The organism is Aquimarina sp. BL5, assembly GCF_003443675.1.
Lineage (GTDB): Bacteria > Bacteroidota > Bacteroidia > Flavobacteriales > Flavobacteriaceae > Aquimarina.
In genome coordinates this window covers 3,269,015-3,326,685 of the sequence record NZ_CP031963.1, presented here as the reverse complement: position 1 = coordinate 3,326,685, position 57,671 = coordinate 3,269,015, and the positions used below count along the sequence as shown (strand labels likewise).

At 33.5% G+C, this 57,671-nt stretch carries 54 protein-coding genes (1 of these 54 cut by a window edge); 32 read left to right on the top strand and 22 right to left on the bottom strand.

Going from position 1 to position 57,671, the window contains the following annotated elements; genetic code table 11:
• Positions 1-119: 119 nt before the first annotated feature.
• From atpB to D1818_RS14030, 17 genes are all read left to right on the top strand, one after another.
• Positions 120-1,181, top strand: coding sequence for a F0F1 ATP synthase subunit A (atpB, locus tag D1818_RS14110; protein ID WP_118459649.1), 1,062 nt, complete (start codon positions 120-122; stop codon positions 1,179-1,181).
• 45 nt (positions 1,182-1,226) lie between these two features.
• Positions 1,227-1,439, top strand: coding sequence for an ATP synthase F0 subunit C (gene atpE, locus D1818_RS14105; protein WP_118459648.1), 213 nt, complete (start codon positions 1,227-1,229; stop codon positions 1,437-1,439).
• Between the two features lie 87 nt (positions 1,440-1,526).
• Positions 1,527-2,021 (top strand): F0F1 ATP synthase subunit B, encoded by a 495-nt coding sequence (locus D1818_RS14100; protein WP_118459647.1) that lies wholly within the window; start codon positions 1,527-1,529, stop codon positions 2,019-2,021.
• Positions 2,022-2,028: 7 nt separating this feature from the next.
• Entirely contained in the window at positions 2,029-2,556 is a 528-nt protein-coding gene (gene atpH, locus D1818_RS14095) for an ATP synthase F1 subunit delta (RefSeq protein WP_118459646.1), read from the top strand.
• 74 nt (positions 2,557-2,630) lie between these two features.
• Positions 2,631-4,208 carry a F0F1 ATP synthase subunit alpha gene (gene atpA / locus D1818_RS14090; RefSeq protein ID WP_118459645.1) on the top strand — a complete coding sequence of 526 codons (1,578 nt, stop codon included), beginning with the start codon at positions 2,631-2,633 and terminating at the stop codon, positions 4,206-4,208.
• A 120-nt stretch (positions 4,209-4,328) separates the two neighbouring features.
• Entirely contained in the window at positions 4,329-5,189 is an 861-nt protein-coding gene (gene atpG / locus D1818_RS14085; protein WP_118459644.1) for an ATP synthase F1 subunit gamma, read from the top strand.
• A gap of 335 nt (positions 5,190-5,524) precedes the next feature.
• Positions 5,525-7,285 (top strand): right-handed parallel beta-helix repeat-containing protein, encoded by a 1,761-nt coding sequence (locus D1818_RS14080; RefSeq protein ID WP_158596978.1) that lies wholly within the window; start codon positions 5,525-5,527, stop codon positions 7,283-7,285.
• A 312-nt stretch (positions 7,286-7,597) separates the two neighbouring features.
• Positions 7,598-9,532, top strand: a complete 1,935-nt coding sequence (locus tag D1818_RS14075) for a hypothetical protein (protein ID WP_118459642.1) — start codon at positions 7,598-7,600, stop codon at positions 9,530-9,532.
• A 229-nt stretch (positions 9,533-9,761) separates the two neighbouring features.
• Positions 9,762-10,415: a hypothetical protein gene (locus tag D1818_RS14070; protein ID WP_118459641.1), complete on the top strand. Its 654-nt coding sequence runs from the start codon at positions 9,762-9,764 to the stop codon at positions 10,413-10,415.
• Positions 10,400-10,912 (top strand): hypothetical protein, encoded by a 513-nt coding sequence (locus D1818_RS14065; protein WP_118459640.1) that lies wholly within the window; start codon positions 10,400-10,402, stop codon positions 10,910-10,912. The genes D1818_RS14070 and D1818_RS14065 overlap by 16 nt, the downstream gene beginning before the upstream one ends.
• A 34-nt stretch (positions 10,913-10,946) precedes the next feature.
• Positions 10,947-12,398 (top strand): oligosaccharide flippase family protein, encoded by a 1,452-nt coding sequence (locus D1818_RS14060; protein ID WP_118459639.1) that lies wholly within the window; start codon positions 10,947-10,949, stop codon positions 12,396-12,398.
• A 55-nt stretch (positions 12,399-12,453) separates the two neighbouring features.
• Complete coding sequence (dut, locus tag D1818_RS14055; protein ID WP_118459638.1) at positions 12,454-12,888, top strand: dUTP diphosphatase; 435 nt, start codon at positions 12,454-12,456, stop codon at positions 12,886-12,888.
• A 28-nt stretch (positions 12,889-12,916) separates the two neighbouring features.
• Complete coding sequence (locus D1818_RS14050) at positions 12,917-13,933, top strand: sugar phosphate nucleotidyltransferase (protein WP_118459637.1); 1,017 nt, start codon at positions 12,917-12,919, stop codon at positions 13,931-13,933.
• Between the two features lie 32 nt (positions 13,934-13,965).
• The gene (locus tag D1818_RS14045) at positions 13,966-15,342 is read left to right on the top strand and encodes a lipopolysaccharide assembly protein LapB (protein ID WP_118459636.1); all 1,377 of its coding nucleotides are present in this window, start codon (positions 13,966-13,968) and stop codon (positions 15,340-15,342) included.
• Between the two features lie 6 nt (positions 15,343-15,348).
• Positions 15,349-16,122 (top strand): DUF4292 domain-containing protein, encoded by a 774-nt coding sequence (locus tag D1818_RS14040; RefSeq protein WP_118459635.1) that lies wholly within the window; start codon positions 15,349-15,351, stop codon positions 16,120-16,122.
• On the top strand, positions 16,119-17,348 hold the full coding sequence (locus D1818_RS14035) for a murein hydrolase activator EnvC (protein ID WP_118459634.1): 1,230 nt from the start codon (positions 16,119-16,121) through the stop codon (positions 17,346-17,348). Before D1818_RS14040 ends, D1818_RS14035 begins: the two co-directional genes overlap by 4 nt.
• Positions 17,349-17,355: 7 nt before the next feature.
• A complete protein-coding gene (locus D1818_RS14030; RefSeq protein WP_118459633.1) occupies positions 17,356-18,129 on the top strand; it encodes a sulfite exporter TauE/SafE family protein in 774 nt (257 codons plus the stop codon).
• A 2-nt stretch (positions 18,130-18,131) separates the two neighbouring features.
• Here the strand turns inward: D1818_RS14030 and D1818_RS14025 are convergent, their stop codons facing one another.
• Both D1818_RS14025 and D1818_RS14020 read right to left on the bottom strand, forming a co-directional pair.
• Entirely contained in the window at positions 18,132-18,641 is a 510-nt protein-coding gene (locus D1818_RS14025; RefSeq protein ID WP_118459632.1) for an acyl-CoA thioesterase, read from the bottom strand.
• Between the two features lie 213 nt (positions 18,642-18,854).
• Complete coding sequence (locus tag D1818_RS14020) at positions 18,855-19,886, bottom strand: SPOR domain-containing protein (protein ID WP_118459631.1); 1,032 nt, start codon at positions 19,884-19,886, stop codon at positions 18,855-18,857.
• Positions 19,887-20,094: 208 nt separating this feature from the next.
• Between D1818_RS14020 and dprA the strand changes: the two genes are divergently transcribed.
• Positions 20,095-21,198, top strand: coding sequence for a DNA-processing protein DprA (gene dprA, locus D1818_RS14015; RefSeq protein WP_118459630.1), 1,104 nt, complete (start codon positions 20,095-20,097; stop codon positions 21,196-21,198).
• On the opposite strand, the gene D1818_RS14010 is transcribed toward dprA, so the two are convergent.
• The 7 genes from D1818_RS14010 to D1818_RS13980 all read right to left on the bottom strand — a co-directional run bounded on the left by D1818_RS14010 (position 21,199) and on the right by D1818_RS13980 (position 28,469).
• Complete coding sequence (locus D1818_RS14010) at positions 21,199-21,912, bottom strand: SGNH/GDSL hydrolase family protein (protein WP_118459629.1); 714 nt, start codon at positions 21,910-21,912, stop codon at positions 21,199-21,201.
• A 2,086-nt stretch (positions 21,913-23,998) separates the two neighbouring features.
• Positions 23,999-25,096 carry a glycoside hydrolase family 3 N-terminal domain-containing protein gene (locus D1818_RS14005; RefSeq protein ID WP_118459628.1) on the bottom strand — a complete coding sequence of 366 codons (1,098 nt, stop codon included), beginning with the start codon at positions 25,094-25,096 and terminating at the stop codon, positions 23,999-24,001.
• Positions 25,097-25,125: 29 nt separating this feature from the next.
• Positions 25,126-25,968, bottom strand: coding sequence for a sulfurtransferase (locus D1818_RS14000; RefSeq protein WP_233558612.1), 843 nt, complete (start codon positions 25,966-25,968; stop codon positions 25,126-25,128).
• Positions 25,969-25,982: 14 nt separating this feature from the next.
• On the bottom strand, positions 25,983-26,441 hold the full coding sequence (locus D1818_RS13995; RefSeq protein WP_118459627.1) for a nuclear transport factor 2 family protein: 459 nt from the start codon (positions 26,439-26,441) through the stop codon (positions 25,983-25,985).
• A 169-nt stretch (positions 26,442-26,610) separates the two neighbouring features.
• Entirely contained in the window at positions 26,611-27,057 is a 447-nt protein-coding gene (locus tag D1818_RS13990; RefSeq protein ID WP_118459626.1) for a nuclear transport factor 2 family protein, read from the bottom strand.
• A 107-nt stretch (positions 27,058-27,164) separates the two neighbouring features.
• Entirely contained in the window at positions 27,165-27,410 is a 246-nt protein-coding gene (locus tag D1818_RS13985) for a VF530 family DNA-binding protein (protein WP_118459625.1), read from the bottom strand.
• 63 nt (positions 27,411-27,473) lie between these two features.
• A complete protein-coding gene (locus tag D1818_RS13980; protein ID WP_118459624.1) occupies positions 27,474-28,469 on the bottom strand; it encodes an NAD(P)H-dependent glycerol-3-phosphate dehydrogenase in 996 nt (331 codons plus the stop codon).
• 214 nt (positions 28,470-28,683) lie between these two features.
• Here D1818_RS13980 and D1818_RS13975 point away from each other — a divergent pair, with 214 nt between their 5' ends.
• The 7 genes from D1818_RS13975 (at position 28,684) to D1818_RS13945 (ending at position 37,495) form a co-directional block, all read left to right on the top strand.
• Positions 28,684-29,607 (top strand): nicotinic acid mononucleotide adenyltransferase, encoded by a 924-nt coding sequence (locus tag D1818_RS13975; protein ID WP_118459623.1) that lies wholly within the window; start codon positions 28,684-28,686, stop codon positions 29,605-29,607.
• A gap of 351 nt (positions 29,608-29,958) precedes the next feature.
• Positions 29,959-30,171 carry a hypothetical protein gene (locus D1818_RS13970; RefSeq protein ID WP_147406188.1) on the top strand — a complete coding sequence of 71 codons (213 nt, stop codon included), beginning with the start codon at positions 29,959-29,961 and terminating at the stop codon, positions 30,169-30,171.
• A gap of 114 nt (positions 30,172-30,285) precedes the next feature.
• Positions 30,286-30,822 (top strand): 3-hydroxyanthranilate 3,4-dioxygenase, encoded by a 537-nt coding sequence (locus D1818_RS13965; protein WP_118459621.1) that lies wholly within the window; start codon positions 30,286-30,288, stop codon positions 30,820-30,822.
• Between the two features lie 165 nt (positions 30,823-30,987).
• The gene (locus D1818_RS13960) at positions 30,988-32,541 is read left to right on the top strand and encodes an aldehyde dehydrogenase family protein (RefSeq protein WP_118459620.1); all 1,554 of its coding nucleotides are present in this window, start codon (positions 30,988-30,990) and stop codon (positions 32,539-32,541) included.
• Between the two features lie 213 nt (positions 32,542-32,754).
• Positions 32,755-33,129, top strand: coding sequence for a hypothetical protein (locus D1818_RS13955; protein WP_118459619.1), 375 nt, complete (start codon positions 32,755-32,757; stop codon positions 33,127-33,129).
• A gap of 89 nt (positions 33,130-33,218) precedes the next feature.
• Complete coding sequence (locus tag D1818_RS13950; RefSeq protein ID WP_118459618.1) at positions 33,219-36,938, top strand: T9SS type A sorting domain-containing protein; 3,720 nt, start codon at positions 33,219-33,221, stop codon at positions 36,936-36,938.
• A 65-nt stretch (positions 36,939-37,003) separates the two neighbouring features.
• Positions 37,004-37,495: a hypothetical protein gene (locus tag D1818_RS13945; RefSeq protein WP_118459617.1), complete on the top strand. Its 492-nt coding sequence runs from the start codon at positions 37,004-37,006 to the stop codon at positions 37,493-37,495.
• 5 nt (positions 37,496-37,500) lie between these two features.
• Here D1818_RS13945 and D1818_RS13940 read toward each other — a convergent pair whose 3' ends face one another.
• The 4 genes from D1818_RS13940 to D1818_RS13925 all read right to left on the bottom strand — a co-directional run bounded on the left by D1818_RS13940 (position 37,501) and on the right by D1818_RS13925 (position 42,264).
• Entirely contained in the window at positions 37,501-38,616 is a 1,116-nt protein-coding gene (locus D1818_RS13940; protein WP_118459616.1) for a DNA helicase PriA, read from the bottom strand.
• 101 nt (positions 38,617-38,717) lie between these two features.
• Positions 38,718-39,851 carry an SPFH domain-containing protein gene (locus D1818_RS13935; protein ID WP_118459615.1) on the bottom strand — a complete coding sequence of 378 codons (1,134 nt, stop codon included), beginning with the start codon at positions 39,849-39,851 and terminating at the stop codon, positions 38,718-38,720.
• A gap of 155 nt (positions 39,852-40,006) precedes the next feature.
• Positions 40,007-40,477: a hypothetical protein gene (locus D1818_RS13930; protein WP_118459614.1), complete on the bottom strand. Its 471-nt coding sequence runs from the start codon at positions 40,475-40,477 to the stop codon at positions 40,007-40,009.
• Positions 40,478-40,575: 98 nt separating this feature from the next.
• Positions 40,576-42,264, bottom strand: a complete 1,689-nt coding sequence (locus D1818_RS13925) for an ABC transporter ATP-binding protein (protein WP_118459613.1) — start codon at positions 42,262-42,264, stop codon at positions 40,576-40,578.
• 128 nt (positions 42,265-42,392) lie between these two features.
• Here D1818_RS13925 and D1818_RS13920 point away from each other — a divergent pair, with 128 nt between their 5' ends.
• The 5 genes from D1818_RS13920 (at position 42,393) to D1818_RS13900 (ending at position 46,658) form a co-directional block, all read left to right on the top strand.
• A complete protein-coding gene (locus tag D1818_RS13920; RefSeq protein WP_118459612.1) occupies positions 42,393-43,853 on the top strand; it encodes a PAS domain-containing sensor histidine kinase in 1,461 nt (486 codons plus the stop codon).
• A 12-nt stretch (positions 43,854-43,865) separates the two neighbouring features.
• Positions 43,866-44,072 carry a DUF4177 domain-containing protein gene (locus tag D1818_RS13915; protein ID WP_118459611.1) on the top strand — a complete coding sequence of 69 codons (207 nt, stop codon included), beginning with the start codon at positions 43,866-43,868 and terminating at the stop codon, positions 44,070-44,072.
• A 16-nt stretch (positions 44,073-44,088) separates the two neighbouring features.
• Complete coding sequence (locus D1818_RS13910) at positions 44,089-44,868, top strand: enoyl-CoA hydratase/isomerase family protein (protein WP_118459610.1); 780 nt, start codon at positions 44,089-44,091, stop codon at positions 44,866-44,868.
• A 61-nt stretch (positions 44,869-44,929) separates the two neighbouring features.
• Positions 44,930-45,871 carry a hypothetical protein gene (locus D1818_RS13905; protein ID WP_118459609.1) on the top strand — a complete coding sequence of 314 codons (942 nt, stop codon included), beginning with the start codon at positions 44,930-44,932 and terminating at the stop codon, positions 45,869-45,871.
• 190 nt (positions 45,872-46,061) lie between these two features.
• Positions 46,062-46,658, top strand: a complete 597-nt coding sequence (locus D1818_RS13900; protein WP_118459608.1) for an RDD family protein — start codon at positions 46,062-46,064, stop codon at positions 46,656-46,658.
• Between the two features lie 7 nt (positions 46,659-46,665).
• Here the strand turns inward: D1818_RS13900 and nadD are convergent, their stop codons facing one another.
• The 8 genes from nadD to hemH all read right to left on the bottom strand — a co-directional run bounded on the left by nadD (position 46,666) and on the right by hemH (position 55,723).
• Complete coding sequence (gene nadD, locus D1818_RS13895) at positions 46,666-47,247, bottom strand: nicotinate (nicotinamide) nucleotide adenylyltransferase (RefSeq protein ID WP_118459607.1); 582 nt, start codon at positions 47,245-47,247, stop codon at positions 46,666-46,668.
• A 13-nt stretch (positions 47,248-47,260) separates the two neighbouring features.
• The gene (gene gmk / locus D1818_RS13890; protein WP_118459606.1) at positions 47,261-47,833 is read right to left on the bottom strand and encodes a guanylate kinase; all 573 of its coding nucleotides are present in this window, start codon (positions 47,831-47,833) and stop codon (positions 47,261-47,263) included.
• Between the two features lie 78 nt (positions 47,834-47,911).
• Entirely contained in the window at positions 47,912-48,772 is an 861-nt protein-coding gene (locus tag D1818_RS13885; RefSeq protein ID WP_118459605.1) for a YicC/YloC family endoribonuclease, read from the bottom strand.
• 127 nt (positions 48,773-48,899) lie between these two features.
• On the bottom strand, positions 48,900-49,448 hold the full coding sequence (locus tag D1818_RS13880; protein ID WP_158596949.1) for a GNAT family N-acetyltransferase: 549 nt from the start codon (positions 49,446-49,448) through the stop codon (positions 48,900-48,902).
• A 21-nt stretch (positions 49,449-49,469) separates the two neighbouring features.
• Complete coding sequence (locus D1818_RS13875; protein ID WP_118459603.1) at positions 49,470-50,021, bottom strand: CopD family protein; 552 nt, start codon at positions 50,019-50,021, stop codon at positions 49,470-49,472.
• 3 nt (positions 50,022-50,024) lie between these two features.
• Positions 50,025-53,090, bottom strand: a complete 3,066-nt coding sequence (locus D1818_RS13870) for a glycosyl hydrolase (RefSeq protein WP_233558565.1) — start codon at positions 53,088-53,090, stop codon at positions 50,025-50,027.
• Positions 53,091-53,297: 207 nt separating this feature from the next.
• Positions 53,298-54,686 (bottom strand): MATE family efflux transporter, encoded by a 1,389-nt coding sequence (locus D1818_RS13865; protein WP_118459601.1) that lies wholly within the window; start codon positions 54,684-54,686, stop codon positions 53,298-53,300.
• Positions 54,686-55,723 (bottom strand): ferrochelatase, encoded by a 1,038-nt coding sequence (gene hemH, locus D1818_RS13860; protein WP_118459600.1) that lies wholly within the window; start codon positions 55,721-55,723, stop codon positions 54,686-54,688. The genes D1818_RS13865 and hemH overlap by 1 nt, the downstream gene beginning before the upstream one ends.
• Before the next feature lie 240 nt (positions 55,724-55,963).
• Between hemH and D1818_RS25365 the strand changes: the two genes are divergently transcribed.
• Complete coding sequence (locus D1818_RS25365; protein ID WP_158596950.1) at positions 55,964-56,137, top strand: hypothetical protein; 174 nt, start codon at positions 55,964-55,966, stop codon at positions 56,135-56,137.
• Here the strand turns inward: D1818_RS25365 and D1818_RS13855 are convergent, their stop codons facing one another.
• A complete protein-coding gene (locus tag D1818_RS13855) occupies positions 56,138-57,028 on the bottom strand; it encodes an AraC family transcriptional regulator (protein ID WP_118459599.1) in 891 nt (296 codons plus the stop codon).
• 199 nt (positions 57,029-57,227) lie between these two features.
• Here D1818_RS13855 and hemA point away from each other — a divergent pair, with 199 nt between their 5' ends.
• Positions 57,228-57,671: the 5' portion of a glutamyl-tRNA reductase gene (hemA, locus tag D1818_RS13850; protein ID WP_118459598.1), read on the top strand. It continues 807 nt past the right edge of the window; the window shows 444 of its 1,251 coding nt (coding positions 1-444); it begins with the start codon at positions 57,228-57,230; its stop codon lies beyond the right edge, outside the window.

Genomic DNA, 57,671 nt, shown 5'->3' with positions numbered 1-57,671 from the left:
AAAAAGTCTACATCCGTTCTATAATAAAAAAGCCATTTTAGAATTTGTATTATTAATTAAAAACGTACATTTGCACGAAATTTAAGAGCAGTATATTTTTTTAGATAATGATATAAATTATGATGATCGCTAAGTCTATCAAAAATTTAATTCTAGTATTATTTCTTTCCATGCCTGTAATAGCAATGGCTAGTGATAAAAAAGAAGAAAAAGAAGGATTCAATGTTGTTGAAATGATCATGCATCATATTGCGGATTCACATGAATGGCATATTTATGGCGAAGGAGAAGATGCTCTTTCCATTCCACTGCCAGTTATTCTTTATACAGATAATGGAATTGTTTCTTTTTTATCAAGTGAGTTTCACCACGATGATGCTGGGAAGCTTATAGTTTCTAAGAAAGGAATGAATTTCGTTAAGTTACATGGTAAGATATATCAATTGAATTCTGATGCATCATCTGTAACATTTGATGAGGAGCATCACCCTACCAATGCGATTAAACCTTTAGATTTTTCTATTACTAAGAATGTGACATCTATGTTTATTTCTGTTTTTTTATTAGTAATAATTTTTTCTACAGTGGCAAGAAGTTATAAAAAATCTTTGGTTCCTTCCGGATTTACAGGTCTTATGGAGCCTCTAATTGTCTTTGTTAGAGATGATATCGCAAAATCTTTGATAAATGAGAAAAAATATCAAAAATACGTTCCTTATTTATTGACATTGTTTTTCTTTATATGGGTTAACAATTTATTAGGATTAATGCCTACAGGAGCTAACCTTACTGGAAACATAGCTACTACAATGGTGCTTGCAGTCCTAACCTTGTTGATTGTTAATTTTAGTGGAAATAAAAATTATTGGAAACATATTTTTTGGATGCCGGGAGTTCCCGCTCCAATGAAGTTGATTTTGGCTCCGATAGAGTTCGTAGGGATATTCACGAAACCATTCGCATTAATGATTCGTTTGTTTGCAAACATTACAGCAGGACATATCATTATATTGAGTTTAGTATCCTTAATTTTTATTTTTAAATGGGCTGGAACTCCATCGATGTTACTTGCTGTGTTTATTATGATTTTGGAATTTGTTGTTGCATTCGTGCAAGCATATATTTTTACATTTTTAACAGCACTGTTTATAGGAATGGCTGTAGAAGAAGATCATCATTAGAAAAGAAAATATTGGTTAAAAGTTTAATTTTTAAATTTTATTATTATGATTGGTAGTATTGCCGCATTAGGAGCTGGACTTGCAGTATTAGGAGTAGGTCTAGGTATCGGAAAAGTTGGTGGACAAGCTATGGAAGCTATGGCTAGACAACCAGAAGCCGCTGGAAAAATACAAACTGCAATGATTATTGCTGCTGTATTTATTGAAGGAGCTGGGATGTTTGGAATTGTAGTTTCTTTATTAGGCCTTGGAAACTAATAAAATCTAAGCTAATAACTCTTGTGGTGCGGTTGGTGCCACAAGAGTTATAATAGTACAATTTAAGAAAAATAAGAATTAAGAAATATGGATTTAATTACACCAGCGATTGGATTACTTTTTTGGGTTACTATTGCTTTTTTAGCTTTAGTAATAATCCTTAGAAAGTTTGCTTGGAAACCTATATTGGGTGCTGTAAAAGAAAGAGAAGAAGGAATTAAAACTGCATTAGAATCTGCTGAAGCGGCTAGAAAGGAAATGCAAAACCTTCAGGCTGATAATGAGCGTATCCTTAATGAAGCTCTTGCAGAAAGAGATGGAATGCTTAAAGAAGCAAGACAGCTTAAAGAGAATATGATTGCAGATGCAAAAGCTGAAGCACAGACAGAAGCTGATAAGATTGTTGCGCAAGCACAAGCTACTATAGAAAGTGAAAAGAAAGCTGCGATTGCTGATCTGAAAAGTCAGGTAGCCGGACTTTCTGTGGAGATAGCAGAAAAAGTAGTGAGAAAAGAATTAGCTGACAAAGACAAGCAACTAGCGTTGGTAGAGTCTATGTTAGGAGATGTTACCTTAAACTAATCATAAGATGAGTAGAGCAGCAATACGTTATGCTAAGGCAGTTTTGAGTTTAGCTCAAGATAAAAATGCTACTGAAGATGTTCAGAAAGATATGCAAAGTATTATCGCTACTATAGATAGTAGTGCTGAGCTCAAAATGGTATTGAATAGCCCTTTGATCAAAAGCGAAGTAAAGCTAGCTTCTTTGCATGAGATTTTCAAAAACACAGGAGATCTTACTCAAAAAGTTTTTGATACGCTAATTACAAATAAAAGAGTGAATCTATTAGACGATGTTGCTAAGCAATACATTGTTTTATTTGATGAGTTAAACAATACTCAAGTTGCCACAGTTACAACCGCTGTTCCTTTAGATAAAGGATTAAGTATTAAAGTAATGGCTAAAGTAAAAGAACTAACGGGTAATGAAGCTACTATAGAAAATGTTATCGATGAAAGTATCATTGGTGGATTTATTCTTAGGGTAGGAGATTTACAGTATAATGCTAGTATAGCTAATAAGCTAACAAGTTTAAAAAGAGAATTGAGTAATTAATAAATTACTTTAACAATAAAAATTTAATAATAAGAGAATGAGCATTTCGGCTCGTTTTTACAAACTATTATAAAATGGCAGAAGTGAATCCTGCTGAAGTATCAGCAATATTAAAACAACAATTATCTGGATTTGAAGCTACGGCTTCACTAGAAGAAGTAGGTACAGTATTACAAGTTGGTGATGGTATCGCCAGAGTATACGGATTGTCTAACGCTCAATATGGAGAGTTAGTAGAATTCGAATCTGGACTAGAAGGAATCGTACTGAATCTTGAAGAAGATAATGTTGGGGTAGTACTTTTAGGTTCTTCAACAGAAGTAAAAGAAGGTGTAACAGTTAAACGTACACAAAGAATTGCTTCCATCAATGTTGGAGAAGGAATCGTAGGTCGTGTAGTGGATACCTTAGGTAATCCAATAGACGGTAAAGGTGCGATTGAAGGTGAAACTTTCGAAATGCCATTAGAGCGTAAAGCTCCTGGTGTAGTTTTTCGTCAGCCGGTAACTGAACCATTACAAACTGGAATTAAATCTATTGATGCGATGGTACCAGTGGGTAGAGGACAACGTGAGTTGGTAATCGGTGACCGTCAGACTGGTAAAACAACCGTATGTATTGATACGATCCTGAACCAAAAAGAATTTTATGATGCTGGTGAGCCAGTTTACTGTATTTATGTAGCAATCGGACAGAAAGCTTCTACAGTAGCAGGTATTGCAAAAGTATTAGAAGATAAAGGAGCAATGGCGTATACAACAATAGTTGCGGCTAATGCTTCTGATCCTGCTCCAATGCAGGTATATGCTCCATTTGCAGGTGCTGCAATTGGTGAGTATTTCCGTGATACAGGTCGTCCAGCTTTGATTATCTATGATGATTTGTCTAAGCAAGCGGTAGCATACCGTGAGGTATCATTATTGTTACGTCGTCCACCAGGACGTGAAGCATATCCTGGAGATGTATTCTATCTTCACTCTAGATTATTAGAGCGTGCTGCAAAAGTAATTGCAGATGATAGTATTGCAAAGGATATGAATGACCTTCCAGATTCTTTAAAAGGTAAAGTAAAAGGTGGTGGATCATTAACTGCATTGCCAATTATCGAAACGCAGGCAGGTGATGTATCGGCATATATACCAACTAACGTAATTTCGATTACTGATGGTCAGATATTTTTAACTTCAGATTTATTTAACTCTGGTGTTCGTCCAGCAATTAACGTGGGTATCTCTGTATCTCGTGTAGGTGGATCCGCACAGATTAAATCAATGAAGAAAGTAGCAGGTACGTTAAAACTAGATCAAGCACAGTTCCGTGAATTAGAAGCATTTGCTAAGTTTGGTTCTGACCTTGATGCGGCTACTTTAAATGTTATCGAAAAAGGTAAGCGTAACGTAGAGATCTTAAAGCAAGCTCAGAATGATCCTTATACAGTAGAAGATCAGATTGCAATCATCTATGCTGGATCTAAGAACTTATTAAGAGACGTTCCGGTAAATAAAATCAAAGAATTCGAAAGTGACTTTATTGAGTATCTTAATGCAAAACATAGAGATACATTAGACACTTTGAAAGCTGGAAAATTAACAGATGAAGTAACAGACGTATTACTTTCAGCTTGTAAAGAGATTTCAGCAAAATATAAGTAGTATTGAGTACAGAGTATTAAGATTTTTAGTACTCTGTATTTTGTAAAAGTTATAATATTAGAAAAGTATTGTTTTAGAAAGTGTTAACTACTAACTACTCAATACTCAATACTAAGAAAAATGGCAAATTTAAAAGAATTACGTAGTAGAATTACCTCTGTATCCTCAACGATGCAAATTACCAGTGCCATGAAAATGGTATCGGCTGCAAAGTTGAATAAGGCACAGATGGCAATTACTGCTATGCGTCCTTACTCAGATAAACTTACTGAATTATTACAGAGTTTAAGCGCTTCTTTGGAAGGAGATAGTGCAAGCTCATTCTCTGAACAACGTGAGGTAAACAAAGTTTTAGTGGTGGCAATTGCTTCTAATCGTGGTTTGGCAGGTGCTTTTAATACGAACATTATCAAAGGTTCAAGAGAGCTATACGAAAATGTATATGCAGGGAAACAAGTTGATTTTGTTACTATCGGTAAGAAAGTAAATGATATTGTTTCTAAAACCCATACGGTCATTGCCAATAAGAGTGAAGTCTTTGATGATCTTACATTTGCTAATGTTGCAGATATTGCAGAAGAGCTAATGGAGTTGTTTATGAACGGTTCTTATGATAAAGTAGTCGTTGTATATAACAAATTTAAGAATGCTGCAACTCAGATAGTAACTACAGAGCAGTTTCTACCGATTGTGCCAGTAGAGGGTGAGAAAAGCGCTAATTTAGACTATATTTTTGAGCCATCTAAAGAAGAGATTGTAGAGCAATTGATTCCTAAGTCACTTAAAACACAATTATATAAGGCAATTCGCGATTCTTTTGCTTCAGAGCACGGAGCTCGTATGACAGCAATGCATAAAGCAACTGATAATGCTACAGAATTAAGAGATGCACTTAAGTTACAATATAACAAAGCAAGACAGGCTTCTATTACTAATGAGATCCTGGAGATCGTTGGTGGTGCGGAAGCGTTGAATAATTAAGAATATTTCAAAAATTACATATAAACCTCATACACATTGATGTATGAGGTTTTTTTGTTAAAAATATTTATAAAATTCTATGGTAACATTTTTATTAAAAAAGGCACTAAATAATATAGTATTAAATTAATTTTCTATGAAAAAGGTCTTTAAGCTTACAGTAATTATAGTAATCTTTTGTCAGGTGATTTCCTGCGAAACAAATGGTTATTTAGAGAATGAAAAACTTTTAATTTCTGAAAAAAAACAATAAGAACTGTATTTCTGAATCAGAAAGTACAATAATTATTGAAAACGAAATTGATTTTATTAATCATCTGCAAAATCCGGAACAATTGATTCCTGAGAATTCAATTATACTTATTAAAAACGATATTTCTATAAATTCTGATAATTTACCAATAGAATTACCAAAAGGAGTTATTATTTCTGGAGATTCTTGTATTGGGGAAGATAATATTCCAAAACTTAAATTCTCAAATACTCAAAGCCCTGAAGAAATTATAGTTTTTAAAATTATAGATGATAATGTTACAATTCAAAATTTAAAAATTGAAGGACCTTATCCAGATCCTCCAATAAAATGTGCAACAGATGAACCTGTTTTAGATTATTTTAGAGTCGGTATTGAAGTGCTGAATTCTGATAACTTTACGTTAAACAACAGTGAAATAGTTGGGTGGAATAACGCAGGAATAAGACTTAACAAAGCGAAGAACTGTAGAATAACAAATAATTCGATCCATCATAACGAAGCAGAGAATCTGGGTTACGGGGTTGTTTTAACTAATGGTTCATCTACTATTATAGGGGGCAATAAGTTTGATAGGAATCGACACCATATAGCTGGAACAGGAAATAGTGATGGACAGGGAAATTACGATAGTTACGAGATTAGAAATAATGAATTTGTTATGGAAAATGCAATTGCTCATGGCATTGATATGCATGCAGGAGGGAATAATGACCCAGAAACTATTGCTGGGGGAGAAATTTATATACATCATAATAATTTTATAGGGAAAGGTGGAGAATTTCCATGTAGTACTCAACCAGGAATAAGAATTAGGGGAATTCCGAATGACTTTTGCAAAATAGAACATAATAATTTTCTGGATTATCCTTTAGAGGAAAAGGCTATAAGACAGGTTCATAATTTTGGGAATTTTGACGCATCAAATAATCATTACGAATCACAAAATAAAGGTTTTTATGTTTCTTGGAGAGGTATGGAACCTTGGTATAGAATAGGTACCGATGCTAATTTGGGATTTGACAATATGTTTTTAGGAAAATTTAGCGATAATGGAGAAAGTTCTATACTATATAACGATGATAGTAATTGGAAAATGTATGAATTTCGTAACTCTTCTGGAACATCAAGGAGAAAAAGTAACCCTGAAATTTTAAGTAGCTCGCAAATACCTTTTGAGGATTTGTCTATGGGGGATTTCAATGGAGACGGTATAACTGATATTTTTAGATCAAACGGAAGTAATTGGTTTATTGCATATAGCGCAAATGTTTCAAACCCTTTTGAATGGAATTCTTTAAATGTAAATTCTGTATATACTAAAAAGGATTTGAAATTTGGTGACTTTGATGGTAATGGTACTACGGATATATTGAGAGCTAATGGCACTAATTTTTTTGTAGCATATAGTGGAAATGTTTCAAATCCATTTGAATGGCAAATAATTGCCAATTCAAAAGCAAGATTAGATGATATTAAAATCGGTGATTTTAATGGAGATGGAATTTCAGATATATTAAGAACAACAGGTGAAATTCTGTATATAGCTTTTGGAAATAATTCAGTTGATTTATGGGAGTGGGAACCAATTGTTGATTCTGATATTGTATTGGATTCAATTCACGGATTAGGTGATTTCAACGGAGATAAAAAAACGGATTTATTGACCCTTAGAGATAATCAATTTTTTATAGCTTATAGTGATAATACTGCTGAACCTTGGATTTTTGTGCCAGGGATTAAAATGAATACCAATTTTTTGATTCAATTTGAAGTAAATGATTTTAATCAAGATAGTTTTGATGATATAATGATAATAGAGAATCAGACCGTTAAAAATTAAATTCTATAATTAACTTGATTTTATTTAAATTTACGATATAATAAAGCTAGATAGACTTCTATTCCTAACGAAATCTAAGAGATTGTTGATGATGCAGAGGCATTGATTTCATAAACGGACATTTTTATAATTTCAATAAATAGTCTTAAAAAAGAGAATATATCTTAAAAACTCGACATTAATTTTGTCGAGTTTTTTTTATTTCCATATTTCGTTGAAATATCAATAAAAAGTGATTTTTAAGGGTAACATTTCCCTCGATTTAGGCACTTACTATCAAGTACTAAACATTAATTTTTAAAACCACTTTTTATGAAAAAATTTATCAATCTATTTTGTGTATGTCTAAGCATTATAATATCATCATGTGGGAGTGATGATGATGCTATAGGAAACCTTCCTCCAATGGAAGTTTCGAATATTGAGGCAGAAGTAGTTGAAGGAACCCTTGTGAAAATAAGTTGGACAGAAGCAGAAGATGTTAATAATGATGAGTTATCTTATGATGTTGTAATTAACGATAGAGTAGTAGCCGATAAAACTTCAGAATTATCAACAGAATTTGACTTAGCAAATTTATTAACTAACAGATCAAGGGATTTCCAAAAAGGTCTAAGCCTGGAATTAATAATTAGCATTAAGGCGTACGATAGTAATGGTGGTGTTTCCGAAGAATCTATAGTAAAACGTAATGTTTTTGTCAATAGAAACCCAGGTACCTTTGAATTTGGAAATATTAATTTTGATTTTTCATATTATAACTGGTTAGAAGTTTCTTGGTATCAGGCGATAGACGAAGATGGAGACATTTTGTCTTATGATGTGTATCTAAATGATATGATAATAAAGGAAAATTATATTATTGGATCAGATGATTATGATGGTTTAGGTAATGTATCTTATAATGAGAATTATTCGCAATATGTTGATGATGAAATTATCATTAAGGTTGTAGCTAACGATAGAGATGGAGGAGTAACAGAAATTAGCAAAAGTTTTAACTTTAGAGCTACCGATGTTGATTTGGGGATATTAACACTTCCACATGATAGTTCTGTAGAATATGTGTTCAATGAAGAAGAGGTAGATCGTAGAATTGGATACTCTTTCCAGATAGAGGAAAATACAGGGTATGTTATTCAGTCTGATGAATATTTACAGCTAACATTGTTTAATGATCAAGGAAATTATATAACTGGGAATTCCCAAAGAATATCTGGAGAATCTTTAAATCCTGGGACTTATTATTTAGAAATAGGGGAGTACTATAATAATTCAAATTCGTCGGGTACACTAACGTTTGTTTTAAAAGATCCTAAAGAATCAGATGTTGATTTAGGAACATTAGGAGTTCCTTATGAAGAGGTTTTGAATTTCTCCATACCAAGCAATGAACCGGATAATAAAATTGGTTATACCTTTCAGGTTAATGAAGAGACTGGTGTTTCAGCCTTCTCCCAAAGTAATGTCAATTTCGAACTTCGAGATATAAACGGAAACTTCATAACATCTGGATATAGAAGAGCATCTATTGAAACGATCCAGTCAGGAACCTATTATCTAGAAGTTCTTCAATATTACAATAATGTTGATTCTGGTTCTTTTACACTCGTTCTTAAAGATTCAGACGCAACAAATGTAGATCTAGGTGTATTGTCAACTCCCTATTCTGACTCAATAGATTTTAGCGTGTCAACTTCAGAACCTGATGGTAAAGTAAGGTACTTATTTGAGCTTAATGAATCTACTGGTTATTCTTTTACAACTATAACGGGGACATATGTGAATCTATATGATAGTAATGATAACTATGTAAATGGAGGTTATCGAAATATTTATGGAGAAAATTTGAATGCAGCAAGTTATTATTTAGAAATTGTAAATCAAGACTATAATGATGTTTCTGGCATCTTAGATATTGTTCTTAGCACTCCAAATGAGTCTGATGTTGATCTAGGTGCTCTTTCAATACCTTATAATCAATCATTTAATTTTAATACCACAGGTGAGATTGATAGAAAAATAAGATATCAATTTAATATAGATTCTCAGGCTTCCTATGCTTTTGAAATTATAAATGAGAATTATGATGATTACATTTATTTATATGATAGTAATGGTAATTATTTAAATGGAAGTGATTATAATAATATCAACGGGGTTTTGTCTTCTGGAACCTATTATGTTGAAGTTGCTGGTTATAGTAATTATGCAGGTTCAGGAACCTTGGTTTTAGATCTTCAATAGAAGCTTATAGCATACAAGAGGACGTCTGGAAAGTAACTTTACTATGTCAAACTGAGCTTCCTCCAGAGGCGGACAAGTGTCGAAGTTTTTAATCTGTTGATTTTCAAAATGTATTCGACAGGCTCAGACTGACAATTTTAGGTTTTGTTCACTTTTCAGACAGCCTCTTTTTTGTTTTTTTTATGATAAACCACATTTTCGTTTTCTATCTTTAAGGGAAAAAAGAAAAATGAAAACAACTAGACTCTTTGCGCTATTTATTATCGCAACTTTCGTATCAAATCTAAATGCACAAGAATCAGAAACCCTTTATGAAGCAGGTGATATAAAAATGGGGATCGCGGGCGTTCCACTTATGGATTTTGGTAACGGTTATAGCGGAATCGCTGCTAAACAAAGTTTATCCTATTATGTGTCCGAGCGATTCGCAATTAATACATCCGCTTTCGTGTTATTTCCTCAAGATATTGAACAAGAAAACGGAAGAGATGCAGAAGTGCAGGCATACGGTTTTATTCCTTCTTTTAGGAAACATGCAATTAATAGCGGTAAATTTAGTTTCTATTTTGAATCCGGAGTCGGAATCGGTGCTATTCGATATAAGGCAAACGATCCTGTTGATATTGCTATTGAGGATAATAGTGGAGGTTTATTGCTGTTAACAGCCGGAGCTGGAATTAATTATAGATTTGCTAAATGTCTGGAATTAGAATTTGGTCTTCCGTATATGTATGGATTAAACATTACCAATGGTGATGACACCAAGTTGTTTTCTGGAGTAGCATTCAATTTTGGTATGAACCTTGTCTTTAATACTAGAGATATAAAGAAGATGAAGGAAAAATATCGTGAACATTTAAAGAAAAAATGGGACAAAGAATAAACCTTAAAACAATTATTACCAAAATTGGTTTACTAAGTATTTTGGTCACTTTTACGCAATGTGCCACAAGTCAAAAAATTGACGAAACAGCACCACTACAATTTAAAGACGCTTATTTCCAAAATTGGGTTTCTGGTGTCAGAGGAGGCGGAGCTGGTTTTATGGTGTATCTTCCAGTAGATGGAACTTCTGATATACAATTAGAAACGGTTTATTTCAAAGGGAAAGAGGTAAAGCTTAGCTTTGACAACAGTACATCTGTTTATAGCGGACGATATACGGATCCTAAAACAGTTAGAAAGGATATCGTTATGAGTAGTGATCCAAAGGAAGAATATAATAACAAAGTCTCTGAAATCGAAGAAAAAATACCATTCGAGCTTAAAGAAGGAGAATGTATAATTGCGTACGTTAAGAATGGTGCAAAAGGATATTTTAAACTGGATAAGTTACAAGAGAAGGAATTGAAAGCATATCCAATGCGTCCAAGGCAATAAAAATTGTATTTTTAGAGCCACAATTAAATAGCAGTTGGGAATTTTTCAAAAACTTTTTAAACAAACATTTATATACGGAATGGCAACAGTGCTACCGCGCATGTTGTCATTTCTTTTGGTACCATTATATACTAATCAGTTACCAACAGAGGAGTATGGTAAGGTTTCAATTATCTTTTCATATTTCGTACTCTTCAACGTGATATTAGCATACGGAATGGAAACAGCCTTTTTTAGGTTCTTTAATAAAGAATCGGACAAGGAAAAAGTAGTCAGCACTTCTGCAATATCCATAGCTACTTCATCTTTTGTATTCTTAGTGATCGCTTTTCTGTTGAAAGAGCAAATATCAGTTTGGATAGATATTAAGTTGGAGTATATAAATCTGGTAATTTGGATATTACTACTGGATGCTTTGGTTATTATTCCATTTTCTTGGCTTAGAGCAAAGGAACGCCCGATGCGATATGCAGTTATTAAAATAGCCAATGTTGCCATTAATTTTGGGCTTAACATTTTTTTCTTACTGTACTTAAAAGAACTTTCATTTCATTTTTCTTCGTTAGATACGATTTATAAAGAAAATTATGAGATAAGCTACATTTTTATTTCTAATCTGATTGCGAGCGGATTTACATTACTTATGCTGTTGCCTTTCTATACTAAGATTAAATATCGTTTTGATCGAATATTGTGGAAAAAAATGATGAAATACGCCATGCCAATTCTGATAGCGGGAATAGCATATTCTATCAATGAAACATTTGATAGAATTTTATTAGATCATTTATTACCAGAAAATGTGGCCGAACATATGGTTGGTGTATATTCAGCTTGTTACAAGTTAGCTTTGTTTATGACATTATTTGCTACAGCTTTTAGGTTAGGAATAGAGCCATTTTTCTTTAATTATGCCGAGAATAAAAGCGCACCAGAAACCTATGCTAGGATTACTAAGTATTTTGTGATTTTAGGATCTTTTATCTTCTTGTTCGTGATTGTGTTTGTCCATATTTTGAAAATTGCTTTTTTAAGAGATGCATCCTATTGGGAAGCGGTAAAAATTGTTCCCTTCATTCTATTAGCCAATTTCTGTCTAGGAGTTTACCATAATTTATCCGTATGGTATAAAGTGACGGATAGAACCAGATTTGGAGCATATATATCTGTTTTTGGAGCAATAGTTACATTGCTTCTTAACTTTCTACTAATTCCAGAATATACTTATGTAGGTTCGGCTATAGCTACTTTGGCAGCATATGGTTCTATGATGATACTATCGTGGTACTTAGGAAGGAAATATTATCCAATTCCATATGATCTGAAAAAAATAGGAATGTATTTAGCATTATCGATTGGTTTTTCAATCATTTCGTTTTATATATTTGATAGTAATTATATGATTTCTATCCCCTTATTACTAGTGTTTTTAGTAATTTTGTATGCTTCGGAAAAAAAGGAATTAAAACAACTATTAAAAAGATAATTTTTCTGTTTTCTCGAGCGGAGTCTAGAGATGACAGTGATTTATATAAAACATTATGCAGATAAATATTATCAACAAATCATCACACAAGTTACCACATTACGAAACGATCGCTTCTGCTGGAATGGATCTAAGAGCAAACATAAGTGAATCTATAACACTAAAACCTTTAGAGAGAACCATCGTTAAAACGGGACTGTTCATTGAATTACCTGTAGGTTATGAGGCGCAAGTACGTCCTAGAAGTGGACTAGCCGCAAAGAAGGGAGTTACTGTATTAAATGCTCCAGGAACAGTAGATGCTGATTACAGAGGAGAAATTGGAGTTATTTTAGTGAATCTGTCTAATGAGAATTTTGTTATAGAAAACGGAGAAAGAGTCGCGCAGTTAGTAATCGCGAAACACGAAAGAGCCGAGTGGAATGAAGTAGTAGAGTTGTCAGAAACCTCAAGAGGAGCAGGTGGCTTTGGAAGTACAGGAGTTAAATAATCAACCAATCAAAAAATCAATATAAAGAATGAAAATCATTGTACCAATGGCAGGAAGAGGCTCTCGATTAAGACCTCATACACTTACGGTTCCTAAACCTTTAATCCCTGTAGCAGGAAAACCGATTGTTCATCGGTTAGTTTCCGATATAGCAAAAGTTTTAGGAGAACCAGTAGATGAAATTGCTTTTATATTAGGAGATCCTGCATTTTTTGGAGATGATGTTGTAGAAAGTTTAACAGCACTTGCAGAAGAACTTGGTGCTAAAGCTTCTATTTATAGACAAGATCAGCCACTAGGAACAGGTCATGCTATCATGTGTGCTAAAGACTCATTATCTGGACCAGCGGTTGTAGCATATGCAGATACACTGATTAGAGCCGATTTTAATTTAGACAAAGATGCAGATGCCGTTATTTGGGTAAAACAAGTTGATCAGCCAGAAGCATATGGAGTGGTGAAACTTAATGATAAGAAGGAAATTGTAGAGTTGGTTGAAAAACCAAAGGAGTTTGTTTCTGATCTCGCCGTGATAGGAATCTATTATTTTAAAGATATTGCGGTGTTAAAAAGTGAGCTACAACATGTATTGGATAATAACATTATCAATGGTGGAGAATACCAAATTAATGATGGTATTAAGAGAATGATGGCAGATGGCAAAACATTTGTTACTGGTCAGGTAGAAGAGTGGATGGATTGTGGAAACAAGAATGTGACCGTAGAAACCAATACTAGAATGCTAGGTTTTTTAGAAAAAGATGGAGAAAAATTGGTCAGTGATGATGTTGTATTAGAAAATGCAACCATTATACCACCTTGTCATATAGGAAAGGGAGTGATTATTAAGAATGGATCAGTTGGGCCTAACGTATCTATTGGAGATGGTTGTACCATAGAAGATAGTGATATTAAAAATAGTTTAGTACAGAACCAAACTGTCATAAAAAATGCTAACTTAGACAATGCTATGATTGGAAATCATGTGTATTACGACGGAAAGTATACAACGATTAGTATTGGTGACTATTCTACTTTGGAATAATTTGTGATTTATATTGCTTTTGAAAAATTTGTATGACTAAATATTGGCGACATATTGTAATTTGTATAGTCTTTATGGGAGGAGCTATGAATATTGGCTTTTCTCAAGAACCAGAACCTCTTAAGAAAGTAGAGATCTTGGATGACCTTGGTGATGTGTCTGATGAATTTCGAGAAAGCTTCTTCGAAGCATTAAAGCAACGTGCGATTACTAACTATGATAAGGCAATTAACGCTCTGGAAAAATGTATCTCTACAAATCCAAAACCTATTGCATTATATTATGAGCTTGGGAAGAATTACTTGGATTTAAAAAAATATGATCAAGCTATTATCAATTTTAAAAAAGTCTTAGAGGAAAAACCAAACAATAAATATGTTTTAGAACTATTATTCGAAGTGTATTTTAAAGAGAGGAAGTATTCAGAGTCTGTAGAAGTAGTTGAAAAACTAGTAACATTTGATAGTAGATATAAAGAACAATTGGCCAATCTCTATTTTCTAGAAGAAAGATATGATGATGCGCTTAAAGTCGTAGATGAGTTAATAGAAGAACTAGGGATAGATTCGTATAGAGATAAATTAAGAAAAAAAATAGCGTTAAAAATTAGTAACCCTGATTCTCAGATCACCAAGTTGCAAAAGAAGATAGCGGAAAACCCTAAGGAGGAACAAAACTATTTAAATCTGATTTACTTATATAGTCAGGATAATCAGGTTGAAAAGGCTTTTGGAACTGCTCAAATGCTTCTTGAACAAAAACCAAAATCAAAATTGGCTCATTTAGCTTTGTATAAGTTCTACTTGGATGATAATATGCCGAAAGAAGCGATTAAATCGATGAAAATAGTGTTGTCAAGTGATGAGATTGATATGGAATCAAAATATAAAATCGTTAATGACTTCTTGATGTTTGTAGATAAAAATCCAAATTATGAATCGCAACTTATCGAAGTAACTAAAGTATTTTCTGAAGACTCAGAAAGTAGTAAAGTGTTTACAGAAATAGGAAATTATTTCTATGGAAAAGATAAAAAAGAGTTGGCACTTAATTATTATGAAAGGGGAATTAAGGATAATGCCAATAATTTTGGAATTCTAAGAAAGATGTTATTATTGCAACTTGATTTAAAGAGATATGAAAAAGCAAAAGTAGGAAGCGAACTTGCAATAGAAATGTATCCTTCTCAACCAATTTTGTATTTGGTAAATGGAGTTTCTTTAATTAATCTAAATGATTATGAAGAAGCAATAGACATTTTAGGTATTGGTATGGATTATATCATTGATGATCTTAAGATGGAGTCAGATTTTTACGATCAAATTGGTCAGGCGTATCTAAAAATGGGAAATGAAGTAAAAGCTTCAGAATATAAAGAGAGATCCTTTCAACTTAAAAAAAAATCATAAAAGGTAATGAATAGAATATTTTATTTGTTATGTTTTTCGCTAATTATACTGCAATCTTGTAAAGGTACTAAAGCAATTTCAGGAGCCACAATTAAAAAGCTAAGGACAGAAAAAATTGTAGCTAATCACTATAATAAAGCTTTTGACTTTACCACAATCAATGCTAAGATAAAAGTAAGATATGATGATGGTAAACAATCATTTAGTCCAAATGTGACTTTACGTATAGAAAAGGATAAGAAAATATGGGTAAGTGCAAAATTACTGGGAATTACCCTTGCTAAGGTGCTTATTACTCCAGAAAAAGTAAGTTATTACGAAAAAATTAATAACACCTATTTTGAAGGAGATTTTAAGATCATTAGTGAATGGCTTGGAACTGACTTAGACTTTGAAAAAGTTCAACAACTATTACTTGGTCAGGCCTTATTCAATCTTAAAGATGAGAAGTATGTATCATCCATAGAAAATCAAAAATATAGACTTAATCCCAAAAAAGAACTTGAACTATTCGAACGATTATTCGTATTGAATCCAGATAGTTTTAAAATATTCTCCCAACAGCTAAAGCAGCCTATAGAAAACAGAAACCTGCTCGTTAATTATAGTAGTTACCAAAAAGTTGGAAATCAAGATTTTCCAAAAGAAATAAGTGTTATAGCCTCAGAAGGAATAGCCAAAACTATCATAATGATAGATTATCGTAGTGTAGATTACAATGCTAAGGTAAGTTTTCCGTTTAAAATACCATCAGGATACGAGCAAGTGACTATAGAATGAAGCTGAAAAAAATTATATACATATTCGGAATGCTACTAGTTAGTATTCCATCATTTTCTCAAAGCGCGAAGCAACAACAGCTAGAAGAGCAACGTCGTCGTCTAAAAGAACAGATTGAGCAGATGAGATCGTTACTCGCTGATACCAAACTCAAAGAGCGTTCTGTGCTTGATGAAGTAGAAACGCTAAATTCTCAAATAAGCACTAGACAAAACCTTATAAAAATTACCAATCAACAAGCAAATCTATTGACAAGAGAGATTAACAACAATCTCAAAAAGATGGGGTCGTATCGTGATGAGTTAAAGGTCTTAAAAAAGGATTATGCCAGAATGATTGTAAAATCTTATAAAAGTAAATCCCAACAAAGCAAGATTATGTTTTTGTTGTCATCATCGGATTTTACTCAGGCTTATAAACGACTTCAGTATATGAAGCAATATAATGAGCATCGAAAAGAACAGGCGGATCAAATACAAACACGTGCAGAAGAGCTTCAGACGCTAAATAGAGGTTTGCTGGAGAGGAAAAAAAATAAACAATTGCTCGTAGAAGAGAATCGAGATGCTCAGGAGCAATTAAAAGAAGAGAAAAAACAACAGCAAGCCTTAATGGCATCTATTCGAAAAAAAGAAGGGACGTATAAAAAAGAAATAAAGAAAAAACAAGAACAAGCAAGTGCTCTTGATAAAGCTATTGATAAATTAATTCGAGAAGCCATTGCAAAAGCGAATAAAAAAGCAGGAAAGAAAGCATCCAAAAAAGGATCTGCAACAACTTTTGCATTAACTCCAGAGGATAAAAAGCTTGCAGATAATTTTACATCCAATAAAGGAAAGTTTCCCTGGCCAGTTGGTACAGGTAAGCTAACAAGAAAATATGGACGTCAGCCACACCCTACATTACCAAACATACAGATTAATAGCAGTGGAGTAGAACTGGAAACAAGGCCAGGAGAAAAAGCAAGAGCCATTTTTGAAGGAGAAGTAATGGCTATTCAGAAACTGAAAGGCGCGGGAAGACTGGTTCACGTAAGACATGGTAATTATATTACAGTGTATTACAATCTGGAAAATATTTCGGTAAAAGAAGGTCAGAAACTCTTAACCAAACAAAGTATTGGAGAAGTGCGTGTAAATCCTGCTACTGGACGCGCTATTATGAAATTCTTGATCTTTAAGGATACAAAGAAATTAAATCCGCAATCTTGGATTTATAAAATGTGATTGAACAATGGAAATCATCATCATTTCGCTCGTAGCGTTTTTAGTTTCCATACTTACTTTTTTTTCAGGATTTGGCTTAGGAACTATCCTAACGCCTGTGTTGATGATTTTCTTTCCTGTAGAAATTGCCATTGCATTAACTGGTGTCGTTCACTTTTTTAATAATGTTTTTAAGTTATTTCTTGTTGGAAAGAATGCTAACAAATCCATTTTATTACGTTTTGGGATTCCGGCGGTTATTGCAGCATTTGCTGGAGCTTGGGTACTAGTAAACATTCCAGATATAAAACCACTTTTTACATATAATTTATTTGATAAAACCTTTGAAGTATATCCTGTGAAGTTTATAATATCAATTTTATTGATAATTTTCGCGAGTATGGATTTGATTCCGTATTTCTCAAATCTAAAATTTGGCAAAGAAAAGCTTCCGCTAGGAGGTGCTTTAAGTGGTTTTTTTGGTGGACTTTCTGGAAATCAGGGAGCTTTGCGAACAGCTTTTCTTATCAAAGCAGGACTTTCTAAAGAAGCTTTTATCGGAACAGCAGTGGTGGTTTCTACCTTTGTAGATTTTACCAGACTCAGTGTCTATGCTACTAATGTTTCAGAATCTGGAATTGGTGATAATTTAGCGTTGGTAATTTGTGCTACATTATCTGCTATCGCAGGCGCTTTTATTGGTAATAAACTATTAAAGAAAGTTACCTTAAAATTTTTGCAAATTGTAGTAGCTATCATGTTAATCCTAATCTCTATTGCCTTAGGATTAGGATTTTTGTAAAATTAAGTAAATAGCGCTTTTAATTCTGTAGCATCATCCGGTTTCATCTTACCTGCAAGAACCAGACTCAATTGTTTACGACGTAATGCAGCGTCATAACGTTGCTGTTCTAATTCGGTTTCCGGTTTGATAGAAGGGATAGATACTGGAGCACCACTTTCGTTTACGGCAACAAAGGTATATATAGCTTCGTTTGCTTTAGTTTTATCACCGCTTTGACGGTCTTCTATCCAAACATCTATTACCACCTCCATAGATGATTTAAATGCACGAGAAACCTTTGCCTCTACAGTAACGACACTCCCTAATGGGATTGCTTTGCTAAATGCTACGTGATTTACCGAAGCTGTTACTACAATTCTTCTGGAATGTCTCCCTGCAGCAATACCTGCTGCACGGTCCATACGTGCTAATAATTCTCCTCCAAAAAGATTGTTAAGCGGATTTGTTTCTCCTGGTAAAACAAGGTCGGTTAATATAGTTCTAGATTCTGAAGGATATCTGGTTTCCATAGATTTTGGTAATTTTTGGCAAAGATAATCAGGTACAACAAACTATTGACTATACAAAGACAGAAAACTGATATCCAGTCATTTTGACGAATTAATGTGTTTTCAATGTTTTTGTAAAAAAATAAAAAAAATCTACCTCAGAACTAAAAATTAGTACTGAAACATAATATTTATGAAGGATTAAGTAAGAAAAATATTTTTAATAAATAAGAATTAACGTTCTTGAACTAGTAGCCAAGCACGGCGATCTTGTTGTTTTTTGATATTTTGTAATGCTTTTAAAGCTTCTAGTCTGTTTTCATAGCTGTTATAAACTACTTGATGTAAACCGTATTTGTTTACTCCAATCAGACGTGCTTCAAAACCTTTAGCTTTTAGTTTAAGTACTTTTTTGTTAGCATTAGTTTTAATTCTGTATGCGCCTGCAACCACGTGATATTTTCCAGCTGTATTAACAGCTATAGCTTTAGAGTTTTCAGAACTAGTTTCTTCGGCTTTAATAATAGTAAGGTTGATAGCAGGCAATGGACTTGCGATTTCAAAAGTAGCCTCCTGAATTCTATTTTCAATTTCCTTTTCTGCATTTGAAGAAATACGATCATTTTCTAAATCAACTTGCTTATTAAACTGATCCAATCCTATAAATCCAACAACTCCAATAAACACAGCAGCTACAGCTGCATATTTAAGATACGGACGCTCACGTCTTCTTTCTGGTGTAAATGCAATAGGTGTAGTTTCTTCAATAGCCTGCACTTCTTCTTTGTAAGCTTCGCGAGTTACTTGGGCGACCACTACTTTTGGCGTAGTCTTTTCTTCTTCTCTAACAATTGATGGAGATATAAAAGAATTCAGACCAAAAGCCTCTGTAAGGTAATTTGTATCCTGAGAAGGTTCAAACTGTAATGTATCTTCAACAGATGTAAAAAAAGAACCAATACCATCTAATTCCACTCGTTGACCAACGGCCATTTTATTATTTAATGATAGTACATAACGCTGAATTTTAGCAACTGCATCTGTATAAGATATGTTTTCGGCTGTAGCCATATAATTTGCTAACAATCCGTCATTATTTTGTAGTTGGCTATTAAAAGAAATTAATTTCTGAGGTGGAAAAAAAGCATGAGTTGATTCCTGAATCATTGCAGGTTGACGCTTTGTTAGAAAAGCACCAAAACCTGGTAAGATTACACATTCATATCTATATAATAACTCACTGATGTATTTTGCCGTATTATTCATCGTCCCCTTTCTTAAAATGCTATCTAATATTTTCAGCGTAAACTAATTTAGAAGATTTAGTAAATCTATTTAGTTTTAACTTGAAAAATTAGCTTGGTTAATGGTTACTCAAAGGTAAAAAAAATTGGTTCTAATAATAACTATACCCCCTGATTTTATTAACAGTTTTGATTTTTTTCGTTTCTTGTGCTGACTTATAACAGATTACATGACCACAGAAAAATTAATTGCACTACTTACCTTAAAAAAAGCACCGAATCTAGGCGATAGTTCTATCAAAAAACTGATAAGAGAAGTTGGTTCTGCCGAGGAGGTTCTGAAAGAAAAACCGTCTAATTTGTTAAAGATTGATGGAATTGGAACAGTAAAGATTAAGGAAATTCAGAATAAAGAGCATCAGAATGCGGCAGAAAATGAGTTACAGTTTGTATTGGATAACAATATCAATTATATGGCCTATGACGAGTCGGAGTATCCTGAAAAACTGAAGTATTGTATTGATAGTCCTGTAGTGTTGTTTAGCAGAGGAAACATCGATCTGAAAAAGAAAAGGATGTTAAGTATTGTAGGTACGAGAAAAGTAACTAGTTATGGAGTGAAATTCTGTGAGGAGCTGATTGAAACGCTCGTTCCTTTAAACCCGGTTATTGTATCAGGTTTTGCGTATGGCGTTGATATCACTGCCCAAAAAGCAGCAATAAAGCATAACCTGCAAACAGTAGGTTGCCTAGCTCACGGATTAAATCAAATATATCCTAAGACACACAAAAGGTATATGCCACAGATCGAAGAAAATGGAGGGTTTTTTACCGACTTCTGGAGTACAGATACTTTTGACAGGAATAATTTTTTAGGCCGTAATCGTATTATTGCAGGACTAAGCGAAGCTACCATTGTTATCGAAAGTGCTGATAAAGGAGGTTCTTTGGTCACTGCCGAAATAGCAAATTCTTATAATCGAGAAGTTTTTGCCGTTCCAGGGAGAGTAGGAGATACTCTTAGTTCAGGATGTAATGCACTGATCAAAACGCAAAGAGCACATATGCTAACTAGTGCAGCGGATCTTATTTATATGCTTAACTGGGAGTTGGAGGAAAAGGAACAACCAATTGTTCAAAAACAGCTTTTTGTGGAGTTAGAAGGAGATGAAAAGAAAATTTATAATTTCCTTAATAAGAACGGAAAAGAATTACTGGATATTATTGCATTACAATGCGAAATTCCTACATTTAAAGTGGCGTCTATGTTGTTAAATATGGAATTGAAAGGAGTAATTAGACCATTGCCGGGAAAATTGTTTGAAACGATTTAATCACTTTAAAATTTCTTTGACTATAGGTAAGATCTTTTCTACCCATAAACCGTATTGATATCCGCTAGGATGCAGATTATCTGTGGCTAAAGATCCTTCAGAATCGCCTAGATCTCTGGAAATAGAGGTCACATCGATAAATATTATTTCAGCCTCAGTGCACTTTTGTTTTATATAGGCATTATAAGTATCAATTTCCGAAGCAATTGTTTCGCTATTATTGGTTCCAAAAGGAGTAACTCCATAATCTGGTATGGAAACAACAATTACATTATCTATTTGGTTATTTGCTAGGGAAATAGCTTTATCTAAAAGCAAATCAAACTCGGTTCGAAAGACGGTAAAGTCTCCGCGTTGGAACTGATTATTCACTCCAATAAGTAAAGAAACGAGATCGTGATTTTGCGGTTCATTTTCTTCTATTGCGGTAATAAGGCTACTTGTGGTCCATCCTGTTCTTGCGATTACCGTTAGTTGTTCAATTTTTTTGGTTGGAGTAGCAAAAGCGTCTTTTAATTGAAAAGGCCAACTTTCATCTTCAGTAACTCCTTGACCAATGGTATATGAGTCACCCAATGCTAAAAAGGAAAAAGTTTTGGTTTCCTCAGTTTGTTCTTCCTCTTCTTGGGTTTCTAAAGGGAGGTTATCATCAGAAGCACATCCGAAAATGAGAATGAAGAGTATACATAAAATTGCATTTATTTTCTTAATCATTTTCAATAGCTTTTTAGCTAAAGTTAAGAATTATTACTGCACTAATGTTTTGATATACCAATTAAGTTTGTCTCAATCTATTTGCTTATCAATATTATTGTAAGTGGCAGAAGATAGAATAACAAATACGAAAAGAATATCGAGAAACAAGGAGCTACAATTGTTTCGAATAGATTACTTTTTGTTTTAAAAACTATGATTAATAACAATAAGAGATATATAAAAACCAGAGGGTTGTAAACGATAGGTATTCTGATTAATAAAAGAGTAATAATTCCGAATAAAGTAACGTGATTTACAACCCTTTTGAGAAGCTACCAATTTTTGCTTTCTTCACACCGTGTTCATATTCTAAATTTAGAATGTTTTTTGTTTGAAGGTTTAATCCTATCGTTAAAAGCTTCTTCAATAGATTCTTCAAGCGCTTTATTTATATATTGGGCTGAATAATCGGGTTTTTCACACATAGTTTGTTTTTAAATATAGATGTGAAAGTTATTTTAAAAATAAATTGACCTAATGAGGAAATCCGTAATAACTTGAATTTTTGGTTAAAAGGACAATAGATATTAGTGACTAGCCTAGGGCTCGAACCCTTTGAACACTCTCTTAGAGGGGTGAGGCAGAACTAAAAAATGGGGATTTATTAACTTTTAGATACAAAAAATTTGTACCTTTGTTGCATCATGATCCTTTTATTAGGAATGATATATAACAAAAAAACCACCCCGAAGGGTGGGAAATAATAAATTATTTATTCTTGTACGTTAGCCATTTAATGACTACTCCAACAAGCGCTAGCAAAAGGCCAGCTAATGAAATTAAGGTTTCAACGCTCATAATTTCGTTTTGGTGGTAGTATGGTTACGTTAACGTAAGAACTTACCAAAACTGATTTACTTGGCGGTCAATCAGTTTTTTTTTATGCCTACTACCTTCTGGGCAGATAAGCTCCTTCTACAATCCTCAATTTCTTTATAATATAAATGAGTACTTGGTTACAAAGGTTTTTTGATTATTAAAAGATTACTGATTAGTCAAACCTAATTTCAGTAACAAATTTACAAATCAATTCCTAATTTCCCCACTTGTAAAATTAAAATTATTTTCGCATACTTCCTTAAATAGTTGATGAACGTTGTTAACAAAGAAACCAACAAAATCTCCTACCTTAAAAATCGAGTGTTATTCTATGACAATAAAGAAATGATAAATATTTATGTTGTTTAGCTTCTGAAATCTCTCTAAAAGGGGTTAAATGAAATAAAGAATCGTTAAAAATTGTTTATTCTAAACAAAAAAGTGACAATTTTTATTTACTTTTGTAACCCACCACTTATATGTGTGGGTATAAAAAAACCACCTACTGGAATAGGCGGTTTTAAAAAAGACTGTGAGAATTCGTCGTACCTTGTACTTCATTCCATAAAAGAGAAATTAATCGCTTTTAAGCACTACTATAATAAGTAGTATCATAAATAATTGGATTGGGTCCATAATATTTTTTGATAAAAATTTAAAGGTGGTTAACAATTATCAAAGCCAGAATTGCACTTCTGGCTTTTTTTATGCTTTCCTAAGGCATAATACTTTTCAGCTATAATTGTCCTTCAGAAATATTCTTCAGACGGTATCAAATTTACAATTTATTGTTTTTTGTTAAACTAAAAGTTATTCAGAATTATCAACTATCACAATAGAGATGTAACTCAATTCAAATTTATTAAACAATGTGGAATAAAAAATTGTAGTCTTTAAATGTTAAAGATATGTTAATTTTTAAACATTATAAAAAGTATAAAAAAAAACATGAAAATTTCTCTTAATACAAAGTTAAGTAAAAAAGGGGTTGGGTCATTTTAGGTTTAAAAGATTGAAGCTAATAGCGAAATTTTGCAAACAGGATAAACTTTAACATTTACCTAAGAAAATTGATTCAATTTATACTTTAAAAAAAGCGTTTCTCCTTCTAATAGAGTTACTTAAACATAATTATCTGTTTGTCAAATAGATGAATTTATAATTTAAGCAGCTATTCAATTCGGTTTTCTTTAGGTTATTGTTTTGGAAATTAATTGTTATTACACTAAATAACTCCTCCACAAACCTTTAATCGCAATACCTTCTTAACAGATTGTATTACTTGTTTTTTATAGGCAGGATTTGTTTTCATTTCAGCAAGAATAGCATTAATTGTCGTATTTTCGTTCTGAGGCATCAAAATTAGGTCACAACCGGCTTTTGAAGCTAATAGGGGAGCATTATCCAGAATCGTAACTGCTTTCATAATGTTAAGTGCATCAGAAATGATGACTCCTTTAAATCCCATTTCTTCTTTTAGCAAACCAGTGATAATTTTTCTGGAGCAACTGGATGGTAAACCATCTGTTCCATATTTTTCATTATTCTGTATAGTAATATGGGCAATCATAATAGATAGCACTCCATCTTCAATAATCTGCTTGTAATTAGCTACTTCTTGTAGCGATCCATCAATATAAACGCTCTGTTTATGCGTATCTCCTTTTACCAATCCATGGCCAGGAAAATGTTTTGCGGTAGCAATTATTCCTCCTGCTTGTGTACATTTTATGAATTGATTAGCTAGACTAATCACTGAGTCTTTGTTGCTGCCGTAACTTCTCGATTTGATCGCTTCATTACTGGCACTTATGTCTAAAACCGGAGCATAGTTATGATGAACTCCTATTTCTCTAAGTTCAGTATTAATAGTATTTACTACGGCATCTGATTGTGCTTCCGTTTTTATATCAATTGTTTTACCTACATCTTTTGCTCCTTTAATACGACTAGCAAATAGACTTGGTTCCGCGTCCATACTAAAGAGTAGCGGAAGCGTTTTGTTTTTGGAAGAAATCTCATTTAAGATGTTAATACTTTCCGTATGTGTTTTTTTACTTCCTTTTAAGAAAACTACACCGCCAATGGCGTCATTTTCGGTCAACTTTTTTACCGTAGCCATGGGTTTACCTAATTCACCGGCTGATGAGATGATCATTTGGGCTACTTGCTGTTTTTCTGAAAGTGTATGATAGATGGAATCTACGGTGTATTCTAATTCAGAATTGTAAGTATAAAAATCTTGCAAACCGAATTTCTGAGACTGCCCATTAATTTGAAGATTACATAAAACAGAAAGGACTAATAAAGGAAAATATCGCATAAATAAGAATTAGGGTTGGTTTCTATAGATTAACACTCGATCGGAACACCTTCTAATTGGCCCCATTCGGTCCACGAACCATCGTAAACCCGTAGATTGGTATATCCAGAGAGTTTAGCGGCTAATAAAATGATACAAGCCGTAATACCTGAACCGCAGCTAAAGATCAGTTTTTTATTTTCAATATCAAAATCGGCAAATAGTTTAACAAGTTCTTTAGTTGGTAGTATTTTTCCATCTTGTAAAACTTTGGTGTATGGGAGACTCAGGGAATTTGGGATGTGCCCACTTTTTAAATCTGATCGTGGCTCTGGATCGGTTCCCATAAACCTGCCATATGAGCGAGCATCAATGATAAGAGAATCTGAACTGTTCATTTCAAATAAAACATCATCAGCATTAACAGCATATTTGAAACGATCGTTTATTTTAAAACTTCCAATTGGAAATATTGCTGTATTCCCTTTGTTTTCAGTCGATAAGTCTTGATTAATCCATTCTGGTAAACCACCATCAAGTACGGCTACCTCACTATGTCCCATTATGGTAAACATCCACCAAGCTCTCGGACTGGAATATATCCCGATAGTATCATAAATCACAATTTTGGAATCTGCATTGATTCCTAAATTTCTACAACCTTTTTCAAAACTATCAGAAGGCGGAAGCATATTAGGTAAATCGGATTCTTGATCAGAGAAGATTTTTTTAATATCAAAAAAACGTGCACCTGGTATTTTCAGATCTTGTTTTGACGATTCTTTAGAGGAAGTTACTTTCTTTATACTCGCATCCAGAATAACAAGATCGGGATGATCTAAGTGGGTTGAGAGCCACTCTGTTGAAACCAAAGGTGTATCTATGATCTTCATTATACTATGTTATTTTAGGAAGGTATATGATAGTTTTTAAGCATGGTTCTGGATTTGAATTGTAATTTTTTTTTAAAATAAATAGTTCCACCCATAATTTTTCCTTTCCAACCCATGCTTTGTGCTGCCCAGCGATGTAAACTGAAATCATCGGTATGCTTAATTATTTTACCATTTTCAAATTCAAAGTTGGCTTTTACTTTATTGATAACGGGCTTTTTTTCTAAACCGAAAGTGTATCGAGCCTCCCAGTATGCAGAACCTGTAGAGTCATTGCCTTTAACATTAGAATATTTGATCCTCATGTCTGGACCATTTTCCAGAAGCCAATACCACATTTTTTTAGCTGTTTGACCCTTCAACTCACCAAAAATTGGATCTTTAAAAACAATTTCATCATGGTAAAGGGAAACCATTTTTTCTGCGTCGTGATCACTTAATGCAGTATAAAAAGTATTAACTAACTCTGTCATTTTAATTCAAATTTCTAAAAAACAGTTCAATTCATAATAACTTTTAAGTTGTGGTTAAAAACTATCTCTATTAACAAATGCTTTCTAACTATTAAAAACAATTGAAAAATAAGCATTTAATACTTCCTATTTTTTATTTATTAGTTAAAATACCCTTAAGTTAATTTGCTTAAAACTTATCAAGTAATCTATTGGTTTGTTGCTGTAGTTTTTTCTTAAAGAAATTGGTCCCTCCTAATAATTTACCTTTCCATCCAATGGCTTGCGAAGCCCATTGGTGTAGATTAAAATGATCTATATGTTTTATAATTTTACCATCTTTAAATTCGAATTCTGCATCAATACTATTATGAACAGATCTTCCTGTTTGACTAAAAGTATACCAGGCTTCCCAGTGTGCAGACCCTTTTTGATCATTCGCTTCTATTTTAGAGAATTCTATTTTCATATCTTTCCCATTTTTACAAAGCATTTTCCACATTTTTTTGGCTCTATCACTATTTAGTTTTCCAAAAGCAGGATCTTCAAAAACTACATCTTCATGATAACAGGATATCATCTTTTCTGCATTTTGTTCATTTAAGCCGGTATAAAATGTTTCAATAAGCTCTTTCATGTTTATAAAGTTACAAAGAAATAACGCTTTTTAAGAAGTTCCTGTCTGTAGTTATAAAATTGATATGAAAGATTACAAAACTATTTTTTATCTAGTAAGCATATCTTCTATCTTGTTTTTCTGTCAAATTCCAGATAAAGATCTTCAACTTTATCTCTTGCCCATTGTGTTTTTCTTAAAAACTTGAGACTAGATTTAATTGATGGATCATTTTTGAAACAGTTAATGGGAATTTTATTAGCTAATTTTTCCCATCCATAATGTTCTACTAACAATTCTAATATAGTTAACAACTTCATTCCGTGTAAAGGGTTATTCGGTTGTTTTTTGTTAGTATTACTTTGACGGTCCATTAATGAGGTTATTGGTTAAATGTTGCCTATTCTTCAATAGGTGAGAACTTTTGGATGGACCTATTAATCCAGCTTATCTGTTAGTTTTTTAAATATCTTTTTAGGGTTTTTGTTTTCGTATAATATGTCATGAACAGCATCAATAATTGGGGTACGCGTACTACTGGTTGCATCTAGTTCATAAGCTGTTTTGGCCGCATAGTATCCCTCGGCAACCATATTCATTTCCATTTGAGCACTTTTTACAGTGTACCCTTTACCAATCATATTGCCAAACATACGATTACGAGAAAAAATAGAATAGCCAGTAACCAGCAGATCTCCTAAGTATGCTGAATCGTTGATATTACGTTTCATTTTATGAATCTTCTTAATAAAACGTTTCATTTCGCGAATAGCATTACTCATCAATACACTCTGAAAATTGTCTCCATATCCTAAACCGTGAGCAATTCCTGCGGCAACAGAATAAATATTTTTTAATACAGCGGCATATTCAGTTCCGATGATATCATCACTAACTTTGCATTTGATATATTCACTACTTAGGTTTTTTGCTATAATCTCTGCTTTTGCTTCATCATTAGAAGCAATTGTTAAGTAGGAAAGACGCTCTAATGCCACTTCCTCTGCATGACATGGACCGGTAATCACCCCAATATTATCAAAGGGAATATTATACACATCATGAAAATGTTCGCCAACAATTAATCCGGTTTCAGGGACAATTCCTTTAATAGCAGAAAAAATAACTTTATCCTTTAATGAGGCAGTAAGTTTTTCTAATTCGGTATGTAAGAATGCAGAAGGAATCGCAAAAATGAGATAATCTGCATATTCCACAGCTTCGTTAATATCATTGGTAAGTTTTAACTGCTCAAGGTTAAACTCTACAGAGCTTAGATAGTTAGGATTATGTTGTTGCCTTTTGAGGTGTTCTACAGCGTATGCACTTCTCATATACCAGCCAACCTCATTCAGGTTTTCTGTTAGCATTTTTACAATGGCAGTAGCCCAACTACCACCACCGATTACGGCAAATTTTAATTCTTTATCCATGTAAAATGATTGTGAGCTCAAAAATAAGCAAAATACGCCTCAAAATAAACAGTTGATAATCAATTGAATATATTTTTGGCACACGTTTTGGTTTCTCTTATTTGAAATGAGCCATTAGAATATGTTGATACAAAACTAAACGTTCTATGGCGAATTCTATCTGACAAGTAAAAAAACAATAAAAAGAGCAGATAAAATTAAAAACACATAGCTTATGAAGACTTTAAAATTACTTTCGGCTTTTCTCTTAGGTTCAATGCTTTTAACTTCCTGTGTAGCAGAAGTTATTGTAGAAGATGATATTTACATCGAAGAGCCTTCTATTTCTTTGAATGATTTATTAAACACATACGAAATATGGTATGTAGATATAGAACGTACCCAAGGTAATGGAGAGATTCCTTTCCTTCAGAAAGCATTTACAGTTTCGTTTAAAAATGGAACCTTTTATGCCAATAATAATCTGGTGGGGATTGGAAGCAACGGAAACGGTTTTGGTTTGGATGTTGGGTTTTACAACACTTTTGGTATGGAAGTAGATATTAGTCATGACATAGACGGGACATATAGTCTGGATGTAATCCAAAATGGAAATAATGAAATAAGATTATATGACGGAGTTACGAATACGAGTTATTATTTGATAGGATATCAAAGAAACACTTTTGATTATGATAGAGTATTCTATGACAATATACATTACTTCTTGCACGAGTATACAACTTGGGAAAAAGTATATACTAGTGAGTTTGGAGCTTTAAATGAGTTTGATAACGAAAACTATTTACAGTTTTTGTATTACGGATCAGGAGATAATTTTAGAAGTTCAGAAGATGTTAACGTGTCTAATATCAATGATATATACTACGATTATACAGGGTATTATGCTGTAGAAGATGTTGCTAATAATTTCTATATGAAAAATTTAACACTTGATTACGATTATTTGGGCAATGAATATTTCGAGTTGACCGTTATAAATGATAGTAAGATAGAATTATTACATCCTGTTTCGGGAACTATTTATGAATTTGTTGGTAGAGGATACCTACAGTTTAAAAATTCTAAAGATGGAAAACCATCGCAGAATGATAAGAAAAGATTAAAAAAAGCTGATTTTATGAAGCTTTCAAAATAAAACAAGTCGCGCTAGACGATATAAATTTTTTTGGTTGGTTATTTAGTTGGAAATCGCTCTACAAGAGAAATCTTGTCTGGGCGATTTCTTTTTAGTGACATATCGCTTTGTAATGGCAAAATTCCTACTGGAACTAATTCCGAACTTATATCGTAATGTCGCAAGTTTTTTATAAGATTATCAATGTTTTCATATTAAAAAAACCCTTTTTTATATGTTATTGAAGATGAGCATAAGTATTTGATAATAAGACCTCAAATTGATGAAATTGAGGATGTGTTTTGTGCTAAAGATAACAAAAGACCATATTCTTTTTTTATCTTTAATTACATAACAAATCAATTTTATATTATGCTTAAAAAAATTTTAAACATCGACAACAGTAAAAAGTTAAGTAAGATTGCACAGAAATCCATTCAAGGAGGAGGTTTCCCATTTTTTGATGAGTGCTGTGCTTGTGTATTCAGACCAGGAAATAGGCCTTTTCCAATTTTAATTACACAATCGTGTTCAGACCCTTGTCCAACGGATGGAAGTTTAGAATATGAAGATACAGGTTGCTAAACCTAAAAATAAGCGGACTTTGGTCCGCTTTTATTTTTTTAGATAAGATTACTTTAGTTTTTAGAAAGATTCACTACCATTTCCTTAATTTTATATTTCAAAATATAAATAAGTATGGCAATCCAAAGACCTTTTAATCTTAATAAGTGGATAGAAGAAAATAGAGATACATTAAAACCACCAGTTGGTAATAAAAATTTATACAAAGAAGCGGGAGATTATATTGTTATGATTGTCGCCGGGCCAAACGCCAGAAAGGACTATCACTATAATGAAACAGAAGAGCTATTCTATCAGTTAGAAGGAGAGATAGAAGTCCATATTCAGGAAGATGGTGAAAAAAAAACCATGAAGTTGGGACCAGGTGATATGTATCTACATCCTGCAAAAGTACCTCATTCTCCGGTTCGTTATGAAGGATCTATTGGACTTGTAATAGAAAGAAAGCGAGTTGATCTTGAGGCAGAAGATGGATTATTATGGTTTTGCGACAACTGCAATAACAAATTACACGAGGTATATTTTAAGTTGCATGATATTGAGAAGGATTTTCTAAAACATTTTAAAGATTTTTATGGAAATAAATCTTTAAGAACTTGCAATGATTGTGGTGTAGAAATGCCAGTAGACAAGAGATTTATTACAGAATAATAAAGAGTCAATTTAATCTAAAACTTTTAGTAATAATATAAGATTGATTTTTTTAAGGATGTTTTTTTAAAATATTATTCAAAATCATCAATATAACAGGTCAAAATTTAATATATCTTCAAAACACAGTATCTTTACCATCTTTAAAAATATAATTCAAAAAACATGGCAGCTATAGCAACAGATTTTGGAATAAAAGAAGCATTAAAGCAATTAGGTGTTTCTGATCTAAATAAAGGAACTTCTACAGGTTCTGATTGGTTTTCTAATGGAGAAGAAATATCATCTTTTTCTCCTGTAGATGGTAATTTAATCGGGAAAGTGACAACTACCACTACTGATGATTACGAAAAAGTGATAGAAAAAGCACAATCAGCGTTTAAATCATGGAAGATAAAGCCAGCACCTCTTAGAGGAGAAATCGTAAGACAGTTTGGAGAAGAGCTACGTGTTTTAAAAGAACCACTAGGTAAGCTTGTTTCTTACGAAATGGGTAAATCGTATCAAGAAGGACTAGGAGAAGTACAGGAAATGATTGATATCTGTGATTTTGCGGTTGGATTATCAAGACAATTACACGGATTGACTATGCATTCGGAGCGACCAGGACATAGGATGTATGAACAATATCATCCAATGGGAATTGTTGGGATTATCTCTGCATTTAACTTTCCAGTGGCAGTTTGGGCATGGAATACAGCTTTAGCATGGATTTGTGGTGATGTATGTGTATGGAAACCAAGTGAAAAAACACCATTGTGTGGAATTGCTTGTCAGAATATTATTGCTAAAGTTTTAAAAGACAATGATCTTCCTGAGGGAATTTCTTGTCTTATTAATGGTGACTATAAAGTAGGTGAGATGATGACCACTGATAAGCGTATGCCACTAATTTCTGCAACAGGATCTACCAGAATGGGTAAAATTGTTGGAGCAACTGTAGGACAGCGTTTAGGTAAATCACTATTAGAGTTAGGTGGTAATAATGCAATCATTGTAACACCGGATGCGGATATTAAAATGACAGTTATTGGTGCTGTGTTCGGTGCAGTAGGAACTGCTGGACAACGATGTACATCTACTAGAAGATTGATCATTCACGAATCCGTGTATGATACAGTAAAAAACGCAGTAGTTGATGCGTATAAGCAATTACGTATAGGAAATCCATTAGATGAAAATAATCACGTAGGTCCTCTTATTGACAAAGATGCGGTAAAAGGATATCAAAATGCTTTAGAAAAAGTAGTTGAAGAAGGCGGGAATATTGTTGTAGAAGGCGGTGTGCTGTCTGGAGAAGGATATGAAAGTGGATGTTATGTAAAACCAGCAATAGCAGAAGCTGATAATTCATTCGAAATTGTTCAGCACGAAACGTTTGCACCAGTTTTATATTTATTAAAATATAGTGGTGATGTAGAAAATGCGATTGATGTTCAGAATGGTGTAGCTCAAGGACTATCTTCCGCTATTATGACTAATAACCTTCGCGAGGCTGAAAGATTCTTATCTCATGCAGGATCTGATTGTGGAATTGCGAATGTAAATATAGGAACTTCTGGTGCCGAAATCGGAGGAGCTTTTGGAGGAGAAAAAGAAACCGGTGGAGGTAGAGAATCTGGTTCGGATGCTTGGAAAGTGTATATGCGTAGACAAACTAATACAATAAATTACACAACTGAATTGCCTTTAGCTCAAGGGATTAAATTTGATTTGTAAAAAAATAAGACTGTATATCTTAAAAGTATCCTTTTTTTTAAATAAGAAAGGATACTTTTTTATTACGGCTATTATCTTTAGTTTTAATGAAAGGAGCTCCTTATGAAACTAGTAAAAATAAAGTAATTTTATAATGAATATATATCTTCGTAAAAATAAAGACGCAACCACAACCTTATAATTGCATCTTTACTATAAATATGTAAAAGAGATATGAAGAAATTAATTTTAATTCTTTTAGTAATTTGTTCGGCTTGTAATATAGATGAACAAGATACATCAGACCCTGTTTTTTGTACAACAGAGGCCAGACCCGGACTAGAAATTACTTTAACAGATAGTACTAGCGATATGTTTTTAGTTACTGGAATTACTGTCGTAGCGAAAGATAATAACTATACAGAAACACTTCAGCTTCTACCTGATTCTAATACATTTGTGGGAGCTTATGAGCGAACAGGAACTTATATCATAACCGTTAGTGGTAATGGTTATGAAACATTTACCTCCACTATTCCGATTATCGTAGATAAAGACATCTGTCACGTGATTACCGAAAGCAGAGAAATTATGCTTCAACCTAATTAATAAAATAGTATTATATTTTGATAATATTTTAACAAGTATTTTATTGTCAATGAGTTAACTTTAGTGTTCACACAAAATCAACTCATAATATGAATACAATTCTGCAATGCCTCAAAAGAGGTCTGTGTGTTTGTACATTGGTTTTCACAACCTATTCTGTAACTTCTCAAACACAACAATTAAAAACGAGTGCTGATCCAAAACCGAATAAAGGTCATCAGTTGTATAAGCAAACAAAAATGTTTGATAGCAAAAAAGGATCTACAGATTCAAAAACACCCCTTGAGCGGAAAGGTGACAATGCTATTGAACGATCAGAATTTGAGTTTGCTCGTTTAAAAAACCCTTATACTGGAAAAATTCCTGATGGCATTAGAAAAGCTGAGCTTCAGTTTTCTGGTAAGATCAATACTAGTGATGATTCTGAAAAATCACTTGCAACAGCTCCGAAATCTTCGAAAGCAGGTAGATTTTCTTTCTGGAAAAACAGAGGGCCGTTTAATGTAGGCGGCAGAACTCGTGCTTTGGCTATTGATCGTACAAACGAAAATGTAATTCTTGCAGGAGGTGTTTCTGGAGGTCTTTGGAGATCTGAAAACGGAGGCCAGTCTTGGAGAAAAGTGACAAGGTCTTTCCAGAGCCCAAGTATTACAGCAATTGTACAAGACCCAAGACCAAGACATAGTTTTACTTGGTATTATGCATCAGGTGAGCGTTCGGGTAATTCTGCAGGAGCAGGTGGTGCTTTTTATCAAGGGTCGGGTATATACAAATCACGAAATGGTGGTCGTACTTGGGAACTCCTTAGAGCCACAATCAATGAAGATGTTGGTGTTTTTTCTGTTGATGCTCCTTTTGATTTGATTAATTCTATTGTCATAGATCCTACCAATGGAGACGTTTATGCAGGAACAATAACTGGTGTTCAGAGATCACAAGATGGAGGAAATACATTTACAGAGGTACTATCAGGTGGGTTTGATACTTTTGCCGAAGTGACAATTTCTTCAACGGGTCAGTTGTACGCAACTATGGATTCTGGTAGTGCACCAAATAATGGTTATTTTACCTCTGAAGATGGAGGAAATACTTGGACAGAAATTACTCCGGATTTTTTACCAGAAGCATATGGTAGGTCCGTTATGGGTATAGACCCGTCAAATGAAGATATTGTATATTTTTTTACTGCAAATCAAACTCAAGGTATAGCTTCGCCAGCATTTTTGCATAGATATAATGCATCTGCATCTGAAGAAGAACCTTGGACCGATCTTACAGGGAACCTTCCTGGAGATATTGGTTCAAGAGGCGGAACTTTTAATATTCAGGGTGGATATGATATGGTCGTTAAAGTAAGCCCTTCGGATTCTAATTTAGTATTTGTTGGAGGAACTAACTTATATAGATCTACAACAGGATTTACAACTCCAGCGGGAGCAGGAGATTGGATAGCGGGATATAGTTCTTCTACACCAGAGGCATTTAACCTATATACTAATAATCATCCAGATCAACACGCCTTATTATTTTATCCATCAAATCCGAATAGAGTATTAAATGGACATGACGGAGGGGTATCTGTAACCGAAGATATTACAGCTGTTAATCCAGGAGAACCAGTAACTTGGACTTCTTTAAGTAATGGATATTTAACTACACAACCTTATCACGTGGCATTCGATCCAGAACCAAATACAGATGATTTAGTGGCTGGATTCCAAGATAATGGAACGTGGTTTACGAATTCTACTGATTCTGATGCTATTTGGCAATCGGATTTTGGAGGGGATGGAGCTTATAGTGCAATTGCTGATAATGGGAGAACTCGTTATGTTTCTTCTCAAGGAGGTAACGTGTTTAGGTTTAATTTTGATGAAGAAGGAGTTTTTGAATCATTCTCCGCAGTAGAGCCTGCGGGAGCTGCGGGTTTTGCTTTTATCAATCCATTTATTCTTGATCCCAATAATGATAACATTATGTATATGCCAGCAGGAAATACTATCTGGAGGAATAATGATCTCGATGAATTGCCTTTATTTACGAATACAAATGCAACAGAAAACTGGGTGAATATTACAAGTTCATCAACGCCTGATGGATCGACAATAAGTGCGTTAGAAGTTTCTAAATTTCCAGTAGCTAATAGATTGTATTACGGTACAAATTCCGGGATCGTATTTAGAATGGACAATGCTAATATAGATAATCAGCAAGCTGTGGACATAACTTCAGGAAAAGGATTACCTGCAGGTTTTGTCAATGATATTAATATAGATCCATCTAATGCGGATAGAGTAATTGTTACGTATTCTAACTACGGAATTCCTAGTGTCTTTGTTACAGAAGACGGAGGAGATACCTGGACAAATATTAGTGGTAATTTAGAAGAAAATGCAGATGGTACGGGTAATGGTCCTTCTGTTAGAAGTACAGCATTTTTAGGTGGTAGTACGAGTAGAATAGGAGCTAGGTTACAGAGAATATTTGCGGCGACAAGTACAGGCTTATATTCTACTAGAGGATTGAATGGACAAAATACGGTATGGAGAAAAGAGAATTTTGCTATAGGTAATGCAGTAACCGATGAGGTAGTTACTAGAAAAGATGGATTTATAGCAGTTGCTTCTCATGGAAATGGACTGTTTAGTGCGCGTTTTCCAATAAACGCTAATCCATTACCAGAATCTAACTTGAGTGTTGCTTTTTTATTGGATGATTTTGGAGTAGATGAAAATAACGAGGAAACAGTAATAGACGTAACAGGTTTGTTTGTACAATCGCAGGGATTACCAATTGATATTGAATTAATAAATTCTGATCCAGAATTAGTAACGACTGTGTTATCTGGTAATACGCTAACATTATCTTATACTCCTGATTCTGTTGGGGCTGCTTCTATTGGATTGATTGCTACCTCTGGAGAAGAACAAGTTTCTGAAGGTTTTACAGTAACCGTATCAGAGCCGTCAATCTATGAGCAGACGAACACTCAAATAGGAACATTACCGTCTCAGAATTTCTTGGATTTTGGAGGATTAGCACAATCAGCTGATGATTTTACTGTACCCGAAGGAAACACTTGGAATATTGATAGGATACTGGCATTTGGAGGACTCCGAGGAACCCCTTCTTTCAATAGTGCTACCATAGTGATTTATGAGAATAATGCTGGATTACCGGGTGATGAGATCTATAACAGTGGAGGCATTGCTCCAATATCAGAACTTGATAATTCTAATCTAAATATTCTTCTTCCGGAAATAGTTACGCTGAAGAGTGGTGAATATTGGATCTCTATATATGTAAACCTGGCGTTTAATCCAGGAACAAATCAGTGGTTTTGGGCTTCGCAGGATAATGTTATAGGAGAAGAAACACAATTCAGAGATGCGGCTAATATTTTTGGATTAGGGGCAACAGATTGGTCAACAGCTTCTGTCGTTTTTGAAAGAACACCTTTAGATCAAATTTTTCAAATTTTTGGCGATATTATAGGCTCTGATATAGAACCTATTGTACCTGAAGCTGAAGCTCCATTAACGACATTAGATTTTACAAAAGATATTGCTGTATATCCTAATCCATCGAGTAATGAATTTTTCTTTAATCTTGGAGACACTATTTCGAAATCAAGTAAAAGTGTAAGCATCAATATTTTTAATAGTACAGGTAATTTAATACATACTATATCTGATGTTAATTCTAGCGCTAATATTACTTGGGACGCATCAAGTTTGGCATCTGGATTATATTATGCAAAAATCTCAGGAACAAAATCCAATACCGTTGTTAAATTACTAAAGAGATAGAATAACAATTAATTATAAAAAAAGGAGTTGATTTAATTGACTCCTTTTTTCATTTTAAAGACATCATGAATAAATTAATGTATATAGGCTTGATTATAATCTTATTTTCTTGTAAATCAAACAGTATTGCTCAAGAAAAAGAAAAGAGTAATACTCAGAAGCCAAAAGTAGAGAAGCCAAAGTTTGGGGATCAAAACGATAACCAAATAACTAAAACAAGTGTAATTTCCAATAATCAAATATCACCAAACACCATACGCCTTAAAGGAATTGTTCTCGAGATTTTTGAAAATAAGTCTATTTGCGGAACGTTATATGAGGTTACCGTAAGGATAAAAGTAAAAAAGATTATTGGTTCAGGCTCGGGTATTGTTAATGTGATCTCATCCAAACAAGAAGTTATTTTTGGACTTACTAAAAATCAATTAAGGAATTTGGAAACATTACAAAAGAAAACTGATGTAAATAAAGAGATTAATCTTGTGGTGTTAGAAGTTTTATGTCGAAATAGCAGTAAGACAGCTTATAAAATCATTAGTTTTACACCTAAAAAGTAGTTTTGTTATTGACCCCCATACGTATTTGCTAACCAAATTATAAGCAGAATTATGGCAATAATAAAAAGGCTAAAGAAAAATATTTTCCAAAAAGAATAAGGTCTTTTTCCGGAGATCTTTCCTGTTTGTCCATTGACAAAGAAATTGTATTTCTTTCCATTATATTTATAAGCACTGATATAAACAGGAAGTAAGATATGTTTAAAGGTTTCTTCTGATAAACTCATATTAATAGAATGTACCCGTTGTGTATCACCACCAATATCGTGACGTGCCCAAGAGCGTGCTATCCTTTCGGCTTCTTGCGTAGAAGACAAATGACCATCTTTTAAAGGTATCGTGTATTTTTCGGTAACAAAACCAGCCAAAAAACTAGTGTTAAATGGCTCTAAAGATTGAAGATTCCAATGAGCAATTTTAGACGGTATAGGATTTTTACGCTGATGAGAAGCTTTTATAAGAGTATCATCTACAAAACCGTTAACATTACCACTTGCTGGGCTCCACCTAGTTCTTCTTTCTTGTCTTGTTCGTTGTACTGATTTTCCATTAACCGTAGTAGTATAGGGAACACTTACATAATAATAATCCCCTCTTTGCCCTGTATAAGTTGCATATAATTGTGCGTCAAATGTCCAATAAGGTAAATACAAGCCTTTGGTATGTTCTGGATCTAAGGCGGCTTTCTGAAGATTATTAGGAGCAAACCATAATCCTTTTACCCATTTAGAAAATATTTGATGTGATTTTTTCTGATCGAACTGAAATGGTAATACTGCGCCAGGAAGAATCCAATCTTCCTTGTAGGCATCTTCTATGATCAAAGGCATTGTACAATATACGCAGTGAAGCGATTTATAATTTTCTTCAATATGCTGGTTTGCACCGCAATTTTTACAATGAAGCATCATAATCTCTTCAGAATGAGAAAGAGATCCCATTTCATCCAGATACGGTTTTAGTTCTAATTCTTTAAAACCATCTTCGTGCTGTACAATAGTTTCCTCATGTCCACAATAATCACAGGTAATCTGAGTAGTTCCAGGTTTATAGGTTAGTTCGGCACCACAATTAACACAAGATTTTTTTTGTTCAGAAAATACTTTTTTCTCTTCTTCCATGCAGGAATTATAATACTAAAGGTTTTACAAAATAGTTCCTTCTTCCGTCTTAGACAGAAGAAGGTTGGTATAAGGATTTTTTATTAACACAACATTGTTTTTTATGCTGGCAATGGAGGAGGAGTACTTCCTCCTAAGAATGATTTTAACTCTTCTACATCTTTAATAGCCGTCCAATTGGCCATTCCTTGTTTCCAGACTAAAGAATCTTTATTAACCGTTCTATTGGCAAATAATGCTTTTAACTGATCAAAAGATACGGGGCCAGCTTGCTGACCATTAGAAGCATAGAAATACTGCGCCTGAACTGGCATTGGTGGAGGAGCTACAGGAGAAGTTTGCTGAGGTTGCGCTTGTTGTTGAGTAGCCATTGGATTCATCATACCACCCATTTGTTGAGCAAGCACAAAGCCCATTCCCATTCCCATTCCGGCTCCGGCAGTACCACCTTCATTGGCAGCAGCAGCTTCGATAGCCTTGGCTGTTTTAAACTTGGTTAGTTTATCGAGATCGAGCTTGTCAATTCTACTATATTCGAAGATTTCTTTCTTTAAATCCTCAGGCATAGAAACATTTTCAATGAAGAACTTTTCTAAAGAAATACCTACAGATTGAAATTCAGGTTGCATTACTTCCTTGCAAGTTTCTGATAGTTCTGTAGTATTAGCAGCATATAGTTCTATCGGAAAGTTGGCTTCTCCTACTGTATCCGTAAAACGAGTAGAAATTAAACTTTTAAGATGCTCATTGATTTCGAAATTGGTAAAATTGGCGTCTGTACCAACAATATCAACAATAAATTTTCCAGGATCACTAATTTTAAATGCATAGGTTCCGAAGGCTCTAATTTCTACCAATCCAAAGCGATCATCATTGAGTGTTATTGGATTTTTTGTTCCCCATTTTTCATTAGTAAATAGGTGAGTGTTTACAAAATAGACTTCTGCTTTAAAAGGACTGTTAAATCCATATTTCCAGCCTTTTAGAGTTGTTAGAATCGGTAAATTTTGAGTATTTAACGTATATGTTCCAGGTTCAAATACATCTGCTAATTGACCTTCATTAATGAAAACAGCTGTTTGCCCTTCTCTAACTATTAACTGAGCACCGTGTTTTATTTCATTTTGATAACGTTCGAATCTATGTACAATGGTATCCTGCGTGTTGTCTAACCATTCTATAATATCTATAAATTCGTTACTAAGCTTCTTCTTTATTTCGTCAAAAATTCCCATTGGTGAGTTGATTTATAATTCGTGTTCTAAAACTACAAAATAGGACGCTTGTGTAAAAATTTAATTTGATTTAATTCTAAAAGTAGCGACCCTATTATGTTTAATATAAAAGGGTCGCAGAGTACAAATAAAGGTGGATATTAATTATTGTTATGTTAGTCTAAATTATAATATGATTGAACATCTTCATAACTACTAAAATTAAAACCACTAATATCGGTTCCTTCAATAAGAACAAATCTAAAGTCCAGCGTTTGATCAAAAGTAGAGGTTAAAATAATTTTACCAACTTCGATTCTATCAATATCAAGAAGAGTATTTTCATTGATTACTACAGGTAAAGTTTCCCAGAATGAATTTCCGTTTACGGTTGTGTATCCAAATACAAATCCATTATCATATATTTCTTGAGTTAGCTCTGGAACTAAGATTTCATTTTGGCCAATAGCTACAGTATATGCATCCACTGATACAGAAACTACATTGGCATTTCCATCTTGACCTGCTGGTCCTTGTGGACCAATTGCTCCATCAAGCCCATTTGCTCCATCTTCTCCATCACAAGAGGTTAGTACTAAAGTAAAAGCCATAAAGACATACGTTAAAAATTTCATTGTTGTTTTCATTATTTTAAGTTTTGTTATTTAAAACTTAGTGTGGGTGAAAACAAAAAGGTAAACATGGAGAATAGGAAACTTGAAGGTTATGGATGTTTATGATAATACTACATACCTTTGGGGATGGCATCAATTAGTTTTTTAGTGTATTCATTCTTAGGGTTTGCGTAGATGTTGTCCGCATCTCCTTGTTCTTCAATTTTACCTTGATTCATAACTAATAATTGATCAGACATATATTTTACCACAGCCAAATCATGAGATATAAAAATATAAGTAAAACCAAATTTTTCTTTTAGCTCATTCAATAAATTCAAAACCTGTGCCTGAACGGAAATGTCCAAGGCACTTACAGATTCATCACAAATGATTAATTTAGGCTGAAGCGCTATAGTTCTAGCAATTCCGATACGTTGACGTTGGCCACCACTAAATTCATGAGGATATCGGTTAAAATATGCTGGATCTAACCCAACGCGTTCTAATAAATTAATAGTTTTTTCTTTTCGCTCTGCGTTATTATCATAAAGATTATGGGCTTTCATAGGCTCCATAATCGCTTTACCAATTGTTAAACGTGGATTTAGAGATGCAAATGGATCTTGAAATATTAACTGAATCTCTTTTCTTAAACTTCTTATTTCTGAAGAAGAAATTTTCGTAATATCCCGACCCTTATATAAAATCTCACCGCTATTTGCTTTGTCTAATTGTAGAATTGTGTTTCCTAAAGTAGATTTACCACATCCAGATTCTCCAACAAGACCCAATGTTTCACCTTCGTACAATTTAAAGCTAACTCCATCAACTGCTTTAAATTCTTTTTTACCAAACAATCCAGCTTTAGAAAAAAATGTTTTTTCTACATTTCTTACTTCTAAAAGAGGAGGGTTGCTATATAATTCTTTGTGTTGTTGTATTCTTTGTGTTTTAGTAATAATTTCTCTTTCTGCTGTCTGATCAGTAAGGTAATCTTCTATCGTAGGTAGATTTTTAAACCTAACATCCAGTGATGGCCTGGCATGAATTAATGCTTTGGTATATTCTTTTTGGGGATTATTAAAAATTTCTGATGTAGCACCATATTCTACCATTTTACCTTGATAAACTACTAGAACCTTATCTGCAATTTCAGATACCAAAGATAAGTCGTGAGAAATGAAGAGAATACTCATTTTATATTCTTTCTGTAGTTCTTTTAACAAACTAATGATTTCTTTCTGTACAGTAACATCTAATGCAGTTGTAGGTTCATCGGCAATAAGTAGTTTAGGCTTACAAGCAATGGCCATAGCAATCATTATGCGTTGTTTTTGTCCACCGCTTAGTTCATGAGGATAAGAATTATAGGCACGAATGCTATCAGGGAGTTTTACTTTTTCAAACAATGAAAGCACTTCTTCCTTAGCTTTGGATTTTGACAAATCAGTATGTTGTAACAATATCTCTATAACCTGTTTACCACATTTCATAGATGGATTAAGAGAACTCATGGGTTCCTGAAAAATCATAGCGATTTCATTACCTCGGATAGATCTTAATGTTTTAGTATCCAAATCAAGCAGAGAATGGTTATCATACAAGATTTGTCCGGAAACTTTTGCGGTATGCGTAGGAAGTAATCCCATAATAGCTAAAGAAGTTACTGACTTACCACTTCCAGATTCTCCTACAACACCTAAGATTTCATTAGAATTGATATCAAATGAAATGTCATACAATACTTGGTTTTCTTTTTCCTCAGAAGAAAAAGAGACGTTTATATTTTTAAGAGAAAGTAAAGCATCAGTTTCCATAGAATCAAAACTAAGTAAATTTAGCCAATTCCACCCAAAGAAATGAAATGTAGTGAGCTAGTTCCCAAGGTTTCTTTTAAAAGCTATTTTGGTGTGATATTTGCTATATTTACGTTTCAAAGAATACTATGAAGCTTACCAAACTCTCCCTTAGAACGAGGATTTTTATTTCCATGACCGTATTAGTTTTGTTAGCTTCTGTACTGGTTGCTGCAATTACAGTGTATCAATACAAAGAGGAGGCAGAAGACTATCATCGTGAGCGATTAGAGAGGAAAGAAGAGCGAATTAAAATAGCCATTAATAACGCATTAAGAAGTACTACATATCCGGTAACTGAAGAGAATGTCGCTTTAATTTTTAGAGAGAAAAAAAGAATATCTCAAATTTCTCAAGAACACACATTACCAGTTAATATTTATAGCTTATCAGGAGAATTATTGGTTAAATCGGAGGAAACCTTTGTGAATGATACTACTGATAAACAATTAAGCCAACGTATTATTGATACTTTAGGCAGTGGATATGAAAAAAGGTTCTTGGGAGTTTCCGAGAAAAACGGTGAACACTTTTTATCGTCATACACTTATATTAAAGATTATAAATCAAAACCATTGGCAATACTTAACTTACCATATCTGGAAGATGATAATTTCTTTTCCAGAGAATTATGGGAATCTTTAAAAAGGCTGGGTCAAGTATATTTGCTGATGTTGTTAATTGCTATAATATTAGCATATTTTTTATCAAAATACATTACACGATCTCTTAAAACAATCTCAGATACTATAGATCAAACTCGCTTAGACAAACGTAATAAGAGAATCAGGATAGGAGATTCTAATGATGAGATTTATTCGTTGGTAAATGCATATAATAGCATGATCGATGAGTTAGAAGAAAGTGCTGCGATGCTGGCTAAAAGTGAGCGCGAAGCGGCTTGGCGAGAAATGGCAAAACAGGTTGCGCATGAAATTAAAAATCCACTAACTCCGATGCGATTAACGGTTCAGAGTTTCGAACGGAAGTTTGATCCCAATGACCCTAATATCGAACAAAAAGTTAAAGAGTACAGTGACACATTGATCCAGCAGATCGATACTATGAGCTCCATTGCGTCTGCGTTTTCTAATTTTGCGCAGATGCCAGCACAGAAAAGTGAAACATTAGATGTAGTTAAAATAGTAGGGTTGGCACTCGATATCTTTAATGAAGATTATATTGTTTTTCCTTCAGAAATGGAAAAGATTATTGCTAAGTTTGATAGGACACAGTTGATAAGGGTAGTGACTAATCTTGTTAAGAATGCAATACAAGCTATCCCAGAAGATCAAACGCCTAAAATCATGGTAAATGTTTTTACAGAAATGGAAAATGTGGTTATTACAGTAGCAGATAATGGGATTGGTATAACTGAGGAAAATAAAAAAATGGTTTTTGAACCAAAATTTACTACAAAAAGTAGTGGTATGGGATTAGGATTGGGTATGGTAAAAAATATTGTGGAAACCTATAGCGGAAGTATTACCTTTACATCTCAGGAGGGAAAAGGAACCGTTTTTAAGGTGAAATTTCCAAAAGAACAGTAAATACTTGAAACTATGAAAGAGTACAAATTAGAATCATTGATTTATTATTCAAAACTAACGTTAGATAAAGAACATATCTTAAAATCTTCCTCTAAAGATATTCAGGAAAAACTGGATTTTTATGCTAAAGATGGATGGAAATTAGTGTCCACTGATGTAGAAGATTTTGGTATAGGAATGTACTTCTATTTATACTTCGAAAGAGATTTAAAACAATAAACAAACAATATAGAAAATGTATAGTAATATTCTCACATCTCATAATGGTGGTATAACAACTATTACCATCAATCGTCCTTCAAAATTAAATGCACTTAATAAGGAAACTATTGAGGAGCTTCACAATGCTTTCAGTACAGCAGATAAAGACGCTAAGACAAAAGTAATTATCGTTACCGGAAGCGGGGAGAAAGCTTTTGTAGCGGGAGCTGATATTAGCGAATTCGCTAATTTTTCTGTAGATCAAGGAGGTCAGCTTGCTGCGAAAGGGCAGGAGCTACTTTTTGATTTTGTGGCTAATTTGTCCACACCGGTAATTGCTGCTGTTAATGGTTTTGCATTAGGTGGAGGATTAGAGTTAGCAATGGCAGCACATTTTAGAGTAGCTAGTGATAATGCTAAAATGGGATTACCAGAAGTATCTCTAGGTGTAATTCCAGGTTATGGAGGTACGCAACGTTTACCGCAGTTAGTAGGTAAAGGTAGAGCTATGGAAATGATCATGACAGCAGGAATGATTGATGCTAATCAAGCATTGAATTATGGATTGGTGAATTACGTAGTTTCTCAGGAAGAGTTATTGCCGTTAGCAGAAAAACTGGCTAGTAAGATTATGCGAAATTCGTCTGTTGCAATCGGCGCAGCTATTAATGCAGTTAATGCGGTTTACGAAGATGGTGTTAATGGTTTTAAAATAGAAATCAAAGAATTTGGTAATTGTTTCGGGACTGAAGATTTTAAAGAAGGAACTACTGCCTTTTTAGAAAAGAGAAAAGCGGATTTCCCTGGGAAATAATATTTAAAACTTTACTGTTAAATGAAGTTGAAATATATGTGTGTTAGAGATAATTAAAAAAATGATAAAAAAAATAACTTATGTAATTCTAATTGCATTTTTCAGTTCCTGCGCTCAAGCAACAAAAAGAAAAAACCCTTTTGCAGAAGATGTTCACGTTACTAAAAATGAAAATCATAAACGAGTAAAAGGAACTCGTTTTTTTGCCATCATTCCGGATAACTATAAATATTACCCTGAATTAAAAAGATATCAAAAATCTGAAAATCATTATGTTCAATTTATGGAAGCATCTACATCTTTTATACAAAGTAGAAAAGAAATGAAATTAGAAGAATCCGGTATTTATGATATTATAAGTGATATAAAGTTCAATAATTTTTCAGGAGTATTTGTAGAAGGTGGTAACTTGGAAGCGAATAAAGAGGCTCTTCTTATATCATTTGGAGATGAAAACTTCTCAACAATTGTTTATTCGCAAACTGGATATCACGATCAAAAAGGGCGCTTAGAATTAATTGAAATATTGAAATCCATATATTATGATAAAGATATTAAATTAGATGAATTAGAACTTGCAAATTTTACCTTCAATAAGGGAATTACTCAATTCAAACATTCGGTATCAGCCACAAATATGTTTGTTTTTTCGGAGAATGGAAAAGAAGATGCTGGAAAAGAGTTTTCTAATTCAATTATTCTGGGTGATTTACCTAAAATGGATAAGTCTGAATTAAAATCATATACCGAAAACCTAATTAGGAAACATGAATCTAAAGGAATTGGATTGATATCTCCTCGATTAAAAGAAATGAAAATAGGTGTATACGATGCTTTAGTTCTAGACTCTAAAATGACTCATAAGGGAACTAATGGTATTGTTTATCAGGTTGTATTAAGTAATGGTGAAAAGTCAATGATCTTTATCGGAACGGCATATACTAATAAAATTGATTTGAAAAACAAGTATATTGAAACAGTAAAATCGGTAAGAATAAAATAAGCTATCGTTAATGTCATATATGAAATCAGAGTAAAATTTAGTGCAGGATCGAAAAGTCATTTCTTCTTTGCTCCTGTACTTGATTTTTATAAATTAAATAAGAAGTAAAAATACGCAGATGGATCAATTGGTATACAGATATTTGCCTTATTCCAGTTCGTGTATTCGGCGTTAGCATCAATAAAACTGAATGGAAAACGAATTTCAAGAAGTTATGTCCCAACGGACTGACGAAGAATTGATAAAAATATTGACAGTAGATAGAGGAAAGTATAATCCTTTTGCAATCAAAGCGGCTGAATCTGAAGTTGAAAAACGGAATATTGATACTTCAGACTTTGAACAAATTAAGGAAAAAGCTATTGTCGAAAAAAAACAAAAAGAAGAAGTTGACTCAAATGTTGTTGGTTCGGGAATTCGATTTTTAAATTTTCTTATTGACTTTGTGATTTGGTTAGTTTTAGCATTTATAATAAGTTTTTTGATCGGATTTTTTATTCAACCAACGGAACAAGTGGTGATATCACTAATTGGTTACATTTTGATTTTCGGAACATTTATCGCTTACTATGCGATCATGGAAATCAAATTTCAAAAAACTATAGGAAAGTTCATTACAAAAACAAAAGTTGTAAAAATGAATGGAGAAAAACCGACAGATGGAGATATTATTGCTCGGACCTTTTACCGACTGATTCCATTTGATAGACTTTCATTCTTATTTGTAAAAAATGGAATTCATGATTTTTTGTCAAAAACTACGGTTGTAAAAGACAAAACTCAATAAAAATGTGTTATTTATAAAAATTCATTTCATCAATATACTCCCATACTTCTTTTGGTAACAAAGGTCTGATGTTTTTATCTTCAGGAATAGCTTTTCGTATAAAAGTAGAAGATATCTCCATAATTGGCGCAGCTACCAGATGAATTTTATGATGATTCTTAAATTGATGATCCATAGCTCCTTCAGAAATCCGCGGATATACATAAATATGATGATTTTCTAGTATAGCCTCATAGTTTTTCCATTTATGAAAACTTTTTAAATTATCCTCACCCATTATCAAATTAAACTGATAATCAGGGTGTTTTTCTTGTAGATGAACTAATGTATTTACTGTGTAATTTGGTTGCGGTAGTTTAAACTCGATATCGCTTGGTTTTAGTTTAGAATAGGATTCTGTAGCGCGATATACCATTTCTAGGCGATGCGTATTATCTAATAAAGAGCTTTTCTTTTTAAAAGGATTATGGGGAGTTACGACCATCCAGATTTCATCTAAATCTGAATATTCTGCCATATGATTGGCGATTGCCAGATGCCCTATATGAATAGGATTAAATGTTCCGAAATATAAACCTATTTTCTTCATAAGATATATTGAATTATCCTACAATAAATTTCTTTACTAACTGAAGGACTTCCGCTTTTGCTTTTTCTAGATCATCATTAGTTATGATAGCATCAAATTGCGGAGCAGTTGCTAACTCCGTAGAGGCTTTAGCAACTCTCATATTGATTTTATCTTCGGATTCAGTTTTGCGTTTCTTTAATCGGATTTTTAATTCTTCGATACTAGGTGGTTTTACAAAAATAGCAAGTGTTCTATCGGGATAAATTCTTTTAATATCTAGTCCTCCAACTACGTCGATATCAAAAATAACATGTTTGCCTTTATCCCAGATACGTTGTACTTCTGTTTTCAGCGTTCCATAAAAATTATCACGATATACTTCTTCCCATTCTAGAAACTCATCTGCTTTGATCTTATCCTTAAATTCTCTTAGAGAAAGAAAATAATAATCCTTTCCGTGTATTTCTCCTCCTCGAGGTTCTCTGGAAGCAGCGGATATTGAGAAATCTAAATTCAATTCCTCATTATGTAATAAATATTTAACTAATGTAGTTTTTCCACTTCCTGATGGTGCAGACAGCACTATAAGTTTTCCTTGTTTCATCTATATAAATTTTACCAAAAAGGGGTAAAGGATTATTTATATCTATTGATATTGATTTTTAATCAAGTGTTTTAACTTTTATAAAATATTCAATAACTGTTCCTTGATCTTTTCTAATTCATCTTTCATTTGTACAACTAGTTGTTGCATAGGTGCATAATTAGATTTACTACCTACAGTATTTATCTCACGACCTATCTCTTGTGTGATGAATCCTAATTTTTTACCATTAGAATCTTTAGAATTCAGAGTGGTTGTAAAATATTCCAAGTGATTAGCGAGTCTTACTTTTTCCTCAGTAATATCAAATTTTTCCAGATAGTATACCAATTCTTGTTCAAAACGATTTTCATCTACCTGCTCTTTTAATTCAGAAACCGCTTTGTGTAATCTTTCGCGAACTACTTCAATACGTTCAGGATCGATTTCAATTACTTTAGTAAGCAAATCACTAATATTCTTAATACGAGTTATGAAATCTTTTTCTAAAGCTTTTCCTTCATCAAGCCTATAGTTTTCTATTGCCTCCAAAGCCTCCAGAAGACCACCTTTTATAGCTTCAAACTCTTTTTTATCTACTTCTGCTCGTTCGGTTTTTAAAGCATCTGGCATGCGTACGGCCATTTTCATCATTTCTAGTTTATCTCCAGAATTGTAGATGGTTTCTAGTTGCTTGATATAGTCTTTTACGATATCCTCATTGATTTTAGTAGAATTTTCTTCTGCAGTAACTTCTACATATAAACCAAAGTCTACTTTACCTCTTTCCAGGGTTTTGGCAATGGTCTTACGCATTTCTAATTCCTTTTCGCGATATTGAGAGGGAATTCTTGCGTTTAGGTCTAGGTTCTTGCTATTCAGTGATTTTACCTCAATAGTAATTTTTTTGGTAGGAAGTTGAAGGATTGACTTCCCAAAACCTGTCATGGATTTGATCATATGCTTATATCAGTACTCGATTAAAAAATTACACGAAGATACAAACTAATTACGAATGCAGAATTATGAATACAGAAGGATCAAGTGAAACGCACTAAAAACCTATTTTTAATGGAGGTTTTTAACTTTAAGCAACTTCTTTATGCATAATAATTTTATCTACGAATACTCCTTTTTCCAGAAAGAAATTAGGAAGAATTCCGCATTTTTCGAATCCAAGCTTTCTATATAAAGCAACTCCTGATACATTATTTGCATATACTTCTAGCCAGATCGATTTCAAAATTTGATTTTCTTCTGCCCAGTCTATAATATTCTGAAGTAATAAAGTGCCAATACCTAAATTTTGCCATTTCATGTCAATTCCCATTCCAATAACTGCAGTATGTTGCATCTTTTTTCTCCAACTTCCGGTAAGATCGATGTTTCCGATAATCTCATCTTTGAAAACGGCCACTAAAATCATACTGTTTTTCTCTGATTGATACCGTTTGATCATCTCGCTTTCTTGATGAATATCGTTTGGGTATTCATTTACGAACAAAGGCAAACTTTCGGTATTTTTTAGATATGCTAGTTTGAGCTTTAATAGTTTTTCGGCATCATCAGATACAGCTTGTCGGATAGTGACAGACTGATCATTTTTAGTTTTATATGTTTTTGGAAATAAGCTCAATTCTAAAATTCGAAATTTGTACTATGCATCTGGATTTTTATCTCTTACTCTTTTATAAAATTTAATGCCCAGCATTAACAGAACAGCAAGCAAAAGAATCCCGATAACTCCATAAATCCAATTAACAGCATCGCGAACAATTACTAAAAATATAACAGCAAATAGTATTATAGTAGCACCTTCATTCCATAACCTCATTTGATTAGAAGTCCATTTTACAACACCAACCTGAAGTTGTTTGAAAATTTGGTGACTTTTTAAATGATAGATAAAAAGTAAAACAATGAACCCCAATTTTACGTGCATCCAAGGCAATTCTAATAAGACAGGTCTTAAAACTAGTAAGCAAATAGCAAAGGTTGTTGCTAAAATGGCAGAAGGCCAGGTAATAATATACCAAAGACGTTTAGCCATTAATTTTAGTTGATTACCTAATATTTCTTTGTCAGGAGAAGGTTTCTGGAAAGCTTCGATCTGATAGATAAATAATCTCGGAATATAAAAGAGCCCCGCAAACCAGGTTATCACAAAGATGAGGTGCAGGGCTTTTATATAGTTATAGTATTCTTGCATGTATTACTCTACAAAAAGATAATTAAGTTGCAAGGTATTGAATTCTGAATTAAAGCTTTTTATTTCCTCAGAAATTAATTTATCAAAAGCAGTAAGTTGCTCATCGATTTGTTTAGTCAATTCGTTTTTTACTGCAATATCTTGCGCTGTAGGTCCAAAATCTCCCATTCCTACTAATGAGTTTAAGTGTCCGAGTTTATTTGTCAATTTTATAGGGAAATTTAAAGGATCCTGACCGCTACGGTTTTTTGTTTGGTATAATGCTTTTTCAATTTCACCAAACTTTTTCTGTAGGTCTTTAGCTTTTGTCACCAAATCTTTTGTTTTCTCATCGTCTTTATACTGTACTGAGAAAGACTTCAATTGCTCATTGATTTTTCTAATTTTTTTGATGGATTGATGGGCGTTATCTACTGTTTTGTTTACACTAGTTATAAAATCAAATTGCTGTTGCATTTGTTGCGCAGTAGCTTCTGCTCTGGGGTCAACTAAGATGGTAAATGGTTGCGAAATTGTTGTTCCATTTACATTCAGGCTTACTTTATAGGTTCCTGGAACAGCTTTTGGGCCATTAAGATTTGCCCACCATAAAATCATTCCTTTCAATTTTTCAGCACCATCTCCTCGCATGTTCCAGTTAAACTGATTTGCTCCTTTTTTTAGATCAACTAATTGATCTTTTTTCTCCTTTGCACTGGTGCTAAACGATTTAATAGTATCTCCTTTTGTATTAAAATAAGTAAGCGAAATAGTATCTTTTTTCTTGTCAAAGTTTTTAAGATTGAAATACGTAATTACTCCACTTGGATGATTCGTTCCTTCGGTTTTAGAACCTTTTATGCTACCACCCCTCATTCTGTATGTATCCTTTGGCTTAAACAGGATGTTTTCCTGTGTTTTGTAACTATTCTTAAGTTGATGTAATACTGTAAGATCATCAATGATCCAAAGGCTTCTTCCTTGTGTTGCAACAATCAAATTGTTGTTTTTAATCGCTAGATCTGTAATAGGGACAATAGGAAGATTTAATTGAAATGGTTTCCAATTAGATCCATCATCAAATGAAATATACATTCCTGTTTCGGTACCAGCATATAGTAGTCCTTTTCGTTTTGGATCAGCACGAAGTACTCTGGTAAAATGTTCACTATCTATTCCTGTAGTGATTTTTGTCCAAGACTGTCCATAATTAGTGGTTTTGTATAAATATGGAGCAAAATCACCAGATTTATAGCGAGTTCCTGCAATATAGCAAGTACCTTCATTAAAACTACTAGGCTCTATACTATTAATCATCATCCATTCTGGCATTCCTTTAGGAGTTACATTACTCCAGTTTTTTCCACCATCTTGACTTATATGTACTAATCCATCATCACTTCCTGTCCATAATAAGCCTTCTTTAAGAGGGCTTTCTGCAGCAGCAAAAATTGTACAGTAATATTCTACTGAAGTATTGTCTTGAGTAATTGGACCTCCAGAAGATTTAAGTTTACTGGGATCGTTTCTGGTTAGATCTGGGCTGATTACTTCCCAGCTCTGACCTTCATTTTCAGTTACGTGAACTTGATTAGAGAAGGTATAAAGTCTATTAGGATTGTGTTTAGAAAACATGATAGGAAAATTCCATTGAAAACGATATTTCATATCCTCTGCACCATGTCCCATTGGATTATCGGGCCAAACACTAATGGATCTTACGGTTTCTGTCCTATGATTTACTCTTGTTAAAAAACCATCATAACTACCTCCATATACTATATCATTATCTTTTGGATCTATAGCAATGTGTGCTGATTCTCCACCAGCTGTAGACTCCCAGTCTTTTTCAGAGATAGATCTTCCGGTACTTCTATGATTGATTCTAATAGTAGAATTATCTTGTTGAGCAGCATAAATTCTATAAGGGAAATTATTATCTGTGGTCACTCGATAAAATTGAGAAGTAGGTTGATTATGATAGGTACTCCAGGTTTCTCCTCCATCATAGGTGATTTGTGCTCCACCATCATCACCCATAATCATACGTTTAGGATTCTCTGGGGCTATCCAAAGATCGTGATGATCACCATGCGGTGCTCTGAAACTACTAAAGTTTTTTCCACCATCTTTACTTTTATGATATGATACATTTACTACATATACCACGTCTTTATCACTAGGATCAGCATAAATACGGGTGTAATACCAAGCACGCTGACGAAGGCTGCGATCACTATTAAGTTGGCTCCAGGTTTCACCACCGTCATCACTTCTGTAAACACCTCCTTTTTCTTTATTCTCTACAATCGCCCAAACTCTTTCACTATTTACAGGAGAAACTGTTACTCCCATAATTCCTAATGTATCTTTTGCGAATCCTTTATTCTTTGAAATTTCTTTCCAGGTTTTTCCGCTATCTGTACTTTTCCATAACGCAGAACCATTACCTCCAGAGCTTAAACTATATGGCGTTCTTCTGGCATTCCAGGTAGATGCGTATAAAATCCTTGGGTTATTTGGGTCTAGCGTAAGATCAACTGCTCCAGCATCCTGATTGGCAAATAACACTTTGTTCCAAGTTTTTCCGCCATCAATGCTTTTATAAACCCCACGATCTTGAGTAGGCTTATAGATGTTTCCTAAAACACCAGTATATACAATATCAGGATTGGTTGGGTGTATTGCTATTCTTGGTATATGCCTACTATTTGGAAGACCTGATTGGATCCAGGTTTTTCCTGCGTCAACACTTTTCCAAACTCCGTATCCAGAAGATACATTACCACGAAGCGTTTTTTCTCCGCCACCAACGTAAATTACATTTGGATCACTTTTAGAAACGGAAATAGAACCAACTGATCCACCAAAAAATCCATCGGAAATGTTTTCCCAGGTACGGCCACCATCCGTTGTTTTCCATATTCCACCACCAGTAGCACCAAAATAAAACAGATTTGGTTTGCCAGGAACTCCCGTTACTGCGGCACTACGACCACCTCTAAAAGGGCCAACTAATCGATATTCTAATGCATCATATAACTTCTCGTTATACGTTTGTGCGTTTAAGGATGAGAAATTGCCGATCATAAGAAAGGCAATTAATGTAAGTTTTAAAATTTTTGAGTACATCTGGTTGAGTTTATAATTTACGCCTTAACATCATAAAAATTCATAGTAAGTAGATTTGATGGCCCACTAAAATCTGGAATAAATGGCTATTGAGAAACATTTTCACGTAAATTTAACCTTAGTTGATTTCTGTTTTCTCTTCAGGTTGGTTTTTAAGGATAGTAATTAAGCGGTCTTAGATGTCGCTAAAGTTTTTCTCACTTCTCTATTTAAGTAATATCCAGTAAGAATTGTAGAGAGCACATCTGCTATCGGAAACGCAATCCAAACCCCTAAAACACCAAGAAATGGAGGTAGTATTAAGATAAGTGGAATCAAAAAGAACCCTTGTTTGGTAAGACTTAGTAATAGTGCAGGGATTACTTTTCCTATGGATTGGAAATAAGCAGATCCTATGAGTTGTACAATAATCACTGGAGTTGCCAGAAATACTAACCTTAGTGCCGATGGAGTTCGTCTTAGAATTTCTTTATTATCAGCGAGCGTTTCTGGATCTAGCGATTCTTTCGTACTTACAAAAATCGAAATAAATTCTTGAGGAAATACCATAATGATAACAAATATCAAAATTGCTAGTATTCCTCCATAGGTAATAGAAGTATTAATAGATTCTCGTACTCTTTGAAATTTTTCTGCACCGTAATTGTACCCGGCAATGGGCATAAATCCTTGATTAACTCCAATCACGGGAAACAAAGCAAACATGAGTACAGTTCTTATGATTCCATAGGATGCAATATCTAGTTCATCACCGTAATTACCAAGGACATTGTTTAAAAGGATACCAAGTACTGCTATGGTGCCTTGTCTGGCTAAAGTGACAAAGCTTAAGCCACTTATTTCATTTACGATTTTCTTTTTTAATTTTATACATTCTAAATTCAATCGTAGTTCACTTTTAGCAATAAAAAACCAAAGAATAAAGCCAAAGCAAATCGCATAACTAATAAAAGTTGCCCAAGCAGCTCCTTCCATACCATATCCCATTACGTTAATAAGGAGATAGTCCAGAAAAATATTACCAATAGCTGGTAATATCATAGCTACCATCGCGAATTTTGGTTTACCTTCTGCGCGGATAACGTTATTGCCCATCATACACATGGATAACATAACAATTCCGTAAAGAACGATTCTGTAGTAGATAAGAGCGTAATCTTTAAAAGAATCTTCAGCTCCAAGAAAACTAATAAAAAAATCTTGAAAAATTAATCCAGCCAGTGCTAATGAACCGGAAATTAAAAAAGTAAGTGTTGTTTGATTTCCAAAAACCCGTAACGCTTTATCGTGATCTCCAGAACCCAAAGCTCTGGATAATACAGAACTACCGCCAATACCAATTGCTAAACCGATGGCTCCAATAAAAAAGGTAAAAGGAAGAACTACTTGCACTGCAGAAATTGCGAGTCCTCCTATCCAATTTCCTAAAAAGGCAGTATCAACAATCATATTCAAAGACATGACCAATATTCCAATGGATGCGGGAACTGCCTGCTGGATTAGAAGTTTACCAATGGGTTGCGTTCCTAAAGCTTCAGAGCTTACTTTTGCCATTATAGGACAGGAGTTTTAGCTTCTGTCCACTCGTTTACCCAATTTGCTAATAAATCAGCCCAATCATCTCGATCATTTAGACAAGGAATTGTTGTGAATTCTTTTCCACCAACTTCGTGAAAAATTTCTTCTCCTTCCATAGCTATTTCTTCTAGAGTTTCCAGACAATCAGATACAAAGGCAGGAGTGACAATGGCCATTTTTTTAATACCTTCTTTACCCATTCTTTCGATAGTTCTATCTGTATAAGGTTGTAACCACGGATCAAATCCCAATCTAGATTGAAACGAGGTAGAATACGTGCCGTTTTTTAGGCCTAATTTTTTAGCGACTTGTACGGTTGTTATCTCACATTGATGACGATAACAGAATTCATGTTGTACTGATCCCTTTTTAAAACAACACTTTCCATCCATTTTACAGTTTCCGTTGCTAATATCGCTCTTCCTGATATGTCTTTCTGGAACACCGTGATATGAGAATAATAAATGTTCGTAATCTAGATCATTAATTTTCTCAGCAATACTCTTGGATAGTACTTCGATGTACGCTGGTTTATTATAAAAAGCTGGAATATCTGCTAACTTCATTTGAGGAAAATGTTCTTTTCTCAGTTCTTCCGCAAGTACCAAAATGGTTTCTGTGGTTGCCATTGCGAATTGCGGATATAATGGAATGATTAAAACTTCATCAACTCCTTTTTCATGAAGCTCTTGCAATCCTTTTTTGATACTCATAGAACCATAGCGCATTGCCAAGCCAACCGGAATTGGTGTTCGTTCTGAGACCTTTTTCTGCAATCTTTCGGAAAGAACAATTAGAGGAGAGCCTTCGTCCCACCATATTTTTTTGTAGGCAGCAGCTGATTTTTTTGGCCTCGTATTCAGAATAATTCCTTTTACTAACAACGTTCTTGCCCATAACGGAACATCAATAACTCTGGGGTCCATTAAAAATTCACCGAGATATTTCTTTACGTCTTTTGGGTCAGTACTATCGGGAGAACCTAAGTTGACAAGAAGTACACCTTTACTCATAAAATTTTCTTTTTCTAGAGGTAAAAATACAAACTATTCTATGGATAGATCATAAAATTATAATAAGACTTATTGATAACAGTATCACAGAATGGTTAGGTAAATGAAATATCAAAAACTTCTAGAAATCTATTAATATGCCTAAATATAGAGAAACTCTATATACAAGTTAAATTATAATAAACTAGAAATTACCACATAATATTTTCTTATTTTTATAAGATCAAAAAAAGCAATGAAATGAAACGTATTATTGTAGACGTCGAAAAGGACAAATTACCCTTTATTTTAGAATTATTGGAGAATTTCGAGTTTGTATCTGTATTAGTGGATAAAGAAGAAAGTGACAGAGGAATGTATGATTCGATAGTTTCACTACAAAAAGGAGAAGGAATTCCAGTTAGGGAATCTTAATTAGCTTAAGTTCATCACATATTTTTTGGGTGTGGTGCCAAATTTCTTTTTAAAAGCAGCTATAAAGTGGCTTGCGGTACTGTATCCTACTTTCAACCCAACCTCATTAACATTATGACTTCCCGAGGCAAGTAATTGACGGGCTACTTCCATCTTATAATCGAATAAAAAAGCATAGACAGGTTCTCCATATATTTGTTTAAATCCATCTTTAAGTTTACTTAAGGGTAACCCAATTTCCTTTGACAATTCCTGAAGGGTAGGTGGTTCTGCCATTCTGGAAATAATAATTTCTTTGGCCTGTTTAATTTTAAGAACATTTTCCTCGTCAACCAGGAATGGGCACTGATCTATATCTGCATCTTCAGGTTTATTAAAATATAGGCTTAATAGCTCATACGCTTTGCCTTTAAAATATAACAGCTTAATAGATTTGTGTAAATTGTAACTTAGTATTTGATTCAGAACCACAGTCATAGATGGAGAGATGTCGGCATCGGTATAGTATTTTTTATCACGATTACCTTCTCCAAGAAAAGGAATATAATCTGCTTCTTTAGAAAACAAAGAATGAAACTTTTTAATAGAAATCAAAAGAGATACTAGCCAAGAGTCCTTTTCCATTTCGAGGTTCATAGGTAAATCTCGTTGAGGATTGTAGAGTAAAAGGGATTTTTTTTCTGATAAAGGTATTGCGTAACTTCCGTTGTTAAAATTAAACTTCATAATACCTTTTACGCAGAAGTGAAACTGAATATAGCTACTATTAATGTCTCTTATAATACGCTGATTATCATTAGTTTCGTTTTGAAATTTAAGAATATAGAAACCCTCATCTATAATGGTCTCTTCCAGAATTCCTGGAGCGTTATTTTTTAGTTGTATTTCCATCTCTGTAAAAGTATTTATTTAGAATAAATCTAAACAATTTAATTAGCTATCTTCGGAACTCATACAAAAATAGGTGTTTTTACCCGATTTTGGATATTTGAAGGGGTAAACAACGCTTTTCGATACTTAAAAAACTTCTAGCGTTATTTTTTAAACCTGATCTGGGATATTTTTGCTACGGAAAAATTGAAATAACCCAATGGACTCTCATCTACGTACGAAAGGAGCAAATTTTTATACAATCGGTCTCAGCTATAAAAAAGCTGATGCCGAAATACGTGGACATTTCAGTATAAATGAGGAGGCAAAAACTGCTATTTTAATGCAGGCTAAAGACGAAGGAATTGAAGGTCTTTTGGTAATGTCTACCTGTAATCGTACAGAGTTATACGGTTTTGCACAACATCCATTTCAGTTAATAAAACTTTTGTGTGAACATACACATGGTACTGTCGAAGAATTCGAAAAAGTAGCTTATGTTCATAAAAATAGTAAGGCTGTTGCACATCTATTTAGAGTTGGAACGGGATTAGATAGTCAGATTTTAGGTGACTTTGAAATTATAGGTCAAATAAAAGCTGGTTTCAAAGCGTCTAAGAAAGTACAAATGATCAATCCATTTTTAGAACGATTGACTAATGCT

Excerpts from the sequence above, each read along its gene's own strand:
- atpB (WP_118459649.1), top strand. The coding sequence starts at position 120 with ATGATGATCGCTAAGTCTATCAAAAATTTAATTCTAGTATTATTTCTT.
- atpE (WP_118459648.1), top strand. The coding sequence starts at position 1,227 with ATGATTGGTAGTATTGCCGCATTAGGAGCTGGACTTGCAGTATTAGGA.
- D1818_RS14100 (WP_118459647.1), top strand. The coding sequence starts at position 1,527 with ATGGATTTAATTACACCAGCGATTGGATTACTTTTTTGGGTTACTATT.
- atpH (WP_118459646.1), top strand. The coding sequence starts at position 2,029 with ATGAGTAGAGCAGCAATACGTTATGCTAAGGCAGTTTTGAGTTTAGCT.
- atpA (WP_118459645.1), top strand. The coding sequence starts at position 2,631 with ATGGCAGAAGTGAATCCTGCTGAAGTATCAGCAATATTAAAACAACAA.
- atpG (WP_118459644.1), top strand. The coding sequence starts at position 4,329 with ATGGCAAATTTAAAAGAATTACGTAGTAGAATTACCTCTGTATCCTCA.
- D1818_RS14075 (WP_118459642.1), top strand. The coding sequence starts at position 7,598 with ATGAAAAAATTTATCAATCTATTTTGTGTATGTCTAAGCATTATAATA.
- D1818_RS14070 (WP_118459641.1), top strand. The coding sequence starts at position 9,762 with ATGAAAACAACTAGACTCTTTGCGCTATTTATTATCGCAACTTTCGTA.
- D1818_RS14065 (WP_118459640.1), top strand. The coding sequence starts at position 10,400 with ATGGGACAAAGAATAAACCTTAAAACAATTATTACCAAAATTGGTTTA.
- dut (WP_118459638.1), top strand. The coding sequence starts at position 12,454 with ATGCAGATAAATATTATCAACAAATCATCACACAAGTTACCACATTAC.
- D1818_RS14050 (WP_118459637.1), top strand. The coding sequence starts at position 12,917 with ATGAAAATCATTGTACCAATGGCAGGAAGAGGCTCTCGATTAAGACCT.
- D1818_RS14045 (WP_118459636.1), top strand. The coding sequence starts at position 13,966 with ATGACTAAATATTGGCGACATATTGTAATTTGTATAGTCTTTATGGGA.
- D1818_RS14040 (WP_118459635.1), top strand. The coding sequence starts at position 15,349 with ATGAATAGAATATTTTATTTGTTATGTTTTTCGCTAATTATACTGCAA.
- D1818_RS14035 (WP_118459634.1), top strand. The coding sequence starts at position 16,119 with ATGAAGCTGAAAAAAATTATATACATATTCGGAATGCTACTAGTTAGT.
- D1818_RS14030 (WP_118459633.1), top strand. The coding sequence starts at position 17,356 with ATGGAAATCATCATCATTTCGCTCGTAGCGTTTTTAGTTTCCATACTT.
- D1818_RS14025 (WP_118459632.1), bottom strand. The coding sequence starts at position 18,641 with ATGGAAACCAGATATCCTTCAGAATCTAGAACTATATTAACCGACCTT.
- D1818_RS14020 (WP_118459631.1), bottom strand. The coding sequence starts at position 19,886 with ATGAATAATACGGCAAAATACATCAGTGAGTTATTATATAGATATGAA.
- dprA (WP_118459630.1), top strand. The coding sequence starts at position 20,095 with ATGACCACAGAAAAATTAATTGCACTACTTACCTTAAAAAAAGCACCG.
- D1818_RS14010 (WP_118459629.1), bottom strand. The coding sequence starts at position 21,912 with ATGATTAAGAAAATAAATGCAATTTTATGTATACTCTTCATTCTCATT.
- D1818_RS14005 (WP_118459628.1), bottom strand. The coding sequence starts at position 25,096 with ATGCGATATTTTCCTTTATTAGTCCTTTCTGTTTTATGTAATCTTCAA.
- D1818_RS14000 (WP_233558612.1), bottom strand. The coding sequence starts at position 25,968 with ATGAAGATCATAGATACACCTTTGGTTTCAACAGAGTGGCTCTCAACC.
- D1818_RS13995 (WP_118459627.1), bottom strand. The coding sequence starts at position 26,441 with ATGACAGAGTTAGTTAATACTTTTTATACTGCATTAAGTGATCACGAC.
- D1818_RS13990 (WP_118459626.1), bottom strand. The coding sequence starts at position 27,057 with ATGAAAGAGCTTATTGAAACATTTTATACCGGCTTAAATGAACAAAAT.
- D1818_RS13985 (WP_118459625.1), bottom strand. The coding sequence starts at position 27,410 with ATGGACCGTCAAAGTAATACTAACAAAAAACAACCGAATAACCCTTTA.
- D1818_RS13980 (WP_118459624.1), bottom strand. The coding sequence starts at position 28,469 with ATGGATAAAGAATTAAAATTTGCCGTAATCGGTGGTGGTAGTTGGGCT.
- D1818_RS13975 (WP_118459623.1), top strand. The coding sequence starts at position 28,684 with ATGAAGACTTTAAAATTACTTTCGGCTTTTCTCTTAGGTTCAATGCTT.
- D1818_RS13970 (WP_147406188.1), top strand. The coding sequence starts at position 29,959 with ATGCTTAAAAAAATTTTAAACATCGACAACAGTAAAAAGTTAAGTAAG.
- D1818_RS13965 (WP_118459621.1), top strand. The coding sequence starts at position 30,286 with ATGGCAATCCAAAGACCTTTTAATCTTAATAAGTGGATAGAAGAAAAT.
- D1818_RS13960 (WP_118459620.1), top strand. The coding sequence starts at position 30,988 with ATGGCAGCTATAGCAACAGATTTTGGAATAAAAGAAGCATTAAAGCAA.
- D1818_RS13955 (WP_118459619.1), top strand. The coding sequence starts at position 32,755 with ATGAAGAAATTAATTTTAATTCTTTTAGTAATTTGTTCGGCTTGTAAT.
- D1818_RS13950 (WP_118459618.1), top strand. The coding sequence starts at position 33,219 with ATGAATACAATTCTGCAATGCCTCAAAAGAGGTCTGTGTGTTTGTACA.
- D1818_RS13945 (WP_118459617.1), top strand. The coding sequence starts at position 37,004 with ATGAATAAATTAATGTATATAGGCTTGATTATAATCTTATTTTCTTGT.
- D1818_RS13940 (WP_118459616.1), bottom strand. The coding sequence starts at position 38,616 with ATGGAAGAAGAGAAAAAAGTATTTTCTGAACAAAAAAAATCTTGTGTT.
- D1818_RS13935 (WP_118459615.1), bottom strand. The coding sequence starts at position 39,851 with ATGGGAATTTTTGACGAAATAAAGAAGAAGCTTAGTAACGAATTTATA.
- D1818_RS13930 (WP_118459614.1), bottom strand. The coding sequence starts at position 40,477 with ATGAAAACAACAATGAAATTTTTAACGTATGTCTTTATGGCTTTTACT.
- D1818_RS13925 (WP_118459613.1), bottom strand. The coding sequence starts at position 42,264 with ATGGAAACTGATGCTTTACTTTCTCTTAAAAATATAAACGTCTCTTTT.
- D1818_RS13920 (WP_118459612.1), top strand. The coding sequence starts at position 42,393 with ATGAAGCTTACCAAACTCTCCCTTAGAACGAGGATTTTTATTTCCATG.
- D1818_RS13915 (WP_118459611.1), top strand. The coding sequence starts at position 43,866 with ATGAAAGAGTACAAATTAGAATCATTGATTTATTATTCAAAACTAACG.
- D1818_RS13910 (WP_118459610.1), top strand. The coding sequence starts at position 44,089 with ATGTATAGTAATATTCTCACATCTCATAATGGTGGTATAACAACTATT.
- D1818_RS13905 (WP_118459609.1), top strand. The coding sequence starts at position 44,930 with ATGATAAAAAAAATAACTTATGTAATTCTAATTGCATTTTTCAGTTCC.
- D1818_RS13900 (WP_118459608.1), top strand. The coding sequence starts at position 46,062 with ATGGAAAACGAATTTCAAGAAGTTATGTCCCAACGGACTGACGAAGAA.
- nadD (WP_118459607.1), bottom strand. The coding sequence starts at position 47,247 with ATGAAGAAAATAGGTTTATATTTCGGAACATTTAATCCTATTCATATA.
- gmk (WP_118459606.1), bottom strand. The coding sequence starts at position 47,833 with ATGAAACAAGGAAAACTTATAGTGCTGTCTGCACCATCAGGAAGTGGA.
- D1818_RS13885 (WP_118459605.1), bottom strand. The coding sequence starts at position 48,772 with ATGATCAAATCCATGACAGGTTTTGGGAAGTCAATCCTTCAACTTCCT.
- D1818_RS13875 (WP_118459603.1), bottom strand. The coding sequence starts at position 50,021 with ATGCAAGAATACTATAACTATATAAAAGCCCTGCACCTCATCTTTGTG.
- D1818_RS13870 (WP_233558565.1), bottom strand. The coding sequence starts at position 53,090 with ATGATCGGCAATTTCTCATCCTTAAACGCACAAACGTATAACGAGAAG.
- D1818_RS13865 (WP_118459601.1), bottom strand. The coding sequence starts at position 54,686 with ATGGCAAAAGTAAGCTCTGAAGCTTTAGGAACGCAACCCATTGGTAAA.
- hemH (WP_118459600.1), bottom strand. The coding sequence starts at position 55,723 with ATGAGTAAAGGTGTACTTCTTGTCAACTTAGGTTCTCCCGATAGTACT.
- D1818_RS25365 (WP_158596950.1), top strand. The coding sequence starts at position 55,964 with ATGAAACGTATTATTGTAGACGTCGAAAAGGACAAATTACCCTTTATT.
- D1818_RS13855 (WP_118459599.1), bottom strand. The coding sequence starts at position 57,028 with ATGGAAATACAACTAAAAAATAACGCTCCAGGAATTCTGGAAGAGACC.